General features: G+C 72.3%; 56 protein-coding genes, 1 pseudogene and 1 riboswitch (2 of these 58 cut by a window edge). Of the genes and pseudogenes, 33 read left to right on the top strand and 24 right to left on the bottom strand.

Annotation, left to right across the window (positions count from 1 at the left end):
• Positions 1-629 carry the 5' portion of a leucyl aminopeptidase gene (locus tag KBY47_RS01870; protein ID WP_210919054.1) on the bottom strand. 895 nt of this gene lie to the left of the window's left edge, so 629 of the gene's 1,524 nt are visible here — the first part of the coding sequence; its start codon is at positions 627-629; the stop codon falls past the left edge of the window.
• A gap of 337 nt (positions 630-966) precedes the next feature.
• Between KBY47_RS01870 and KBY47_RS01865 the strand changes: the two genes are divergently transcribed.
• On the top strand, positions 967-1,758 hold the full coding sequence (locus KBY47_RS01865) for an endo alpha-1,4 polygalactosaminidase (RefSeq protein WP_210919053.1): 792 nt from the start codon (positions 967-969) through the stop codon (positions 1,756-1,758).
• Here the strand turns inward: KBY47_RS01865 and KBY47_RS01860 are convergent.
• Together KBY47_RS01860 and KBY47_RS01855 are read right to left on the bottom strand one after the other, a co-directional pair.
• Positions 1,718-2,323: an RDD family protein gene (locus KBY47_RS01860; protein ID WP_210919052.1), complete on the bottom strand. Its 606-nt coding sequence runs from the start codon at positions 2,321-2,323 to the stop codon at positions 1,718-1,720. The genes KBY47_RS01865 and KBY47_RS01860 overlap by 41 nt on opposite strands.
• A 51-nt stretch (positions 2,324-2,374) precedes the next feature.
• On the bottom strand, positions 2,375-3,166 hold the full coding sequence (locus KBY47_RS01855) for an adenosylcobinamide-GDP ribazoletransferase (RefSeq protein ID WP_210919051.1): 792 nt from the start codon (positions 3,164-3,166) through the stop codon (positions 2,375-2,377).
• Between the two features lie 56 nt (positions 3,167-3,222).
• Between KBY47_RS01855 and KBY47_RS01850 the strand changes: the two genes are divergently transcribed.
• On the top strand, positions 3,223-4,011 hold the full coding sequence (locus KBY47_RS01850) for a hypothetical protein (RefSeq protein WP_210919050.1): 789 nt from the start codon (positions 3,223-3,225) through the stop codon (positions 4,009-4,011).
• Between the two features lie 359 nt (positions 4,012-4,370).
• Here KBY47_RS01850 and cobT read toward each other — a convergent pair whose 3' ends face one another.
• Complete coding sequence (gene cobT, locus KBY47_RS01845; protein WP_210919049.1) at positions 4,371-5,615, bottom strand: nicotinate-nucleotide--dimethylbenzimidazole phosphoribosyltransferase; 1,245 nt, start codon at positions 5,613-5,615, stop codon at positions 4,371-4,373.
• Positions 5,616-5,773: 158 nt separating this feature from the next.
• Between cobT and KBY47_RS01840 the strand changes: the two genes are divergently transcribed.
• On the top strand, positions 5,774-6,697 hold the full coding sequence (locus KBY47_RS01840) for a class I SAM-dependent methyltransferase (RefSeq protein ID WP_210919048.1): 924 nt from the start codon (positions 5,774-5,776) through the stop codon (positions 6,695-6,697).
• On the opposite strand, the gene KBY47_RS01835 is transcribed toward KBY47_RS01840, so the two are convergent.
• Positions 6,621-7,829: a bifunctional adenosylcobinamide kinase/adenosylcobinamide-phosphate guanylyltransferase gene (locus KBY47_RS01835; protein ID WP_210919047.1), complete on the bottom strand. Its 1,209-nt coding sequence runs from the start codon at positions 7,827-7,829 to the stop codon at positions 6,621-6,623. The genes KBY47_RS01840 and KBY47_RS01835 overlap by 77 nt on opposite strands.
• 114 nt (positions 7,830-7,943) lie before the next feature.
• Between KBY47_RS01835 and KBY47_RS01830 the strand changes: the two genes are divergently transcribed.
• Positions 7,944-8,159, top strand: coding sequence for a hypothetical protein (locus KBY47_RS01830; RefSeq protein WP_210919046.1), 216 nt, complete (start codon positions 7,944-7,946; stop codon positions 8,157-8,159).
• 6 nt (positions 8,160-8,165) lie between these two features.
• On the opposite strand, the gene KBY47_RS01825 is transcribed toward KBY47_RS01830, so the two are convergent.
• The 3 genes from KBY47_RS01825 to KBY47_RS01815 form a co-directional block, all read right to left on the bottom strand.
• Entirely contained in the window at positions 8,166-9,233 is a 1,068-nt protein-coding gene (locus KBY47_RS01825; RefSeq protein ID WP_210919045.1) for a S1C family serine protease, read from the bottom strand.
• Between the two features lie 86 nt (positions 9,234-9,319).
• On the bottom strand, positions 9,320-10,063 hold the full coding sequence (locus tag KBY47_RS01820; RefSeq protein ID WP_210919044.1) for a bifunctional 2-polyprenyl-6-hydroxyphenol methylase/3-demethylubiquinol 3-O-methyltransferase UbiG: 744 nt from the start codon (positions 10,061-10,063) through the stop codon (positions 9,320-9,322).
• Positions 10,064-10,146: 83 nt separating this feature from the next.
• A complete protein-coding gene (locus tag KBY47_RS01815) occupies positions 10,147-10,776 on the bottom strand; it encodes a DUF3043 domain-containing protein (RefSeq protein ID WP_210919043.1) in 630 nt (209 codons plus the stop codon).
• A gap of 275 nt (positions 10,777-11,051) precedes the next feature.
• On the opposite strand from KBY47_RS01815, the gene KBY47_RS01810 reads away from it, so the two are divergent.
• From KBY47_RS01810 to KBY47_RS37320, 5 genes and pseudogenes are all read left to right on the top strand, one after another.
• A complete protein-coding gene (locus KBY47_RS01810) occupies positions 11,052-11,867 on the top strand; it encodes a PspA/IM30 family protein (protein ID WP_210919042.1) in 816 nt (271 codons plus the stop codon).
• Between the two features lie 21 nt (positions 11,868-11,888).
• Positions 11,889-12,170 carry a hypothetical protein gene (locus tag KBY47_RS01805; protein WP_210919041.1) on the top strand — a complete coding sequence of 94 codons (282 nt, stop codon included), beginning with the start codon at positions 11,889-11,891 and terminating at the stop codon, positions 12,168-12,170.
• 55 nt (positions 12,171-12,225) lie between these two features.
• Positions 12,226-13,470 (top strand): sensor histidine kinase, encoded by a 1,245-nt coding sequence (locus KBY47_RS01800; protein ID WP_210919040.1) that lies wholly within the window; start codon positions 12,226-12,228, stop codon positions 13,468-13,470.
• Positions 13,467-14,150 carry a response regulator transcription factor gene (locus KBY47_RS01795; protein WP_210919039.1) on the top strand — a complete coding sequence of 228 codons (684 nt, stop codon included), beginning with the start codon at positions 13,467-13,469 and terminating at the stop codon, positions 14,148-14,150. Before KBY47_RS01800 ends, KBY47_RS01795 begins: the two co-directional genes overlap by 4 nt.
• A 155-nt stretch (positions 14,151-14,305) precedes the next feature.
• Positions 14,306-14,670 (top strand): annotated as a pseudogene (locus KBY47_RS37320) (efflux RND transporter permease subunit); the annotation flags it as partial.
• 384 nt (positions 14,671-15,054) lie between these two features.
• Here KBY47_RS37320 and nadA read toward each other — a convergent pair.
• Positions 15,055-16,239: a quinolinate synthase NadA gene (gene nadA, locus KBY47_RS01780; RefSeq protein WP_210919037.1), complete on the bottom strand. Its 1,185-nt coding sequence runs from the start codon at positions 16,237-16,239 to the stop codon at positions 15,055-15,057.
• A 309-nt stretch (positions 16,240-16,548) separates the two neighbouring features.
• Here nadA and KBY47_RS01775 point away from each other — a divergent pair, with 309 nt between their 5' ends.
• The gene (locus KBY47_RS01775; protein ID WP_043406853.1) at positions 16,549-16,905 is read left to right on the top strand and encodes an iron-sulfur cluster assembly accessory protein; all 357 of its coding nucleotides are present in this window, start codon (positions 16,549-16,551) and stop codon (positions 16,903-16,905) included.
• A 73-nt stretch (positions 16,906-16,978) separates the two neighbouring features.
• On the opposite strand, the gene KBY47_RS01770 is transcribed toward KBY47_RS01775, so the two are convergent.
• Positions 16,979-18,538 (bottom strand): hypothetical protein, encoded by a 1,560-nt coding sequence (locus KBY47_RS01770; protein WP_308405005.1) that lies wholly within the window; start codon positions 18,536-18,538, stop codon positions 16,979-16,981.
• 140 nt (positions 18,539-18,678) lie between these two features.
• On the bottom strand, positions 18,679-18,888 hold the full coding sequence (locus KBY47_RS01765; protein WP_210919036.1) for a hypothetical protein: 210 nt from the start codon (positions 18,886-18,888) through the stop codon (positions 18,679-18,681).
• A gap of 145 nt (positions 18,889-19,033) precedes the next feature.
• Here KBY47_RS01765 and KBY47_RS01760 point away from each other — a divergent pair, with 145 nt between their 5' ends.
• A complete protein-coding gene (locus KBY47_RS01760) occupies positions 19,034-20,008 on the top strand; it encodes a carbohydrate kinase family protein (protein ID WP_210919035.1) in 975 nt (324 codons plus the stop codon).
• Positions 20,009-20,023: 15 nt separating this feature from the next.
• Here the strand turns inward: KBY47_RS01760 and KBY47_RS01755 are convergent, their stop codons facing one another.
• A complete protein-coding gene (locus KBY47_RS01755; RefSeq protein WP_210919034.1) occupies positions 20,024-21,406 on the bottom strand; it encodes a cysteine desulfurase/sulfurtransferase TusA family protein in 1,383 nt (460 codons plus the stop codon).
• A 259-nt stretch (positions 21,407-21,665) separates the two neighbouring features.
• On the opposite strand from KBY47_RS01755, the gene coxB reads away from it, so the two are divergent.
• The 4 genes from coxB to KBY47_RS01735 all read left to right on the top strand — a co-directional run bounded on the left by coxB (position 21,666) and on the right by KBY47_RS01735 (position 26,173).
• On the top strand, positions 21,666-22,625 hold the full coding sequence (gene coxB / locus KBY47_RS01750) for a cytochrome c oxidase subunit II (protein WP_210919033.1): 960 nt from the start codon (positions 21,666-21,668) through the stop codon (positions 22,623-22,625).
• Positions 22,622-24,364, top strand: coding sequence for a cytochrome c oxidase subunit I (gene ctaD / locus KBY47_RS01745; protein WP_210919032.1), 1,743 nt, complete (start codon positions 22,622-22,624; stop codon positions 24,362-24,364). The genes coxB and ctaD overlap by 4 nt, the downstream gene beginning before the upstream one ends.
• Positions 24,361-24,759 (top strand): cytochrome c oxidase subunit 4, encoded by a 399-nt coding sequence (locus tag KBY47_RS01740; RefSeq protein ID WP_210919031.1) that lies wholly within the window; start codon positions 24,361-24,363, stop codon positions 24,757-24,759. Before ctaD ends, KBY47_RS01740 begins: the two co-directional genes overlap by 4 nt.
• A gap of 130 nt (positions 24,760-24,889) precedes the next feature.
• Positions 24,890-26,173, top strand: coding sequence for an Ig-like domain-containing protein (locus KBY47_RS01735; RefSeq protein WP_210919030.1), 1,284 nt, complete (start codon positions 24,890-24,892; stop codon positions 26,171-26,173).
• A gap of 21 nt (positions 26,174-26,194) precedes the next feature.
• Here the strand turns inward: KBY47_RS01735 and KBY47_RS01730 are convergent, their stop codons facing one another.
• Positions 26,195-26,596, bottom strand: coding sequence for a response regulator transcription factor (locus KBY47_RS01730; RefSeq protein ID WP_210919029.1), 402 nt, complete (start codon positions 26,594-26,596; stop codon positions 26,195-26,197).
• Positions 26,597-26,753: 157 nt separating this feature from the next.
• Between KBY47_RS01730 and KBY47_RS01725 the strand changes: the two genes are divergently transcribed.
• From KBY47_RS01725 to KBY47_RS01700, 6 genes are all read left to right on the top strand, one after another.
• Positions 26,754-27,374, top strand: a complete 621-nt coding sequence (locus tag KBY47_RS01725) for a heme-copper oxidase subunit III (protein ID WP_210919028.1) — start codon at positions 26,754-26,756, stop codon at positions 27,372-27,374.
• 63 nt (positions 27,375-27,437) lie between these two features.
• Complete coding sequence (locus KBY47_RS01720) at positions 27,438-28,259, top strand: c-type cytochrome (protein ID WP_210919027.1); 822 nt, start codon at positions 27,438-27,440, stop codon at positions 28,257-28,259.
• The gene (locus KBY47_RS01715; protein WP_210919026.1) at positions 28,256-29,314 is read left to right on the top strand and encodes a ubiquinol-cytochrome c reductase iron-sulfur subunit; all 1,059 of its coding nucleotides are present in this window, start codon (positions 28,256-28,258) and stop codon (positions 29,312-29,314) included. Before KBY47_RS01720 ends, KBY47_RS01715 begins: the two co-directional genes overlap by 4 nt.
• On the top strand, positions 29,311-30,966 hold the full coding sequence (locus tag KBY47_RS01710) for a cytochrome bc complex cytochrome b subunit (protein ID WP_210919025.1): 1,656 nt from the start codon (positions 29,311-29,313) through the stop codon (positions 30,964-30,966). Before KBY47_RS01715 ends, KBY47_RS01710 begins: the two co-directional genes overlap by 4 nt.
• A 133-nt stretch (positions 30,967-31,099) precedes the next feature.
• On the top strand, positions 31,100-32,164 hold the full coding sequence (trpD, locus tag KBY47_RS01705) for an anthranilate phosphoribosyltransferase (protein ID WP_210919024.1): 1,065 nt from the start codon (positions 31,100-31,102) through the stop codon (positions 32,162-32,164).
• A gap of 75 nt (positions 32,165-32,239) precedes the next feature.
• Positions 32,240-32,356, top strand: a riboswitch (SAM riboswitch).
• A gap of 98 nt (positions 32,357-32,454) precedes the next feature.
• Complete coding sequence (locus KBY47_RS01700; RefSeq protein WP_210919023.1) at positions 32,455-33,804, top strand: aminotransferase class V-fold PLP-dependent enzyme; 1,350 nt, start codon at positions 32,455-32,457, stop codon at positions 33,802-33,804.
• Here KBY47_RS01700 and KBY47_RS01695 read toward each other — a convergent pair.
• The 7 genes from KBY47_RS01695 to KBY47_RS01665 form a co-directional block, all read right to left on the bottom strand.
• The gene (locus KBY47_RS01695; RefSeq protein WP_210919022.1) at positions 33,783-34,952 is read right to left on the bottom strand and encodes a glycerate kinase; all 1,170 of its coding nucleotides are present in this window, start codon (positions 34,950-34,952) and stop codon (positions 33,783-33,785) included. The two genes, KBY47_RS01700 and KBY47_RS01695, sit on opposite strands and share 22 nt — an antisense overlap.
• A gap of 11 nt (positions 34,953-34,963) precedes the next feature.
• Positions 34,964-36,379 carry an SLC13 family permease gene (locus KBY47_RS01690; protein ID WP_210919021.1) on the bottom strand — a complete coding sequence of 472 codons (1,416 nt, stop codon included), beginning with the start codon at positions 36,377-36,379 and terminating at the stop codon, positions 34,964-34,966.
• A gap of 57 nt (positions 36,380-36,436) precedes the next feature.
• Positions 36,437-37,099 carry a response regulator transcription factor gene (locus KBY47_RS01685; RefSeq protein WP_210919020.1) on the bottom strand — a complete coding sequence of 221 codons (663 nt, stop codon included), beginning with the start codon at positions 37,097-37,099 and terminating at the stop codon, positions 36,437-36,439.
• Entirely contained in the window at positions 37,096-38,592 is a 1,497-nt protein-coding gene (locus KBY47_RS01680; protein ID WP_210919019.1) for a HAMP domain-containing sensor histidine kinase, read from the bottom strand. The genes KBY47_RS01685 and KBY47_RS01680 overlap by 4 nt, the downstream gene beginning before the upstream one ends.
• Positions 38,522-38,824 carry a small secreted hydrophilic protein gene (locus KBY47_RS01675; protein ID WP_210919018.1) on the bottom strand — a complete coding sequence of 101 codons (303 nt, stop codon included), beginning with the start codon at positions 38,822-38,824 and terminating at the stop codon, positions 38,522-38,524. Before KBY47_RS01675 ends, KBY47_RS01680 begins: the two co-directional genes overlap by 71 nt.
• Positions 38,825-38,905: 81 nt before the next feature.
• A complete protein-coding gene (locus KBY47_RS01670; RefSeq protein WP_210919017.1) occupies positions 38,906-39,187 on the bottom strand; it encodes an Lrp/AsnC family transcriptional regulator in 282 nt (93 codons plus the stop codon).
• Complete coding sequence (locus tag KBY47_RS01665) at positions 39,184-39,927, bottom strand: rhomboid family intramembrane serine protease (protein WP_247694020.1); 744 nt, start codon at positions 39,925-39,927, stop codon at positions 39,184-39,186. The genes KBY47_RS01670 and KBY47_RS01665 overlap by 4 nt, the downstream gene beginning before the upstream one ends.
• Before the next feature lie 155 nt (positions 39,928-40,082).
• Between KBY47_RS01665 and KBY47_RS01660 the strand changes: the two genes are divergently transcribed.
• The 5 genes from KBY47_RS01660 to KBY47_RS01640 all read left to right on the top strand — a co-directional run bounded on the left by KBY47_RS01660 (position 40,083) and on the right by KBY47_RS01640 (position 45,416).
• Positions 40,083-40,322 (top strand): hypothetical protein, encoded by a 240-nt coding sequence (locus KBY47_RS01660; protein WP_055541554.1) that lies wholly within the window; start codon positions 40,083-40,085, stop codon positions 40,320-40,322.
• A 38-nt stretch (positions 40,323-40,360) separates the two neighbouring features.
• Complete coding sequence (locus KBY47_RS01655; protein WP_210919015.1) at positions 40,361-41,704, top strand: NYN domain-containing protein; 1,344 nt, start codon at positions 40,361-40,363, stop codon at positions 41,702-41,704.
• A 221-nt stretch (positions 41,705-41,925) separates the two neighbouring features.
• A complete protein-coding gene (locus KBY47_RS01650; RefSeq protein ID WP_210919014.1) occupies positions 41,926-42,957 on the top strand; it encodes an NlpC/P60 family protein in 1,032 nt (343 codons plus the stop codon).
• A gap of 199 nt (positions 42,958-43,156) precedes the next feature.
• The gene (locus KBY47_RS01645) at positions 43,157-44,170 is read left to right on the top strand and encodes an NlpC/P60 family protein (protein ID WP_210919013.1); all 1,014 of its coding nucleotides are present in this window, start codon (positions 43,157-43,159) and stop codon (positions 44,168-44,170) included.
• A gap of 40 nt (positions 44,171-44,210) precedes the next feature.
• Positions 44,211-45,416 carry a hypothetical protein gene (locus tag KBY47_RS01640; protein ID WP_210919012.1) on the top strand — a complete coding sequence of 402 codons (1,206 nt, stop codon included), beginning with the start codon at positions 44,211-44,213 and terminating at the stop codon, positions 45,414-45,416.
• Here the strand turns inward: KBY47_RS01640 and KBY47_RS01635 are convergent.
• Positions 45,373-46,617 carry a glycosyltransferase 87 family protein gene (locus KBY47_RS01635; protein WP_308405004.1) on the bottom strand — a complete coding sequence of 415 codons (1,245 nt, stop codon included), beginning with the start codon at positions 46,615-46,617 and terminating at the stop codon, positions 45,373-45,375. The two genes, KBY47_RS01640 and KBY47_RS01635, sit on opposite strands and share 44 nt — an antisense overlap.
• 85 nt (positions 46,618-46,702) lie before the next feature.
• Between KBY47_RS01635 and KBY47_RS01630 the strand changes: the two genes are divergently transcribed.
• Positions 46,703-47,848, top strand: coding sequence for a glycosyltransferase family 4 protein (locus tag KBY47_RS01630; protein ID WP_210919010.1), 1,146 nt, complete (start codon positions 46,703-46,705; stop codon positions 47,846-47,848).
• Positions 47,849-47,855: 7 nt separating this feature from the next.
• Here the strand turns inward: KBY47_RS01630 and KBY47_RS01625 are convergent, their stop codons facing one another.
• On the bottom strand, positions 47,856-49,652 hold the full coding sequence (locus tag KBY47_RS01625; protein WP_210919009.1) for a long-chain fatty acid--CoA ligase: 1,797 nt from the start codon (positions 49,650-49,652) through the stop codon (positions 47,856-47,858).
• Positions 49,653-49,989: 337 nt separating this feature from the next.
• Here KBY47_RS01625 and KBY47_RS01620 point away from each other — a divergent pair, with 337 nt between their 5' ends.
• From KBY47_RS01620 to KBY47_RS01595, 6 genes are all read left to right on the top strand, one after another.
• Positions 49,990-50,745, top strand: a complete 756-nt coding sequence (locus KBY47_RS01620; protein ID WP_210919158.1) for a metallophosphoesterase — start codon at positions 49,990-49,992, stop codon at positions 50,743-50,745.
• Positions 50,746-50,825: 80 nt separating this feature from the next.
• A complete protein-coding gene (locus KBY47_RS01615; protein WP_210919008.1) occupies positions 50,826-51,266 on the top strand; it encodes an SRPBCC family protein in 441 nt (146 codons plus the stop codon).
• Positions 51,267-51,401: 135 nt separating this feature from the next.
• Entirely contained in the window at positions 51,402-52,583 is a 1,182-nt protein-coding gene (locus KBY47_RS01610) for an ArsA family ATPase (protein ID WP_210919007.1), read from the top strand.
• A 58-nt stretch (positions 52,584-52,641) separates the two neighbouring features.
• Positions 52,642-53,169 (top strand): DUF5304 domain-containing protein, encoded by a 528-nt coding sequence (locus KBY47_RS01605; RefSeq protein ID WP_210919006.1) that lies wholly within the window; start codon positions 52,642-52,644, stop codon positions 53,167-53,169.
• 53 nt (positions 53,170-53,222) lie between these two features.
• Complete coding sequence (locus KBY47_RS01600; RefSeq protein ID WP_151783630.1) at positions 53,223-54,176, top strand: ROK family glucokinase; 954 nt, start codon at positions 53,223-53,225, stop codon at positions 54,174-54,176.
• Positions 54,177-54,290: 114 nt separating this feature from the next.
• On the top strand, positions 54,291-55,040 hold the full coding sequence (locus tag KBY47_RS01595; protein WP_210919005.1) for an endonuclease/exonuclease/phosphatase family protein: 750 nt from the start codon (positions 54,291-54,293) through the stop codon (positions 55,038-55,040).
• A gap of 7 nt (positions 55,041-55,047) precedes the next feature.
• Here the strand turns inward: KBY47_RS01595 and KBY47_RS01590 are convergent, their stop codons facing one another.
• On the bottom strand, positions 55,048-55,674 hold the full coding sequence (locus KBY47_RS01590) for a hypothetical protein (protein WP_210919004.1): 627 nt from the start codon (positions 55,672-55,674) through the stop codon (positions 55,048-55,050).
• Positions 55,667-55,891, bottom strand: partial view of a carboxylesterase gene (locus tag KBY47_RS01585; protein WP_210919003.1) — the final stretch only. The gene runs 555 nt beyond the window's last position; only the last 225 of its 780 coding nucleotides appear in the window; the start codon falls outside the window, past its right edge; the stop codon is at positions 55,667-55,669. Before KBY47_RS01585 ends, KBY47_RS01590 begins: the two co-directional genes overlap by 8 nt.

Below are 55,891 nucleotides of genomic sequence, written 5' to 3'. Positions count from 1 at the left end.
GCGACGGCGGCGAAGGCCTCCGGGTTGAGGTCGTTGGGCGGGGTGTTGACCAGGTCGCGGGCGCGGTTCAGCTCCTCGGCGACGGCGGTGGCACGCTCGGCGGCGGCCTTGTGGGCCTTGTCGCGGGGCTTGCCGCCGAGCACGGCGACCTCGGCGAGCGGAGTCTTGCCGTTGCCCTTGCCGTTCTTGCCGTTCTCCTTGTACGCGTCGAAGGAGTACGCCCCGAGCAGCGCGCCCTCGGCGATCGCGCCGACCGCGGCGGCGTCGGCGACCGGCAGGGCGTAGGCGGCCTTCTTGGTCCCGGCCAGGGTGCGGGCGGCGACACCGGCCGCCTTGCGCAGCGCCTCGGCGTCGTACGCGCCGTCCTTGCCCGGCGCGGCGCCCAGGCCCACCGCCACCACGAGCGGCGCCTTGAAGCCGGGCGGCGCGGGCAGCTTCGTCACCTCGCCCTCGGCTCCCGAGGCACCGAGCGTCTCGAGGACGCCCGCGAGCCTGCCGTCGTAGGCCTTGTCCACGGCCTCGGCGCCCGGTGCGACGACCGGGGCCTTGTCGCCCTTGGCGACACCGATCACGATCGCGTCGGCCCGCAGGCCGGGCGCCGCGGCGGTGCTGAGAGTGAGAGCAGTCACGGTGGTGAAATCTCGCTTCCGATGTGAAGTTGCGGTGGCCGAACGGGTCGGGTCGGCCGGGCCCGATCAGCCGACCCTAGACCCTGTCCTCACGACGTAGCCCACGGCGCTGTCCTCACCTGGGCGGGCACGTCGGGGACGAGCCTACGCGCGTAAGAGCGTTCGCTCATTCCTGCGGTCGTTCACCTGTGAGTGACGTCGTGGTCGTTGCCGATCCTCGCACCCGACGACCCGGGTCACACGCGTCGGGTGCGGCGAGCGCGTCGCCCGCCGTACGGCGCGGCTGACCGCCCCGGCATGCTGGGGGCACGTTGCCGCCCACCCTGGAGTCCGCCCGGTGAGACGCCCCACCCTGCTCGTCGCCCTGCTCGCGCTGCTGCTGACGGCGGGCTGCGCCGCCGCCCCCGACCGGGACGACGGGTCACCCGCTCCGGTCTGGCGGCCCGAGCCCGGCACCGCCTGGCAGTGGCAGCTCAGCGGCCGGCTGGACACCTCCGTGGACGTGCCGGTCTACGACATCGACGGCTTCGACCACGACGCGGACACCGTCGCCGCACTGCACCGGGACGGCCGCAAGGTCATCTGCTACCTGTCCACCGGCGCCTGGGAGGACTTCCGCCCCGACGCCGACGACTTCCCCGCGTCGGTGCTGGGCCGGGGCAACGGCTGGGAGGGCGAGCGCTGGCTCGACATCCGCCGTACCGACGTACTGGAGCCGCTGATGGCGGCCCGGATGGACATGTGCCGGGAGAAGGGCTTCGACGCGGTGGAGCCGGACAACATGGACGGCTACCGCAACCGCACCGGCTTCCCGCTGACCGCCGACGACCAGCTCCGCTACAACCGCCTCGTCGCCCGGCTGGCCCACGAGCGGGGCATGGCCGTCGGCCTGAAGAACGACCTCGGCCAGATCCCGGAGCTGGTCGACGACTTCGACTTCGCCGTCAACGAGCAGTGCGCCCAGTACGACGAGTGCGCCGCGCTCCGGCCGTTCATCGCGGCGGACAAGGCGGTCTTCCACGTCGAGTACGAGCTGCCGACCGGCGACTTCTGCCCCGAGGCGCGGCGGCTGCGGCTCAGCTCGCTGCTCAAGAAGTACGAACTGGACGCATGGCGGCGGGCGTGCTGAACCCCAGCGCGGTCACCGTCGTCCCCGCGACCCGGTCGGCGAGGGACCGCCCGCCGGGGGAGAGCACCGGCACCGCGTTGAGCAGGAAGAAGACCACCGCCGCCGCCCACACCAGCACCGACAGCACGAACTGACCCTCGATCAGCAGCACACAGGCCAGGGCGTAGACGAGCACGTCCGCGACGGTGGTCACGGCCGCCCGCAGGGCCGCCCGCCCCCTTGCGGCCGACTCCACCCTGAGCCCGAGCAGCGCCTTGCCGACCGTGCGTCCGAGCAGCGCCAGACAGGCCCACTGGTAGAGGAACGCGATCACGACCAGCGCGCCGAAGGCCTGTTCGACGTAGAGCACCGTCTTGTTCCACAGCGACAGCCCGAGCCCCTGCGACGCCTCGACGACATCGCCGCGCGAGGTCACCAGCTCCCAGCCGCTGCGGGTGGCGAGGTCGGGCACGTCGGCGAAGAGCGTGGAGATCCGGTTGAAGGTCAGCACGGCCAGCAGCGAGGCCGCCGCGACCACCAGCGTGAAGTCGATGGACCAGGCCACGGCACGACGCAGCTTGGGCATGGAGGGTCCCCCCGAGGACGACGGTGTGGGTACGGCGGGGGCGACCCGGTGTCACCCCAGAGACAGGGACATCACGACGAGCGAGACGGTTGCGGCGGTCTCCGCCAGCCCTCCGAAGACGTCCCCCGTCACCCCGCCGAAGCGGCGCGTGCAGTGCCGCAGCAGCGACTCGGCCGCGGCGAGCGCGGCGACGAGCGCGCACCCGGTACGGAGGATCTCGCCCGCGCCGAACGAGAGCCCTCCGACGGCCGCCGCGACGGCCACCACGGCGACGGCGGCGCCCGCCGCCCGCCCCACCGGCACGACCCCGGCGACCGCCGCGCCCAGGCCCTCCGGCCGGGCCGCCGGTACCCCCGCCCGCGCGGCCAGCGTCAGCGCCAGCCGGGCCGCGACCGCGGACACGGCCGTGGCGAACGCGCCACGCGACCAGGACTCGCCGTACACCTGGGCCAGCGCGGCGGTCTGACCCAGCACCACGAACACCAGGGTGAGCACCCCGAACGGCCCGATGTCCGACTGCTTCATGATCCGCAGGGCGTCCTCGGCGGGCTTGCCGCTGCCCAGCCCGTCCGCGGTGTCGGCCAGCCCGTCCAGGTGCAGCCCCCGCGTGAGCACGGCGGGTACGGCCACGGCCGCGACCGTGGCGAGCAGGGGGGCCGCGCCCAGCGTGAGCAGCAGCAGCGCGGTCAGCGCGGCGGCGCCCCCGACCGCCAGTCCGACGACGGGCGCCGCGAGCATGCCGCCGCGGGCGGCCTCCCGGTCCCAGCGGGTCACCCGTACGGGCAGGACGGAAAGGGTCCCGAAGGCGAACCGGAGACCGTGCAGGGCGGGAGTCGTGAACACGCCGGAAGGCTACGTGAGCGGCCGGTCACGCCCACCACCCGGGCAAACTGGTGCATATGGGCTCATGGCTGAACCGCAACATCGTCGAACCCGGGAAACTCCCCCTGCTTCTCGCGCTGACGGCCTTCGTCCTCACCTTCCTCGTCACCCGCCTGATCACCCGTCTGATCCGGGCCGGGAAGGGCCCCTTCGGCAACGTCAGCACCGAGAGCGGCCTGCACATCCACCATGTCGTCCCCGGTGTCGTCCTCACGGTCGTCGGCGGCTTCGGCGCGGTGGCCGCGGGGCGGGAGGGCGTCGCCGGGGCGCTGGCCGCGGTGGTCTTCGGCATCGGGGCGGGGCTGGTGCTGGACGAGTTCGCGCTGATCCTGCACCTCGACGACGTCTACTGGTCCGAGGCGGGCCGCCAGAGCGTGGAGGCGGTGGTGCTCACCGTGGCCCTGGTCGGCCTGGTCCTCGCCGGTTTCTCGCCCTTCGGCGTCAACGGCGTCACGGAGGACGAACTCGACAACCGGGGCTCGGTGATCAGCACGGTCGCGATCAACTTCCTCTTCTCCCTCATCGCCCTCGGCAAGGGGAAGTTCCGCATCGCGGTCTTCGGCGTGATCATCCCCGTCGTCGCCATGGTCGGCGCGGTCCGTCTGGCCCGCCCCGGCTCCCCCTGGGCCAACCGCTTCTACGCCCGCCGCCCCCGCGCCCGCACCCGCGCGGCCCGCCGCGCCGCCCAGCACGACCGCCGCTGGTCGGGCCCCCAACGCACCTTCCAGAACTGGATCGGCGGCACCCCGGACGAGGAACTCGAGCCGAAGCGGCAACTGCCGCCGGGCGGCGACGGCGACCACTGAAGCCCGGCGCGGAGCCGGACGCCCTCCGGCGGGGGCCGACCGCCGGGCTCGTCGCCGCCTGGCCGGGGAGGGCTGGGGTGCCGGGGCGGCAGCGCTCGGCCGCCGCCCACCTGTCGGTGCCTGGGCTGCCCCATCCGTGGGCGTCCGGGCTGCCCACCTGTCGGTGCCTGGGCTGCCCACCGTTCGGCACCCGGGTGCCCGGGGCCGAGGGCCCGGTCGCCGACCGCCCGGCAATGACGGCCTGCCCCGCCCGTCGCCCTCCTACGGAGCCCCGTGCCGCGGTGCCTCCGGCGGCGAAGACGTCGCGGCGACCGTCCGCCGCCCCGACCCGGCTCCCGCCCGGCGGAAGCCGCCCGCGCCTACTGCGCCGTACGGTCCGCCCGGGTGTCGTCGGCGTCGGCCTCCCGGCCTGCGTCCGCTTCCGGGCCCTCGCCCGTCCGGGCGGCCTCGTCTGCCCCGGCCGTGGCGTCGGCCCCGGCGTCAGCGTCGGCCACCCCGGCGTCAGCCACTGCCCCCGTGTCACCCTCCGCCCCGGCGTCAGTCACCGCCGCGTCCTTCTCCGAGTGCTCGGGCAGTTCCGCCGCGAGTGCCGCCGCTGCCTGTACCAGGGGCAGGGCCAGGAGGCCGCCCGTGGCCTCGCCGAGGGTCACGCCGTGGTTCAGGAGGGGTTCGAGGGCCATCCGGTCCAGCGCCTTGGCCTGGCCCGGCTCCCCGCTGCTGTGGGCGGCCAGCCACCAGTCCGGCGCCCGGAACGCGACGCGCTGCCCGACCAGCGCGCACGCCGCGGCGACGACCCCGTCCAGGACCACCGGCATCTTCCGCACCGCGCTCTGGAGCAGGAAGCCCGTCATCGCGGCGAAGTCGGCCCCGCCCACCGCCGCCAGCAGCGCCAGCTGGTCGCCGAGCACGGGCCGGGCCCGCCGCAGCGCGTCCCGGATCGCGGCGCACTTGCGCATCCACGCCAGGTCGTCGATGGGCACGCCACCGCGCCCGGTGACCACGGACGCGTCCGTCCCGCACAGCGCGGCCACCAGCACGCCCGCCACCGTGGTGCCGCCGACGCTCACATCGCCGAGCACCACCAGGTCGGTCCCCGAGTCGGCCTCCTCGTCGGCCACCGCGATCCCGGCCCGGAACGCTGCCTCGGCCTCCTCGAGGGTCAGCGCGTCCTCGATGTCGACACGGCCGCTGCCGCGCCGCACCCGATGCCGTACGACGTCCTCGGGCAGCGTCCCCGGGTCGCAGTCCAGCGCCATGTCGACGACCCGCACCGGCACCCCGAGCCGCCGCGCGAGCACCGACACCGGCCGCCCGCCCTCCAGGACGTCCCGCACCAGGCCGGCCGCGCTGCCCGCGGGCCGCGCCGACACCCCCAGCCCGGCGATGCCGTGGTCGGCGGCGAAGAGCACCACCCGCGGCCGTTCGATCGCCCGCACCGGCACCGCGCCCTGCGCCGCGGCCAGCCACTCACCCAGCTCGTCGAGGCGCCCGAGCGCACCGGGGGGCACGATCTGACGCTCCCGGCGCGCCTCGGCGTCGCGGCGCACCGCACTGTCGGGGCGCTCGATCAGATCGGTGAAGTCGTCGAGATTCAGCGAACTCATTCGCCGAACAGTACCGGCCCCGCTCGAACAGGTCAGCGCCCCATGGCGAGCATCGCGCCACCACCGCACGACGACGTCGTTGCACCCAAGATCCCGATCCCATAAGTTCCGGTTTGACAATAATCGCGCCGTATGTTCTCGCGCCGCCGGGAGCCGCCATGCCCGCACCCCTCACCCGACTCGCGGCCGACCGCCGCCGTACCGCGTACCTCGCCCGGCTCGCCCTGGACACCGACCGCTTCTTCGAGGAGCGCCGCGCCGTCTGCCCCTGGTGCGGTTCGGCCCGTCTGCACACCCGCCCCCCGGCCCGCGGCGGCCTCACCACCGACGAGTGCCTCGACTGCGCCCATGTCTTCCAGAACCCCCGCCTCGCCCCGGAGGGCATGGCGTTCTACGACGGTGACCCGGCCGCCCGCGCCCCCCGGCCCGTGGCCACGCGCCGCCGCCACCGTGCCGCGGCCCGCGCCGTGCCGCGCCACCTGGAACCGGAGAGCTGGCTGGACGTGGGCACGGGCGACGCCGAATTCCCGCGAGCGGCGAGGGAGTTCTTCCCCTACACGGCCTTCGACGGCACCGACCCCACTCCCCGGGTGCTGCGGGCCCGCGCCGCCGAGCACGTCGAGGAGGCCTACGTCGGCGCGTTGGCGACCCCGGCCCTCACCGCCCACCTGCGCTCGCGCTACGACGTGGTGAGCGTCCTCCACCACCTGGAACGCACCCCGGACCCGGGCGCCGAACTCCGCGCCGCCCTCGCCGTCCTGCGCCCCGGCGGCCACCTCCTGCTGGAGCTGACCGACCCGGCCGGCCCCCGCCATCTGTTCGGCCCCCGGCCCCCGCACACCCTGCACCTCTTCCCGCGCGGGAACATCGAGGCGGAACTCCGCTCCCAGGGCTGCGAGATCCTCGCCCCGCCCCGCCGCGCCCCCTGGACGACCAGCTACCGCGTCCTGGCCCGCAAGCCCACCACGACCGCACACGCCATCCCGGCCAGGCCCGCCGCCCCGCCTACCCCCGCAGTACCACCGCCTGCCCCGCCACCACCAGCACCACCTGCTCACACTCCGCCCCGAACCCCGCGTTGAGCCGCCCCAGTTCGTCCCGGTAGCGCCGCCCGGACACCGTCGCGGGCACGATCCCCGACCCCACCTCGTTCGACACCGCGACCACCACGCGCCGTGCCGTGCGCACCGCCTCCGTCAGCTCCCGCACCCGCTCCCGCAGCGCCCGCTGTCCGCCGTCCGTCCACTCGGCGTCGTCCCACGCCCCGACGGAGTCCATCGCGTCGGTGAGCCACAGCGACAGACAGTCGATCAGCAGCGGCGGCCCGTCGTCCTTCAGCAGCGGCACCAGATCGCACGTCTCCACGGTCCGCCACGACCCCGGCCGCCGTTCCCGGTGCGCCGCCACCCGCTCCGCCCACTCGGTGTCCCCGCCCCGGGTGCCTCCGGTGGCGACATAGACGACGTCGGGGAACGCGGCCAGCCGCCGCTCGGCCTCCACGGACTTCCCCGACCGGGCGCCGCCCAGCACCAGCGTGCGCCGCGGCACGTCCGGTACGTCCTCGTAGACACCCACCGTCAGCCTCGTACCGTCGGGAACGGCCCGCGCCCCCGCGGCGGCGAGCCGACGTCGCAGCTCCGCGCCCGGCGGCACGTCGTGGCCGAGATGGACGGCGACCACATCGGTGGTCGGCCCCACCGCGCCGACCGACCGCAGCCGCGCCAGCGCGTCCGGCCGCCCGACCACATCGGCGAGGACCATGTCGTACGCCTCGCCCGCCCCGGACGCCTCCTCCAGGCCCGCCGGCGCGCCCCCCGGCGGCAGGTACAGCAGCCGCTGCCCGTCCGGCCCGGTCACCGCGTACCCGGTCCCCGGCGCGTCCATCGCCACCGCCCGCACCCGGTGCCCCGTCAGCAGCGCCAGCTCCCGCCCGTCCGGCACCCGGCCCGGCTGCGGCACCCCGGCCGGTACCTCGACGGGCGGCCCGTCGTGCGGATGCGACAACAGCACCTGCCGTACGCCGCCCAGCGACCGCCCGGCCCGCGCCGCCGCGAACGCCGCGCCCGGCGTCAGGTCGAGCAGCAGCGAGCCGTCGAGGAGCGCGGCGGTGGCCGCGCGCGCGTCGGGCCCGAGCGCGGTGGCGCAGGCCGCGCAGGGACAGTCGGGACGGGGCAGGCCCTCCGGGGCACCGGTGCCGAGCAGTGTCAGTTCCACGCCCTGATTTTCCCGTGCCGGTGGTGCTCTTGCGCGTCCGGCTAGGCTCTCGGCAGGAGCCGGACGAAGATCGGCTCCTGGTTCCTTGCCGGTGCTGACATCTGGGAGGCGTACATGGCGGCGTGGACGTGGCGGTTCGAGAAGGCCGACGGGACGGAGGTCCAGCCCGCGGTGGAGCCGGAGGAGTTCACCACGCAGGGGGACGCGGAGTCCTGGATCGGCGAGAACTGGAAGGACCTCCTCGCCGGTGGCGCGGACCAGGTGCGGCTGTTCGAGGACCGCACCGAGATCTACGGCCCCATGAGCCTGCACGCCGCCGACGAGTCCTGATCGCGGCTACTGCTCGCCCAGCGTCACCTCCACCGTCCGCTCGTCACCGTCCCGGGTGAACGTCAGCTTCGTCCGGTCCCCGGGCCGCCGCGCCGCCAGCGCCTCGGCCAGCGAGGTGATGGTGGTGATGTCGTCGTCGCCGAGCCGGGTGATGACGTCCCCGGGCCGGACGCCCGCGTCGGCGGCCGCCCCGCCGTCCTCGACCTCGACGACGGCGACCCCGGCGGGCCGGAACCGGTCGTCGACGATCGTCCGGCCGGTGATGTCGAGCGCGGCCCGGCCGGAGTCGGTGACCCGCCCGTCCTCGATGATCTGGTCGGCGACCGTCCGCACCATCGACGCCGGGATGGCGAACCCGATGCCGGGCGCCTGGCTGTCCGCGCCGCCGCTGCCGGTGGCGGCCAGCGTCGGGATGCCGATCACCTTGCTGTCGAGGTCCACCAGCGCGCCCCCGCTGTTGCCGGGGTTGATCGCGGCCGACGTCTGGATCATGTTGGCGATGGTGGCGCCCGTACCGCCGTCCGTACCGCCCTCGCTGACGGTCCGTCCGGTCGCCGAGACGATGCCCTGGGTCACGCTCGACGACAGCCCGAGCGGCGAGCCCATGGCGAGCACGATCCGCCCCACCTCGACCTTGGCGGAGTCCCCGAACGAGGCAGCCTTCAGCCCGTCCGGCACCCGGTCCAGCTTGATCACCGCGAGGTCCTGCTGGGGGTAGGAGAAGACCAGCTTCGCGCCCTGCGGCTGCTCGCTGCCCGCGGTCGTCACCCGGAACGTCCGCTCCCGGCCGACGACGTGCGCGTTGGTGACGATGTGCCCCTCGTCGTCGTACACGACCCCCGAGCCGAGGTCGTTCCCGGCCTGGATCTGCACCACCGACGGCAGGACGTCCCGGATCGCCTTCTGGTAGTCGTCCTGGAGATCGCTGGCCGCCCGGGGCGCGGCGGCCTGCGCGGTGGTCCCCTCCCGCCGCTCCGCCGACCGCTCCCCGCCCCCGGCGGCGGACGCCGAGCATCCGGTGGCCAGGACCAGGGAGCACACGAGGGCGGCACGGCGGAAACGGGAGACGTCCATGTCCCGAGTCTCGGTTCACGGCGGTCTCCCGGCCCGTCCGGCTCGCCCGAACGAGCGGCGCCGCGGCACGGGGCCGCCGTACCGGCTCAGCCCCGTACGCCGCACAGGTGCAGCAGTGCCGCCACCCGCCGGTAGGGATCCGTCCGCCCGGCCCGCTCCTCGGCCGCGAGCAACTGCTCCAGCTCCTCGGGCCCGGGCGCCTTCGCGCCGTCCGCCACGGTGTCCGTGAAGACCCGCACGCCGTACCAGGCGTACAGCGGCGCCCCGATCCCCGCGAGGGTCGCGGTCAGGGACGCCAGCCGGTCCGCCCGCGCGGCCCGGTCCGGACGGGCCGGGCCCCCCGCGTCGGAGCCGGCCCGGGAGTGCGGGAGGTACGCGGTGGAACCGAAGGCGGCCAGCGCGCCCGCCCAGTCCCCGGCGAGCCCCGGCCGCATCGCCAGCGCGTCGCCGTTGCACACCAGCAGCGACAGCAGCCCGCCCGGCGCGAGCACCCGCGCCAGCCCCGCCAGCAGCGGGTCGGGCTCCTGGACGTACATCAGCACACCGTGGCAGAGCACCACGTCGAAGCTGCCCGGGAGGAAGTGGACACCGGTGTCCCGGCCGTCGCCCTCGATGATCCGCACCCGCTCCCGGATGCCCTCCGGCTCCCCGCGCAGCGCCGACCGCGCGGCCGAGACCGTCCGCGTGTCCTGTTCGAGACCGGTCACCTGGTGCCCGGCCCGGGCCAGCCGCAGCGCCTGCGCGCCCCGGCCCATCCCCACGTCGAGCACCCGCAGCCGCTGCCCGACCGGGAACCGCCCGGCTATCTGCTCCTCCAGCTGCCGGGCCACCAGCTCCTGCCGTACGACGTCACACAGACCGTCCGGCTCGCTCAGCCGGGCGCCCGCCGCGCCCTGGGAGAACGGCGTCGTGCTCAGGGCCGCTCCCCGCGCTTGACCTGCGGCTTCGGCAGCCGGAGACGGCGCATCTGGAGGGACCGCATCAGCGCGTAGGCGACCGCGCCGCGCTTGCTCTCGTCGGGGAAGCGCTCGTTCAGCCGCTTCTTCAGACGGAAGCCGCTCCACGCCGAGTCGACCACGATCAGCACGATCACGAACAGCCACAGCAGCAGCGCGGCGTTCTGGAGCGCCGGGACCCGGACCATGCTCAGGATCAGGATGACCACGGCCATCGGCAGGAAGAACTCGGCGATGTTGAACCGCGAGTCGATGAAGTCACGGGCGAACCGGCGCACCGGCCCCTTGTCCCGCGCCGGGAGATAGCGCTCGTCACCGCTGGCCAGCGCCTGGCGCTGCCGGTCCAGCGCGGCACGCCGCTCCTGGCGCGAGCGCTTGGCGGCGTCCTTGCGCGTCATCGGCGTATTGGCGACGCTGCGGCGCTGGGCCTGGGCCACGCTGCGCTTGGGGGTCGGGCGGCCCTTGGGGGCCTGCGGGTCACGGGTCTCACTGGAGTCGGTCACCAGCGCCTTGTCGGCGGCCGGGGCCTTCTCTTCCTTGGCACGGCTACGGAACACAAAACCCAAGGGTACGGGGTACGGGGGCATGGACCCCAGCCCCGCGGGGAACGATCCGGCAACACCAGTCGTCTGTAGGGGGACAGAGGGGACGCAGCGGACGGTTCGCCCGGGAGGCCTCCCGGGACACCGGGTCTCCACCCGGGTGTCACCTACTCCTCACGCCGGAGCGGTGCCGTCGGCAGTCGTCCTTGGGGATGAGCGCATCCGTCCCCGAACAGTGCGTCAATGGATGCAGGGCCCGTACTGTGGGTTCTGTCGCAGAGCTGGAGCTGGAGTCCGTCAGAAGGGGGCGCGCGAAGCCCATGAGCGGTGTCATGAAGCGTATGGGGATGATCTTCCGCGCGAAGGCGAACAAGGCCCTTGACCGGGCCGAGGACCCGCGCGAAACCCTCGATTACTCGTACCAGAAGCAGCTTGAGCTGCTCCAGAAGGTGCGCCGCGGCGTAGCCGACGTGGCCACCTCCCGCAAGCGCCTGGAGCTCCAGCTGAACCAGTTGCAGCAGCAGTCCTCCAAGCTGGAGGACCAGGGCCGCAAGGCGCTCGCCCTGGGCCGGGAGGACCTGGCCCGGGAGGCGCTGTCCCGGCGGGCCGCGCTCCAGCAGCAGGTGACCGACCTCGAGACGCAGCACGCCACGCTCCAGGGCGAGGAGGAGAAGCTCACCCTGGCAGCCCAGCGGCTCCAGGCCAAGGTCGACGCCTTCCGTACGAAGAAGGAGACCATCAAGGCCACCTACACCGCGGCGCAGGCGCAGACCCGGATCGGGGAGGCCTTCTCCGGCATCTCCGAGGAGATGGGCGACGTCGGGCTGGCGATCCAGCGCGCCGAGGACAAGACGGCCCAGCTCCAGGCCCGGGCCGGCGCGATCGACGAACTGCTCGCCTCCGGCGCCCTCGACGACCAGTCGGGTATGGCCAAGGACGACATCCAGGCCGAGCTGGACCGGCTCTCCGGTGGTACGGATGTAGAGCTGGAGCTCCAGCGCATGAAGGCGGAGCTGGCCGGAGGCACCACCGGTGGCCAGCAGGCCATCGAGGGCGGCACGGGCCAGTCGCAGTCCCAGGCCCAGTCGCAGCCCCAGCAGCAGCCGCAGGACAGCCCGCGCTTCGACAAGCAGTAGGCCCACGCCGAGGAGGGCGTCGTGATCGTACGGATCATGGGGGAGGGGCAGGTGAAGCTGGCCGACAGCCACTTCACCGAGCTGAACAAGCTCGACGACGAGCTGCTCGCCGAGATGGAGAGCGGCGACGAGGAGGGCTTCCGCCGCACCCTGGGCGCCCTCCTGGACGCGGTGCGCCGCATGGGCACCCCCCTCCCCGACGACGCCCTGGAACCCTCGGAGCTGATCCTCCCGTCACCCGACGCGACCCTGGAGGACGTCCGGGAGATGCTCAGCGACGACGGGCTGATCCCGGGCGTGTGAGGCACCCGTCACGCCCGGTGCCAAGCCCTGTGCGGACGCCGTACCGTAAGCAGGCGTGAGCACCCCCACCGTAGAGCGCGCCCGGCACTGGCTGACGTCCCACCCGCTGGCGCTCGACGCCGCGCTGGCGGCGGGCGTGCTGGTCTGCATGGTCGCCGGGTCGTTCGTGGACCCGCGCGGTGAGGACGGCGTCACCTGGGGGCTGCGCACCCCGGACCCGTTCAGCCTGGTGCTCATGGCGTTTGGCGCCGCCGCGCTGGTGCTCAGGCGCCGCGTCCCCAAGACCGTCCTCGCCCTCACCGGCACCGTCTCCCTCGTCGAGTCCGTCACCGGCGACCCGCGCGCCCCCGTCGCGATGTCCGCCGTCATCGCCCTCTACACCGTCGCCGCCAGCACCGACCGCCCCACCACCTGGCGCATCGGCCTGCTCACCATGACCGTGCTGACCGGCGCGGCGATGCTCGCCGGGCCGCTGCCCTGGTACGCGCAGGAGAACCTGGCGATCTTCGCCTGGACCGGCATGGCGGCGGCGGGCGGGGACGCCGTGCGCAGCCGCCGGGACTTCGTGCAGGCCATCCGGGAGCGCGCCGAGAAGGCCGAGCGCACCCGGGAGGAGGAGGCCCGCCGCCGGGTCGCCGAGGAGCGGCTGCGCATCGCCCGCGACCTGCACGACGTGGTCGCCCACCACATCGCCCTGGTCAATGTGCAGGCCGGGGTCGCCGCCCATGTCATGGACAGACGGCCCGACCAGGCCAAGGAGGCCCTGGCACACGTACGGGAGGCCAGCCGCTCGGCGCTGAACGAGCTGCGGGCCACCGTCGGGCTGCTGCGGCAGTCCGGCGACCCGGAGGCGCCGACCGAGCCCGCGCCCGGCCTCGCCCGTCTCGACGAACTCGCCGGCACCTTCCGCAGCGCCGGGCTCCGGGTGGAGGTGGCCCGCGCCGACCACGGCACCGAGTTGCCCGCCGCCGTCGACCTCGCCGCCTACCGGGTCATCCAGGAAGCCCTCACCAATGTGCGGAAGCACGCCGGTCCCGACGCCAAGGCCGAGGTGAGCGTCGTCAGGGTGGGGCCGAACGTGGAGATCACCGTCCTCGACGACGGCACCGGCGAGGGCGAGCTGCCGACCGCCGGGGGCGGTCACGGCCTGCTCGGCATGCGGGAGCGGGTCGGCGCGCTGCGCGGCACCCTCACCACCGGCCCCCGCTACGGGGGCGGCTTCCGCGTCCATGCGATCCTGCCCGTCAAGGCGGGCCCCCGGGCCACCGCACCCACCGCCACCGAGAAGGACCCCGTATGACGATCCGTGTCCTGCTCGCCGACGACCAGGCCCTGCTGCGCAGCGCGTTCCGGGTGCTGGTCGACTCCGAACCCGACATGGAGGTGGTCGGCGAGGCGTCGGACGGCGCGGAGGCGGTGCGGCTGGCGAAGGAGCGGCGCGCCGACGTCGTCCTGATGGACATCCGGATGCCCGGCACCGACGGTCTCGCCGCCACCCGCCTGATCAGCGCCGACCCCGCCCTGGCCGAGGTCAGGGTGGTCATACTGACCACCTTCGAGGTCGACGACTACGTGGTGCAGTCGCTGCGCGCGGGCGCCTCCGGGTTCCTCGGCAAGGGGTCCGAGCCGGAGGAGCTGCTGAGCGCGATCCGGGTCGCGGCGGGCGGTGAGGCGCTGCTGTCCCCGGCGGCCACCAAGGGGCTGATCGCCCGGTTCCTGGCGCAGGGCGACGGCGCCGACGACGGCCGGGACCCGGCCCGCGCCGAGCGGCTGGACGCGCTGACCGTGCGGGAGCGGGAGGTGCTGGTGCAGGTCGCGGGCGGCCACTCCAACGACGAGATCGCCGAGCGCCTGGAGGTCAGCCCGCTCACGGTGAAGACGCACGTCAACCGCGCCATGGCCAAGCTGGGCGCCCGCGACCGGGCCCAGCTGGTGGTGATCGCCTACGAGTCGGGGCTGGTACGTCCGAGGGTGGACTGACCTCCGGCGGCCGTACCGCGCCCGGAGTAGGCGGCGCACAAGAAATGGACCCAGAGGCTACGAAGCGGCTCTCGCCGATGGCCCAGGGTGTAGGAACGGACGCTCCCATGCGCCCCTCCCTCCGCTCAGGCCACAGAAGAGAGACGCGTAACCCACTGTCCTGGCTGTCCAGGTTCAGCCTGGCCCAACGGGCCCTCATAGGGCTGATGTCGATCATCGCGCTCGCGTTCGGCGCGATCGCGATACCGCAGCTGAAGCAGCAGCTGCTGCCCACCGTCGAACTGCCCATGGTCTCGGTGATCGCGCCGTACCAGGGAGCGTCGCCCGATGTGGTCGAGAAGCAGGTCGTCGAACCCATCGAGAACCATCCAACGCGATCGTGCTGATCGACCTGATCAACCAGTACCGCGCCCGGGGCCACGGTGTCATCGAGGCGGTCATCGACGGTGGCCGCCACCGGCTGCGCCCGATCCTGATGACGGCCCTGGCGACGATCTTCGCCCTGCTGCCGATGGCGATGGGCGTCACCGGCGAGGGCGGCTTCATCGCCCAGCCGCCGGTGGCGGCGGAGCCGGAGCCCGCGCAGGTCTAGGGGCTGTCCGGCGGATCAGGTCGCAGGAAACCTGCGGCCACTCGTCAGCACAGGTGAGTGGGGTCTGGTGCGTCCAGCTGCAAGGCGGAGGAGGGCGTCGACGCGATGGGGGCGCCCCCGCGCGAGCGCAGTCGAGCGTGGGGGAGTCGGCAACCGACGACAACGCCGCTGGGGGTCCCCCCTGCTCGAAGAGCTTGGGGGAGGGCGTGCCAGACCCCACGTCTGCGACATGATCCGCCGGGCAGGCCCTAGCCGTGGGCAAGCGAGAAGGGGCCGCACCTGCCAGGGTGCGGCCCCTTCTTCCTCGTACGGCTACGGCAGCGCCAGCATCCGCTCCAGCGCCAGCTTGGCGAACGCCTCGGTCTCCCGGTCGACCTCGATGCGGTTGACCAGCTTGCCGTCGGCGAGCGATTCGAGGGCCCAGACCAGGTGGGGCAGGTCGATGCGGTTCATGGTGGAGCAGAAGCAGACCGTCTTGTCGAGGAAGACGATCTCCTTGCCCTCGGGAGCGAAACGGTTCGCCAGGCGGCGGACCAGGTTCAGCTCGGTGCCGATGGCCCACTTGGAGCCCGCCGGGGCGGCCTCCAGCGTCTTGATGATGTACTCGGTGGACCCGACGTAGTCCGCGGCGGCGACGACTTCGTGCTTGCACTCGGGGTGCACCAGGACGTTGACGCCGGGGATGCGCTCGCGCACGTCGTTGACGGAGTCGAGGTTGAAGCGGCCGTGCACCGAGCAGTGGCCGCGCCACAGGATCATCCTGGCCGCGCGCAGCTCGTCGGCGGTCAGACCGCCGTTCGGCTTGTGCGGGTTGTAGACGACGCAGTCCTCAAGGGACATGCCCATGTCGCGGACGGCGGTGTTGCGGCCGAGGTGCTGGTCCGGCAGGAAGAGGACCTTTTCGCCTTGCTCGAAGGCCCAGTCCAGGGCGCGCTTGGCGTTGGACGAGGTGCAGATGGTGCCGCCGTGCTTGCCGGTGAAGGCCTTGATGTCGGCGGAGGAGTTCATGTACGACACGGGGACGGTGACGTCGGCTATCCCGGCCTCGGTCAGCACGTCCCAGCACTCGGCGACCTGCTCGGCCGTCGCCATGTCGGCCATCGAGCAGCCCGCGGCGAGGTCGGGCAGCACGACCTTCTGGTCGTCGCCGGTGAGGATGTCGGCGGACTCGGCCATGAAGTGCACACCGCAGAAGACGATGTACTCCGCCTCCGGGCGCGCGGCCGCGTCCCGGGCCAGCTTGAAGGAGTCACCCGTGACATCGGCGAACTGGATGACCTCGTCGCGCTGGTAGTGGTGGCCGAGCACGAACACCTTGTCGCCGAGCTTCTCCTTCGCCGCGCGGGCGCGCTCGACCAGGTCGGGGTCGGACGGCGAGGGCAGGTCACCGGGACACTCGACACCGCGCTCGCTCCTCGGGTCGGCCTCACGGCCGAGAAGCAGCAGGGCGAGGGGCGTCGGCTGTACGTCGAGCTCCTGGGTCTGGGCGGTGGTCACGACACGCACCCTTTCTGTTCTGCGGCTCGCCGGGACCGGAGATCCGGACCCGGCGGGACAAGCGGGACACCGTTTCGACTTCTCGTCGAATTGACGCTATCTATCATAACCGGTTCACGTCAGTTTGACGATGGGCCATAGCGTCCATGTGACGTGAATCCCGACGGAGGGCCGTTCATTCCCGAAAGGGCCGTTTTCCGCTCCACCACGCGTGTGCGAGCATGAAGAAAGACGCCCCGGAATGAATCCGCGGCCCCGCCGGTTGCAACCGTCGGCAAGCAGTCTCCGTACAACCCGGGAGAGATGTAGATGTCCGTATCGGACGAGACCAGCACCGTCACCGACGGCATCATCCTGACCGACGCCGCCGCGTCCAAGGTCAAGGCCCTGCTCGACCAGGAAGGCCGTGACGACCTCGCCCTGCGCGTCGCCGTCCAGCCCGGCGGCTGCTCCGGCCTGCGCTACCAGCTCTTCTTCGACGAGCGCTCCCTCGACGGCGACGTGGAGAAGGACTTCGGCGGCGTCAAGGTCGTCACGGACCGGATGAGCGCCCCGTACCTGGGCGGCGCCACCGTCGACTTCGTGGACACGATCGAGAAGCAGGGCTTCACGATCGACAACCCGAACGCGACGGGCTCCTGCGCCTGCGGCGACTCCTTCAGCTGAGTCGTCACCACACACGCGGCCGGCGGCGGCTCCTCAGGACGAGGAGCCGCCGCCGGCCGCGTATGCGCTCACCTCACCGGGGCAGCCGCGCCCCCGGCTTCTCCAGCGGGACCGGCTCACCGTCCGTGCCGACCACCTTCCGGTCGCCCAACGGCTCGTCCAGCTGCACCGTCTTGTGGTGGACCTTGGCGATCAGGATGCAGACCTTGTCCTTCCAGGGCTTCTCGGTCACCTTCACGGTCACCCGCCGCGCGCTCTCCGTCGCGGTCACCGTGTAGTCCGCGCACACCCCGGCGGTGAAGGCGACGGTCAGCTCCGTCCCCTCCGCCGTATAGGCGTCGACATCCAGGTCACGAGTGCTCGGCGCCGCGGTCGGCTCGTCGTCCGGCCCGGTCGGACGCGGACTGGGCTGCGCGGGCGGCTCCTCCGACGGCGCCCCGGGAGCCGTGAGGAACTCGGGTTCGATGGCCGGATACGTCACCGTGAAGGCGTCCCGCGCCCCCGGCGCCCGCACCTCGAACAGCCATGACGGCACCAGCGTCTGCCGCGCCTGAACGAAGTGCGAGGCCAGCCCGAACACGGCCGACTCCACCTCGACGGGCTCGGCCGCGGAGACCTCCGGCACGACGCTCGCACCCTCGCACGGCCCCCGGTCCTCCAGCGGTACGGGACTGGCGCAGCCGCCGATGCCCGCGCGCCCGGAGCCGACGGCGCCGGGAGCGGCGTCGTTCATCAGCTCCAGCGACTCCTCGGCCGTGATCACCGGGTACGTGTCCCCCTTCACCGGCGCCTTCAGCTGCCCGCTCCCGCCGACGACCTCGCCCCGCGCGTCGACGGTCACCCCGGTCGGCCAGCCGTACGTCGGCAGCCCGCCGATCACCGGGTCGGCGTTGACCATCCGCTGGGCGCCCATGACCCGGCCCGCGTCGATCTTCGCGTCGTCCTGCCCGACCGCCTTCAGCACCGGCGCCGCGGCCTTCCGCGCGGTCGCCTCGTCCACCGGGTCGACCGTCGCGCCGGGCCCCTTTCCCGCACCGGGCCCCTTCGTACAGCTCTCGCGGCCCTGGCAGTTGTCGGAGCCGGGAGCGTGGCGGTGGAAGGTCCAGGTGCCGGACGCCCGCCGGTTCACCTGGAGGCTGGGCCCCGAACCGTCCTGCCCGCCGACCCGCCAGGCCTGCCCCTCGAGCACCGGCCCGCCCTCCAGCCCGAGCGCCGCGGCCAGCCGGGCCACCTCCGCCTCGGTGACCTCACCCCGCGCCCGGTACACGGCCGCCGAGTCCGGACCGTCGGGGAGCGTGCCGGAGGCCCGGTAGGTGACACCGTTCGGGTCGGGCTCGCCCGGCGCGATGCCGTGCGTCCCGCCGCCGTCCGCGTAGCCGTCCAGCGCCAGCGGCGGCGGGGTCCCGCCCGCACCCGGCGCCGCGCCGGAACCCCCGGAGGCCGACGTCGCGAGATACGCCCCACCGCCCCCGGCGACCAGCACCGCCGCGGCCACGGCGAACACCAGCGCGCGCGACCGGCGCCGGGCACCCCGTCCGGCCTCGGCGTCCTCGTCCACGGCGGCACCCTCGCCCACGGCGGTGTCGCCGGTCGGCTCCCGCTGGGCGTCGTCGTCGGGTCGGTCGGTGTTCACCGCATCGCTCCTTCGGCTGCGCAGCCGGTCCGCTGTCCAGCTGCCGTATCCCATATCCCCCTCGAAGGGGGACAGCGATGGGACGCAGCGGGGGAGCGCACGGTTCCCCGGACCACGCCGGTCGGGTCACCGCGTCCCGGTCAGTCGCCGTAGTCGGACATCGCGTCCAGCAGCCGGGCCGAGGCGGGCGGCACCGACACACCGTGGATCAGGGAGGGGGAGACGGGCAGCGGAGTGATCCGGTCGGGCGCGGCCCAGTGGGGTGCCATCCGGGCGCAGTCACCCAGCAGCGCGTCCAGCCCGCCCTCCGGCTCGGCCGGAACGGCACGCCTGGTCTTGAGGTTCGTCATAGCGGAACCGTAGGCACGGTAGGGCCCGCGAAGAAAGATCTACTATCGGGTAGTTTCGGCCGCTTCAGTGCCACCCACGCAGCGGGTAGCGTGAACTGTCAACGCGACCCCCAGGCCCGTCCGCCTCCTCAGGAGAGTCCACGCCGTGCGCATCGCAGTCACCGGCTCCATCGCCACCGACCATCTCATGACCTTCCCCGGCCGCTTCGCCGACCAGCTCGTCGCGGACCAGCTGCACACGGTCTCGCTGTCCTTCCTGGTCGACCAGCTCGACGTACGCCGGGGCGGCGTGGGCGCCAACATCGCCTTCGGCATGGGCCAGCTCGGCACCCGGCCGATCCTGGTCGGCGCCGCGGGCTCCGACTTCGACGAGTACCGCGCCTGGCTGGACCGGCACGGCGTCGACACCGGCTCGGTCCGTATCTCCGACACCCTGCACACCGCGCGCTTCGTCTGCACCACCGACGCCGACCACAACCAGATCGGCTCGTTCTACACCGGCGCCATGAGCGAGGCCCGCCTGATCGAGCTGAAGACGGTCGCGGACCGGGTCGGCGGGCTCGACCTGGTCTCCATCGGCGCCGACGACCCCGAGGCGATGCTCCGGCACACCGAGGAGTGCCGCTCCCGGAACATCCCGTTCGCCGCCGACTTCTCCCAGCAGATCGCCCGCATGGACGGCGAGGAGATCCGCATCCTGCTGGACGGGGCGACGTACCTCTTCTCCAACGAGTACGAGAAGGGCCTCATCGAGTCCAAGACCGGCTGGAGCGACGAGGAGATCCTCGGCAAGGTCGGCCACCGCGTCACCACCCTCGGCGCCCGCGGCGTACGTGTCGAGCGCGCCGGTGAGGAGCCCATCGAGGTCGGTTGCCCCGCCGAGGAGCGCAAGGCCGACCCGACCGGCGTCGGCGACGCCTTCCGCGCCGGGTTCCTCTCCGGCCTCGCCTGGGACGTCTCCCTGGAGCGCGCCTGCCAGATCGGCTGCATGCTGGCCACCCTGGTCATCGAGACCGTCGGCACCCAGGAGTACCAGCTGCGCCGCGCCCACTTCATGGACCGCTTCGCCAGGGCCTACGGCCAGGAGGCCGCCGCCGAGGTGCAGAAGCACCTCGCCTGACCCGGACGCGAGGCCCTACGCCAGCCGGCGGACCACATAGGCGACGCCCCGGTCCGCCGGTTCCTCACCGACGTACTCCTGCCCGCGCATCTCGCACCACGCCGGAATGTCCAGGCGGGCCGCCTCGTCGTCGGACAGGACCCGGACCGTGCCGCCGACCGGGACGTCCCCGATGACCTTGGCCAGCTCGATCACCGGGATGGGGCAGCGCTTGCCGAGGGAGTCCACGACGAGCGCGTCCGCCCCCGCGGGCGTCACCGGCGCCGGTGACGGCGCCCCCAGCTTCTCCCGCACCCCGGCCACCGCCCCCGGCAGCACCTGAAGGAACCGCTCCACGTCCTCCTGAGCCGCCCCCATCGGCAGCGACACCCGCACATTGCCCTCGCTCAGCACGCCCATCGCCTTCAGCACATGGCTGGGCGTCAGCGTGCTGCTGGTGCACGACGATCCGGACGACACGGAGAAACCGGCCCGGTCCAGCTCGTGCAGCAGCGCCTCCCCGTCGACATAGAGACACGAGAAGGTGACGATGCCGGGCAGCCGCCGCCCCGGATCGCCGACCACCTCCACATCGGGCACCGCCCCCGCCACCCGCGCCCGGATCCGCTCCGTCAGTTCCCGCAGCCGCGCCGCTTCCTCGGCCGCCTCCGCCCGCACCGCCCGCAGCGACGCCGCCGCGGCCACGATCGCCGGGATGTTCTCGAACCCGGCCGCCCGCCCCGACTCCCGCTCGTCCACCGGCCCTTGCGCCGCGAACCGCACCCCCTTGCGCACGACCAGCAGCCCGACCCCCGACGGCCCGCCCCACTTGTGCGCGCTCGCCGCCAGCAGCGACCAGTCACCGTCCACCGGCCCCCACCCCAGCGACTGCGCCGCGTCCACCAGCAACGGCACCCCCGCCGCCCGGCACACCTCGGCCACCTCCGTCACCGGCTGCACCGTCCCGACCTCGTGGTTGGCCGACTGGAGGCACGCCAGCGCGGTGTCCGACCGCAGCGCGGCCGCGTACCCCTCGGCCGTCACCGCCCCCACCCGGTCCACCGCGACCCGGCTCACCGCACCGCCGTCGGCCTCGTGCACCTCCGCCGCGTGCAGCACCGAGGAGTGTTCGACCGCTGACACGATCAGGTGACGTCCCACCCGCCGCCGTCCGGCCAACGCGCCCGCCACGCCCGAGTGCACGGCCCGGGTTCCGGACGCCGTGAACACCAACTCGTCCGCCCGGCACCCCACCGCCTCGGCAGCCGCCTCCCGAGCCGCGTCCAACAGCATCCGGGCCCGCCGCCCTTCCCGGTACAACCGCGCCGGATCAGCCCACCCCTCATCAAGCGAGGCGTGCAACGCCTGCCGGGCGACGGGATGCAGAGGAGCAGCGGAAGCGGCATCAAAGTAGGCCATACGGCCACGCTAAACGCCGGGTGCGGGAAGCGGCCTTTCAGGGGCGCGGGGAACTGTGCGAACAACCACAACGCACCCGCACCCGCCAAACCAGCGAACCACCCCCTTCACTAGGCACCCCTCCCCGCGACCCCCGACAAGGCGTCGGCTAGGGTTTGGTCCGCATAAACATCCAAACCCCTGCCCGACGCAGGGCGGCGACCGACCAGCGAGAAGGCCGCAGCCGACCGCGCGGGCGAGACTCTCGGGAAGGCGCTACGTGAGTCCCAACGGCTCCGACCGCTCGCCGCGGCGCCCGATGCGGCGGAAGCTGCTGCAGGCACTGACCGCGGGCCTGGTCCTGGCGACCGCCACCGGTTGCACATGGGAGGACTTCCCCCGCCTTGGTATGCCCACCCCAACCACGGAAGAGGCTCCGCGGATCCTCTCCCTGTGGCAGGGGTCCTGGGCTGCCGCGCTCGCCGTCGGCGTGCTGGTGTGGGGCCTGATCCTGTGGAGTGCTTTCTTCCACCGGCGCAGCCGCACCAAGGTGGAGGTACCTCCGCAGACCCGGTACAACGTGCCCATCGAGGCCCTGTACACGGTCGTACCGATCCTCATCGTCTCGGTGCTGTTCTACTTCACCGCCCGCGACGAATCGAAGCTGCTCGAACTGAAGGACGAGCCGGACGTCACGGTCAACGTGGTCGGCTTCCAGTGGAGCTGGTGCTTCAACTACATCGAGAACGTCGAAGGTTCCACGGGTGACGCGAAGACGTCCAAGGAACTGGACGCGATCCCGGACCGCTACAAGGAGGCGTTCCCGGCCGACGCCGGCGGTGTCTACACCTGCGGTACCCCGGGTGAGCGCAACCCGCAGACCGACAACCCCGGGCCGACCCTGTGGCTGCCCGAGGGCAAGCGCGTCCGCTTCGTCCTGACCTCGCGTGACGTCATCCACTCCTTCTGGGTGGTGCCGTTCCTGATGAAGCAGGACGTCATCCCGGGTCACACCAACGCCTTCGAGGTGACGCCGAACCGGGAGGGCACCTTCCTGGGCAAGTGCGCCGAGCTGTGCGGTGTCGACCACTCCCGGATGCTGTTCAACGTGAAGGTCGTCTCCCCTGAGCGCTACGAGCAGCACCTCAAGGACCTCGCGAAGAAGGGGCAGACCGGTTACGTTCCCGCCGGCATCGCGCAGACGAGCCACGAGAAGAACCGGGAGACGAACAACCTGTGAGCATCGTCAACGAACCTCAGGGCGCCTCGGCGGCGGCTGAGTCCTCGTACTACGAGGACGAGATGCCCGTCCGGCGCCGACAGCCCGGCAACGTCGTGGTGAAGTGGCTGACGACCACCGACCACAAGACGATCGGAACGCTGTATCTGGTCACCTCGTTCGCCTTCTTCTGCATCGGCGGTGTGCTCGCGCTCTTCATGCGCGCCGAGCTGGCCCGTCCGGGTACGCAGCTGATGTCGAACGAGCAGTTCAACCAGGCGTTCACGATGCACGGCACGATCATGCTGCTGATGTTCGCCACGCCGCTCTTCGCGGGCTTCGCGAACTGGATCATGCCGCTCCAGATCGGTGCCCCCGACGTCGCGTTCCCGCGGCTGAACATGTTCGCCTACTGGCTCTACCTGTTCGGCTCGCTGATCGCGGTGGGTGGCTTCCTCACCCCGCAGGGCGCGGCCGACTTCGGCTGGTTCGCGTACTCCCCGCTGTCGGACGCGGTCCGTTCGCCGGGTCTGGGCGCCGACCTGTGGATCATGGGCCTGGCCTTCTCCGGCTTCGGCACCATCCTCGGCTCGGTCAACTTCATCACCACGATCATCTGCATGCGCGCGCCCGGCATGACCATGTTCCGCATGCCGATCTTCACCTGGAACGTGCTGCTGACCGGTGTGCTGGTCCTGCTCGCCTTCCCGGTGCTGGCCGCCGCGCTGTTCGCCCTGGAGGCGGACCGCAAGTTCGGGGCGCACATCTTCGACTCCGCCAACGGCGGCGCGCTGCTGTGGCAACACCTCTTCTGGTTCTTCGGCCATCCAGAGGTGTACATCATCGCCCTGCCGTTCTTCGGCATCATCAGTGAGATCATCCCGGTCTTCTCCCGCAAGCCGATGTTCGGCTACTCGGGTCTGATCGCGGCGACCATCGCCATCGCGGGTCTCTCCGTGACGGTGTGGGCGCACCACATGTACGTCACCGGCGGTGTGCTGCTGCCGTTCTTCGCCTTCATGACGTTCCTGATCGCGGTCCCGACCGGTGTGAAGTTCTTCAACTGGCTGGGCACGATGTGGAAGGGCTCGCTCTCCTTCGAGACGCCGATGCTCTGGGCCACCGGCTTCCTGATCACCTTCCTCTTCGGTGGTCTGACCGGTGTCATCCTGGCCTCGCCGCCGCTGGACTTCCACATCTCCGACTCGTACTTCGTGGTGGCGCACTTCCACTACGTCGTCTTCGGCACCGTCGTCTTCGCGATGTTCGCGGGCTTCCACTTCTGGTGGCCGAAGTGGACCGGCAAGATGCTCGACGAGCGTCTCGGCAAGGTCACCTTCTGGACGCTGTTCGTCGGCTTCCACGGCACCTTCCTGGTGCAGCACTGGCTGGGAGCCGAGGGCATGCCGCGCCGGTACGCGGACTACCTCGCGGCGGACGGCTTCACCGCCCTGAACACCATCTCGACGATCGCCTCGTTCGTGCTCGGCCTGTCGATCCTGCCGTTCTTCTACAACGTGTGGAAGACGGCCAAGTACGGCAAGCCGGTCGGCGTCGACGACCCGTGGGGCTACGGCCGCTCCCTGGAGTGGGCGACCTCCTGCCCGCCGCCGCGGCACAACTTCCTCACGCTGCCGCGGATCCGCAGTGAGTCCCCCGCGTTCGACCTGCACCACCCTGAGATCACGGAGTACGAGCAGCTCGGCTCCGGCGGAGCTTCCGCGGCCGTTCTCGCGGGCGGCAAGGAGGCGAGCAAGTGAAGATCCAAGGCAAGCTCTTCATGTGGCTGAGCCTGTTCCTGCTGATCATGGCCATCGTCTATGGCCTGTGGTCGAAGGAACCGGCCGGCACCACCGCCCTCTTCCTGGCGTTCGGCCTGGCCATCATGGTCGGCTTCTACCTCGGCTTCACGGCCAGGCGGGTGGACGCCGGGGCGCAGGACAACAAGAACGCGGACGTCGCGGACGACGCGGGCGAGCTGGGCTTCTTCAGCCCGCACAGCTGGCAGCCGCTGTCGCTGGCGATCGGCGGCGCCCTCGCCTTCCTGGCGATCGCGGTCGGCTGGTGGCTGCTGTACTTCTCCCTGCCGCTGGTGCTGATCGGCGTCTACGGCTGGGTCTTCGAGTACTACCGCGGTGAGAACCGCACCCAGTAGCACACGCCTCGCGCAGAGGAGCCCGGACACTCCGCCAGGAGGGTCCGGGCTCCTCCGTTTCGCCCAGCGGTCCTCCCCCGGGCGGGTCACCCCGCGCGCCGAAGCGGGTGCGGCTTCCTAGCGTGGGGTCATGAGTCGCACAGTGTTCTCCCGGGACCCCGGCTCCGGCGTCCCGCGTACCCGCACCACCGTCGGCTGCACGCTGCTGGTGCTCGCGCTCGGCGCGGGCGCCACCTCGTGCAGCGACGACGGCAACCCGCTCGCGTCCGTCCCGTACGACGCCGCGGACCAGGTCTCCTTCAAGGGCCCCGGCAAGGACGGCAGGAAGGCCGACCCCAGCAAGCCCCTGGAGGTCACCACCGAGGGCTCGGACGGCCGTATCACGGACGTCACGGCCGTGGACGCCACCGGACGCCATGTGGCGGGCGAACTCGCCGCCGACGGCAGCCGCTGGCACAGCACCTCCCCGCTGGCCGCCGACGCCCGCTACACGGTCCGGGTGAGCACGGAGGACGAGGACGGCGCCCCCGGCCGCCGGGTCCTCACCTTCGACACCGGCAAGCCGCTCACCAAGAAGCGGCTGAACGTCACCTTCGGCCCCAAGACGGGCACGTACGGCGTCGGCCAGCCCGTCACCGCGGAACTCAGCCAGCCCGTCAAGGACAAGGCACAGCGTGCCGTCGTCGAACGCGCCCTGAAGGTGGACTCCCGCCCCTGGGTGGAGGGCGGCTGGCACTGGGTGTCGGACACCGAACTCCACTACCGGCCCAAGGAGTACTGGCCCACCCAGGCCACCGTGCGGGTCCGCAGCAACCTGGACGGCATCAAGATCAGCGACCGGCTCTGGGGCGGCACCGCCAAGCCGCTGAAGTTCACCACCGGGGACCGGGTCGTCGCCGTCGCCGACGCCGCCGCGCACCAGCTGACGCTCTACCGCAACGACGAGGAGGTCAAGTCGATCCCGGTCACCACCGGAAAGCCCGGCTTCGAGACCCGCAACGGCGTCAAGGTCGTCCTCGCCAAGGAGTACTTCGTACGGATGCGCGGCACCAGCATCGGCATCGCCGAGGGGTCGGCGGAGTCGTACGACCTGCCCGTCTACTACGCCACCAGGGTCACCTGGAGCGGCGAGTACGTGCACGCCGCCCCCTGGTCGGTGGGCTCCCAGGGCTCCGCCAACGTCAGCCACGGCTGCGTCGGCATGAGCACCGCCAACGCCGAGTGGTTCTTCGACAACGTCCGCGAGGGCGACCTGGTCAAGGTCGTCAACTCCCAGGGCGACGTGATGGAGCCCTTCGGCAACGGCTTCGGTGACTGGAACGTCCCCTGGCAGAAATGGCGCGAAGGCAGCGCCCTCAGCGAGACCGGCCCCCGCCACGAACAGACGGCCCGCCTACAGCCAACGGCGACGTGACGCACCCCGAGGGGGCGCGGCTCACGCGTTCAAAGAGACACCGTTCCGCAACAGACCGGCCAAGGCCTGAGCGAACTCGACCGGCTCCACCGGCGAGGTGACCGCCGCGTCCGCCCGGCTCCACGTCGCCAGCCACGCGTCCTGCGGACGGGCGATGAGCACCAGCACCGGCGGACAGTTGAAGATCTCGTCCTTGATCTGCCGGCAGACGCCCATGCCCCCCATGGGCACGGCCTCCCCGTCCAGCACGCACGCGTCGATGCCGCCCTTGTCCAGCTCCCTGACGACGGCTTCCGGCGTGGCGCACTCGATGAACTCCACCACCGGCACGTCCGGGGCAGGCCGTCGCCCGGTCGCCAGCCGCACCTGCTCGCGGGTGTTGGAGTCGTCGCTGTAGACCAGCACCGTGGCGGTCGGCTGCATGCTTCCTCCGGGACGTCAGCGTCGTACGGAAAGGCCTGTCACGGCGGATGCTACTCCCTCGGGCACCCGCGCTGAACACCTCGTCAGGACCGGTTGCGGGCCAGCAACACTCCGAACGGCACCCCCCGGAGTGAGGGCGGGATAAGCGACCGACATAATGTCGGTCGTGGCGACAGCAACGACAGTAGATACCGGGCACGCGCACCCGTCGGTCAACCGGCCGAACCTCACCAGCGTCGGAACCATCATCTGGCTGAGTTCCGAGCTGATGTTCTTCGCGGCCCTCTTCGCGATGTACTTCACCCTGCGATCGGTGACGGGTCCCGATTTCTGGAAGGAACAGGCCGACGCCCTGAACTTCCCGTTCTCGGCGACCAACACCACGATCCTGGTGCTCTCCTCCCTCACCTGCCAGCTCGGCGTGTTCGCCGCCGAGCGCGGTGACGTGAAGAAGCTCCGGATGTGGTTCATCGTCACCTTCATCATGGGTGCGATCTTCGTCGGCGGGCAGGTGTACGAGTACACCGAGCTGGTCAAGCACGAGGGCCTCTCGCTCTCGTCGGACGCGTACGGCTCGGCGTTCTACCTGACCACCGGCTTCCACGGACTGCACGTGACGGGCGGCCTCATCGCCTTCCTGCTGGTCCTCGGCCGCACCTACGCGGCCCGGAGATTCACCCATGAGCAGGCGACCGCCGCCATCGTCGTGTCCTACTACTGGCACTTCGTCGATGTCGTCTGGATCGGCCTCTTCGCCACGATCTACATGATCAAGTAGCCGGGCCCGCTCCCGAACCTTCCCGAAGCATCGACGCAGAAGATCCTGACACCGGGGTAATCCGTGAAAAAGCTCTCCGCACGACGACGCCATCCGCTGGCGGCGATCGTCGTCCTACTCCTCGCGCTGGCGGCCACTGGGGGGCTGTACACCGCGTTCGCACCCGCGGGCAAGGCGCAGGCCGACGAGACCGCTGCGTCCTCCCAGTCTCTCGCCATCGACGAGGGCAAGAAGCTCTACGCAGTCGGCTGCGCCAGCTGCCACGGCACCGGCGGTCAGGGCACCTCCGACGGCCCCAGCCTGGTGGGCGTGGGCGCCGCGGCCGTCGACTTCCAGGTCGCCACCGGCCGTATGCCTGCCGCGACCTCCGAGGGCGCGCAGGTGCCGCGCAAGAAGAACATCTACTCGCAGGCCGAGATCGACCAGCTCGCCGCGTACATCGCCTCCCTCGGCGCCGGTCCGGCCGTGCCGACCGAGGAGCAGTACAGCGTCGAGGGCGCCGACATCGGCAAGGGCGGCGAGCTGTTCCGCAACAACTGCGCGCAGTGCCACAACTTCACCGGCAAGGGTGGTGCCCTCACCAAGGGCAAGTACGCGCCGACCCTCGAGGGTGTCGACCCCAAGCACATCTACGAGGCCATGCTCACCGGCCCGCAGAACATGCCCTCCTTCCCCGACACCACGCTGACGGAGCAGAACAAGAAGGACATCATCGCCTACCTGGACGCGGTCAACGGCGATGAGACGGTGAACCCCGGCGGTCTTCAGCTGGGCGGCCTGGGACCGGTCAGCGAGGGCCTCTTCGCCTGGGTCTTCGGTCTGGGCGCACTGATCGCCGTCGCCGTCTGGGTCGCCGCTCGGACCGCAAAGGCCAAGAAGTCATGAGTAGCCAAGACATTCCAGAAGAGAACCTGCCCGCTGAGCAGGACACCAGCCATGGCGCGGTGGGCGTCGCGGACGAGAAGCACCCGTTCGCCGACCCCGGTCTGCCGCCGCACGAGTACCGCGTCCAGGACATCGACGAGCGGGCCGCCAAGCGGTCCGAGCGCACGGTCTCCCTGCTGTTCACGGTGTCGATGCTGGCCACCGTCGGCTTCATCGCCGCGTTCGTGGCGATCCCCGTCGACGAGTCGGTCTTCATCTTCCCGTTCGGGCACATCAGCGCGCTGAACTTCGCCCTGGGCCTGACCCTCGGCATCGCGCTGTTCTGCATCGGCGCGGGTGCGATCCACTGGGCGCGCACCCTGATGTCCGACCACGAGATGGTGCAGGAGCGGCACCCGGTCGAGGCGTCGCCCGAGCTGCGGGCGACGATCCATGAGGAGTTCAAGCAGGGCGCCAAGGAGTCGCAGCTCGGCCGCCGCAGGCTGCTGCGCAACACCATGCTCGGCGCGCTGACCCTCGTTCCGCTCACCGGTGTGGTGCTGCTGCGCGACCTCGGTCCGCTGCCCGGCACCAAGCTCCGCCACACCCTGTGGAGCAAGGGCAAGCTGCTCGTCAACATGAACACCGACGAGCCGCTGCGGCCCTCCGACATCGCCGTCGGCTCGCTCACCTTCGCCAAGCCCGAGGGCCTGGACGAGCACGCCGAGGACTTCAACAACGAGATCGCCAAGGCCGCCCTGATGATCGTCCGGCTCCAGCCGGGTGACATCAAGGACAAGCGCGAGCTCGAGTGGTCGCACGAGGGCATCGTGGCGTACTCCAAGATCTGCACCCACGTCGGTTGCCCGATCTCGCTGTACGAGCAGCAGACGCACCACGTCCTGTGCCCGTGCCACCAGTCCACCTTCGACCTGTCCGACGGGGCCCGGGTCATCTTCGGCCCCGCCGGACACGCCCTTCCGCAGCTGCGGATCGGCGTGAACGACGAGGGGTACCTCGAAGCGCTCAGCGACTTCGAGGAGCCCGTCGGTCCTGCATTCTGGGAGCGCGGATGAGCACTACCGCCAGCACGAGCCCAGGCGCCGACGCGCCGGGCCGCACCCGCGGAAAGGCTCCGGCCGGCGAGCGCGTCGCCGACTGGGCCGACGGACGCCTGGGGGTCTACTCCCTGGCCAAGAACAACGTGCGCAAGGTCTTCCCCGACCACTGGTCGTTCATGTTGGGTGAGGTCGCGCTCTACAGCTTCCTGATCATCATCCTCACGGGTGTGTATCTGACGCTGTTCTTCCACCCGTCGATGAACGAGGTGGAGTACCACGGCTCCTACGTCCCGATGCAGGGACAGCTGATGAGTGAGGCGTACAAGTCGACGCTGGACATCAGCTTCGACGTCCGCGGCGGTCTGCTGATCCGGCAGATCCACCACTGGGCGGCGCTGATCTTCCTCGCGGCGATGTTCGTGCACATGATGCGCGTGTTCTTCACCGGCGCGTTCCGCAAGCCGCGTGAGGTCAACTGGCTGTTCGGCTTCACGCTGTTCGTCCTCGGCATGTTCACCGGCTTCACCGGTTACTCGCTCCCGGACGACCTGCTCTCCGGCACCGGTGTCCGCTTCACGCAGGGCGCGATCCTGTCCGTGCCGATCGTGGGCACGTACATCTCGATGTTCCTGTTCGGCGGCGAGTTCCCCGGCCACGACTTCGTGGCGCGGTTCTACGCCATCCACATCCTGCTGCTGCCGGGCATCATGCTCGGCCTGGTGGTCGCCCACCTGATCCTGGTCTGGGTGCAGAAGCACACGCAGTTCGCGGGTGCCGGGAAGACCAACAAGAACGTCGTCGGCATGCCGTTCATGCCGGTCTACGTCGCCAAGGCCGGAGGCTTCTTCTTCCTGGTCTTCGGTGTCATCGCGGTCATCGCGGCCATCGCGCAGATCAACCCGATCTGGGCGCTGGGCCCCTACCGGCCGGACATGGTCTCCACGGGCGCCCAGCCCGACTGGTACATGGGCTTCGCCGAGGGTCTGGTCCGCTACTTCCCGGGCTGGGAGGTCAACTTCTGGGGTCACACGCTCGTCCTGGGCGTGTTCATCCCGCTGGTGATCTTCGGTGTGGTACTGGTGGTCCTCGCGGCCTACCCGTTCATCGAGGCCTGGGTCACCGGCGACAAGCGCGAGCACCACATCCTGGACCGTCCGCGCAACGCCCCGACGCGTACCGCGTTCGGCGTCGCCTGGATCACGATGTACATGATCACGCTGGTCGGTGGTGGCAACGACCTCATCGCCACCCACTTCGACCTGTCGATCAACGCGGTCACCTGGTTCGTCCGGATCTTCTTCTTCGCCGGACCGGTCATCGCGTTCATCGCCACCAAGCGGATCTGCCTCGGCCTCCAGCGCCGGGACAAGGACAAGGTGCTGCACGGCCGGGAGACCGGCACGATCAAGCGCCTGCCGCACGGCGAGTTCATCGAGATCCACGAGCCGCTCAGCCAGGACCAGCTGCACACCCTCACGGCCCACGAGCAGTACAAGCCGATCGAGATCGGCCCGACGGTCGACGAGAACGGTGTGGAGCGCAAGGTGAAGGGCTCCGAGAAGCTGCGCGCCAAGCTCAGCAAGGCGTACTTCAACGAGGAAGCCCAGATCGCCAAGCCCACCGTCGAGGAGTACAAGGAGATCACGAGCGGCCACGGCCACCACTGATCCCGCGTTCGCCACGCCACGCCGAGGGCCCCCGTCCGAACACCGGACGGGGGCCCTTCGCCGTGCCCGGACCTGGATAGGCTGGCCCCACGGACATCTCCGAGGACATCTCTACGACGATCAGGAGCGGCTGATGAGCGCTGTGACCCCCGCTGGAGGCGACACCGCGGCGGGCCGTTCCTGGCCCGTGCTGCTGAACGGCCTGCTGGACGGGCAGGACCTGAGCGCCGACGCCACCGCCTGGGCGATGGGCCGGATCATGAGCGGTGAGGCGACCGACGCCCAGATCGCCGGGTTCGCGGTGGCGCTGCGGGCCAAGGGGGAGACCGTCGAGGAGATCTCCGGCATGGTCCGGACGATGTACGAGCACGCCAATGTGATCGAGGTGCCGGGGGACACCGTCGACATCGTCGGCACCGGCGGCGACGGCGCCAAGACGGTGAACATCTCCACGATGTCCTCGATCGTCATCGCCGGAACCGGCGCGAAGGTCGTCAAGCACGGCAGCCGGGCCGCGTCCTCGGCGTCCGGCGCCTCCGACGTCCTGGAGAAGCTCGGCGTCAATCTGGAGCTGTCGCCGCAGCGGGTGGCGGAGGTCGCCGAGGAGGCCGGGATCACCTTCTGCTTCGCGGTGAAGTTCCACCCGGCGCTGCGTCATGTGGCCGCCGCCCGCGGCCAGTTGGGCATCCGCACCACCTTCAACTTCCTCGGTCCGCTCACCAACCCGGCCAAGGTGCGGGCGCAGGCCGTGGGGGTCGCCTCGCTCCGGATGGCGCCGATCATGGCCGGGGTGCTCGCCGAGCGCGGCAACTCCTCCCTCGTCTTCCGCGGCGACGACGGCCTCGACGAGCTGACCACCACCTCGACCTCCCGGGTGTGGGTGGTCCGGGACGGCAAGGTCACCGAGGAGACCTTCGACCCGGCGGACGTCGGCATCGAGCGGGTGCCGGTCGAGGCGCTGCGCGGCGCCGACGCGTCCTACAACGCCGAGGTGGCCCGACGGCTGCTGGAGGGCGAGCGGGGTCCGGTGCGGGACGCCGTACTGCTGAACTCGGCGGCGGCCCTCGCGGCCCTGGAGCCGGAGGACGGCCCCTTGGTGGACCGGATCCGCTTCGGCATGGAGAAGGCCGCGGAGTCGATCGACTCGGGTGCGGCCAAGCGCACGCTGGACCGCTGGGTGGCGGTCAGCAACGCGTGACGCGGGCGGGGGCGCGGTCCAGAATCCGGACCGCGCCCTTGCGCGCCGATGATCGTATGGCAGGATGCTGTACCAGGTCATGAGTGACAGCTTCCAGGCCCCGGCTGGCTGTCCGGCAACCCTCCGTCCGTGGCGGGGTGCCCCGGGTGAGGACCAGGCCGTGAACAGCAAGGTTCATGGCAAGCGCGGTCGTCGAGGAGTTCTTCCGTGAGCCAGCGAATGCGATAGGGCCGCCGAGCCCCGCCTCCGCGCACCCTTCTCTCTTCTCCTTCCTCGCACGGGAGTTCGCCATGTCCGTCGCCCCGTCTGTCTGTGCCCCACTGCCCGTTCTGGGCCGGGATGTCACCGTTCCCCTCGCCGACGGCACCCAGGTGCCGTACGCCGCCCTCGACTACGCCGCCAGCGCGCCCGCGTTGCAGCGGGTCTGGGACGACGTGGCGGTGTACGCGCCGTACTACGGGAGTGTGCACCGCGGTGCCGGGCACCTGTCGCGGCTGTCGACGGAGCTGTTCGAGAACGCCCGCCGGACCGTCGCCGGGTTCCTGGACTGCCGCGCCGACGACCAGGTGGTCTTCACCCGGTCCACCACCGACTCCCTCAACCTGCTCGCCGCCGCGCTGCCCGAGGACTGCCAGGTCTTCGTCTTCGAGGCCGAGCACCACGCCGCCCTGCTGCCCTGGCGGCACGCCCGCCTCACCGTCCTCGACGCGCCGCGCGGCCCCCGGCAGGCCGTCGACGCCCTGGAGCGCGCCCTCGCCGACCGTGACCCTTCCCCAAGCTCTCGGCTGTGCTCGAGCAGGGGAGGCCCCTATGGCCCCGCCCTGGTCTGTGTCACCGGAGCCTCCAACGTCACCGGCGAGCTGTGGCCGGTACGGGAACTGGCCGCCGCCGCGCACGCGCACGGCGCCCGGATCGTCCTCGACGCCGCCCAGCTCGCCCCCCACCACCCGGTGAGCGTCCGTGACCTGGACGTGGACTGGGTCGCCTTCTCCGGGCATAAGCTGTACGCGCCCTTCGGCTCCGGGGTGCTGGCGGGGCGTCCCGACTGGCTGGGGTCCGCCGAGCCCTACCTCGCGGGCGGCGGCGCCAGCCGCAGCGTCGTGCGGCGCGCGGACGGGGGAGTGGACGTGGAGTGGCAGGAGGGCGCCGCCCGGCACGAGGCGGGCTCGCCCAACGTCATCGGCGCCCATGCCATCGCCTCCGCCTGCGCGGCGCTCACCGGGGCGGGCTTCGAGAACCTGCTCGCCCGGGAGCGGTATCTGATCGACCGCGTCCGCGCGGGGCTGGCCGAGGTGCCCGGGGTCAGGTTCCTGTCGCTGTTCGGCGACGACGCGCCGCGCGTGGGCGTGCTCTCCTTCGTCGTCGACGGCTGGGACAGCGCCGACCTCGCCACCGCCCTGTCCACCGGCTACGGCATCGGGGTGCGCGCGGGCCTGTTCTGCGCCCACCCGCTGCTCCGCACCCTCCTGGGCGGCGACCCGGGGACCCGCGGCGACTGCGGGACGCCCGGCGACCTCAACGCCGTCCGGGTCAGCTTCGGCGCGGGCACCCCGGACGAGCACGTCGAACGGTTCGTACGGGCGGTGCGGGAGCTGGTGGCCGAGGGCGGCCCGTGCGGTCAGCGGACGAGCGCGGGCTGAGTCGGCAGGCGGGCGCCCAGCACGATCATCCGCAGGGCGCGTTCGGTGGCGTCGGTGAGGAGTTCGGCGCCGCGCACCAGCGCCTCGGCCAGTTCCATCGGCGCGGGCACGATGCCGTGGCAGGCGTCCACGCCGGGCACCTCGTGGGCGCCCTCGCCCAGGGTGCCCGCCAGGGCGAGGACCGGCCGCCCGGACAGCTTGGCGCGCCGGGCGACCTCCGCCGGGACCTTCCCGCGCGGCGTCTGGTCGTCCAGGGCGCCCTCGGCGGTGATCACCAGGTCGGCGCGGGCCAGCCGGGCGTCCAGGTCCAGGTGATCCAGGAGCACTTCGAAGCGCGGGAGCAGCCGGGCACCCAGCGCGGCGAGCCCCGCGCCCAGCCCGCCCGAGGCGCCGGTGCCCGGCCCCTGCCGCAGGTCGGCCCCGGCTGGGGCGAGGTCGCGGGTGAGGACGTACGCCCAGTTCTCGAGACCCGCCGACAGTTGCTCCACCCGCGCGGGTGTCGCGCCCTTCTGCGGGCCGAAGACCCGGGCCACGCCGCGTTCGCCGCACAGCACGTTGTACGGGTTGCAGGCGACGCGCAGTTCGACGTCCCGCAGCCGGGGGTCGAGGCCGCGGGCGTCGACGCGGGCGAGCCGGGTCAGTTCCCGCCCGCCGAAGGGCAGTTCGCGGCCGTCGGCGTCCAGCAGCCGGGCGCCGAGCGCCTGGAGCGCGCCCGCGCCGCCGTCCGAGGTGCCGGAGTCGCCGCAGCCGACGAGGATCCGCCGTACGCCGGTGTCCAGGGCGGCGCTGATCAGCTCGCCGACGCCGTGGGTGGTGGTGACCCCGGGGTCGCGCAGTGCGCGGGGGACCAGGGACAGGCCCGCCACCGCCGCCATCTCCACGACGGCGGTGTCCCGGTCGCCGAGCAGGGCGAAGTGGGTGCCGAGGCGTTCGCCGACCGGCCCGGTGGCGGTGCGGGCGACCAGCCGTCCCCCGGTGGCGGCGGCGAGCGCGGCGGCCGTGCCCTCACCGCCGTCCACCAGGGGCACGGGGTCGATCCCGGCGTCCGGCAGGACCCGGCGCACCCCGGCGGCGATGGCGTCCGCGGCGGCCTCGGCGGACAGGGACTCCTTGAAGCCGCTGGGGGCCACGACGACTCGGTTCAGCACGGCGGTCTCCTTCACGGGGTCACGGGCACGCCGAGCGGCGGCCACACCGCGACGGCGAAGAACAGCACCAGCGCGGCGGTCAGCGGCGCCAGCACGGCGGACAGGCGCAGCAGGTCGCGAGGGGTGTAGGTGGGGGTGCCGGGCAGCTCGGCGAAGAGGGCGACCGGCTTGGCGGAGGCGGGCAGGGTGTGACAGAACCCGGCGGCCGCGGTGGACGCCAGCGCCGCCGCGACGGGGTTGACCCCGGCGGCCACGGCGGCGGCGACCACCAGCGGGACCAGCACCGAGGAGCGCGCCGAGCGGGACTGGAGGACCAGGTGCGCGGCCGTGCTGACGGCGACCACCACCGACAGGAACACCACGGGACCGACGCCCGAGGGCAGCCCGGAGACCAGCCATCCGGCGGCCCCGGAGTCGGCGAGCGCGACGCCCATCGCCGTGGTCGCGGCCATGAACAGCAGCAGCGACCACGGCACCGTCCGCAGGGCGTCCTTCAGGCGTACGGTGCCCAGCGCGGGCGAGGCGGCGACGACCGCGCCGATCAGCGCGACCACCGCGGGCGGCACCCGGTGCAGCGGCTCGGTGCACCACAGCGCCACCACGGTCGCCAGCAGCAGGGCGCAGCGGGTCTCGGCCTGGGTCAGCGGGCCGGTGACGGGGCTGTCACTGTGGCGCTGGATCTCCTCGGCGCTGATGCGGACAGGGCCGCGCCGGTCCGCGCGCCGGGTGGTGGTCAACAGCACGGCCTCGGCGGCCAGGTGGGAGGAGACCACGGCGAGCGGCAGCCCGAGCAACAGCCACTCGGTGAAGCCCACGCGTTCCCCGGCGGCCTCCCACAGCACCGACACGGTGATCAGATGGGCGCCCGCGCCGATCAGGGTCGCCACCGCCGACAGCAGGATCACGGTCGGGAAGAGCAGCGCGAGCATCACGACCAGCCGCTCGCGGTCGGCGAGCGCCTTGGCGAGGGCCAGGAACACCGGTAGCGCGAGCGCGGCCCGGCCGGAGGTGGCGGGCACGGCGAACGCGGTGACGACCAGCGCGGCCGTCGTCAGATGCGTCAACTGCCGTACGGTGCGCGCCCCGCCGACCAGGAACGCCGCCGCCCGGCCCGCGAGCCCGGTCCGGGTGACCGCGGCCGCCAGCACGAAAGCGCAGATCAGCAGCCACACCGTGGCGTCGCCGAGGGTGCCGAAGAGGGTGTCGCTGCTGATCACCCCGGTCGCGGTGAGCGCCAGCCCGGCGCCCAGCGCGATGTAGGTGTCGTCGATCGGGGTGCCGATCCAGGCGCAGGTCGCCAGCGCGAACACGGCCAGGGTGAGGCGGGCGTCGCCGCCCAGGGAGGGGAGGCTGGCCGGTACCGCGAGCAGGGCGCACAGGGAGAGCGCCGCGCACAGGGCGATGGCCAGCCGCGGGGTCAGTGTCACGTCATCGAGCGTTCACCCGGGCGGTGAGCCGTCGATGAGCCGCACATGAAGGGAACTTCACGCGGACAGGCGGTAGCCCATCCCGCGCACGGTCTCCACCCGCTCGGCCCCGAGCTTCTTGCGCAGCGCGCGCACGTACACGTCCACGATGTTCGACCCGGGGTCGAAGTCGTAGCCCCACACGTGGGAGAGGATCTGCTCCCGGGACAGCACCTGCCCCGGATGGCGCAGGAACAGCTCCAGCAACACGAACTCACGGGCCGTCAGGTCCACCGTCCGCTCGTCGGCGCGGGCCCGCCGCGTGCGCAGGTCCAGGCTGAGCGAGCCGGACCGCAGCACCGTCACCTCCGGCGCCCTGGCCGCCGTACGCAGCCGCAGCCGTACCCGGGCCAGCAGTTCCTCGAAGCGGAACGGCTTGGTCATCCAGTCGTCGGCGCCGCCCTCCAGACCGGCGACGGTGTCCCGTACGGAGTCCCGCGCGGTCAGCACGATCACCGGTACGGTGACGCGGGCCTCGCGCAGTTCGCGCAGCACCGTGAAGCCGTCCCGGCCGGGCAGCCCGATGTCCAGCACCACCAGGTCGAAGCCGCCGGTGAGCGCGTACTCGTGGGCCGTGTCGCCGTCGCCGGTCACGGTGGTGGTGAAGCCGTTGGCGTTCAGGCCCTTCTCGACGAAGGACGCGATGCGTTCCTCGTCCTCGACGATGAGGATGCGGTTCATGCGGGTGCCTCTTCCAGGGTGAGTACGAAGGTGGCGCCGCCGCCCTCGGTGGCGGTGAGGTCGACCCGGCCGCCGTGTCCCTCGGCGATCGCCCTCACGATCGACAGCCCGAGCCCGGCGCCGGAGCCGCGGGCGCCGCGCCGGGCCGTGCCGCGCCGGAACCGTTCGAAGATCAGCTCACGGTCCTGCGGCTGGACACCGGGCCCGCTGTCGGCGACGTACAGCTCGACGCGGTGGCCGTCGGTTCGGGAGCCGATGCGGATGGTCTGGCCGGGAGCGGTGTGCTGCACGGCGTTCTGCGCCAGCTGCACCATCGCCTGGGTGATCCGCTGCGGGTCGAGCGGGACCTCGCGGTCGGCGACCTCGGCGAGCTGCCAGTCGCGGGCGCCGAGGGTGCGGGCCTTGACGTAGACGTCGGCGGTGAGTTCGGCGAGCTGGACCGGCTCGGGGGTGACGAAGTCGGGGCGTTCGGCCTTGGCGAGCAGCAGCAGGTCCTCGACGATCCGGCTCATCCGGTCGAGTTCGTCGGTGACCAGCCGTACCGTCTCCTCGCGCTCGGCCGGATCGTCGCCCATCAGCTCCAGATGGCCGCGCACGATGGTGATGGGGGTGCGCAGCTCGTGCCCGGCGTCGTCGACGAACCGCCGTTGTGCGGCGAAGGCGCGCTCCAGCCGGTCCAGCATCGCGTTGAACGTCTCGGCGAGGGCGGCGATGTCGTCGTGGCCGCGCACCGGGATACGGCGGGTGAGGTCCTGCTCGGTGAGCTGCTCCGCGGTGCTGCGCACCAGCCGTACGGGGTGCAGGATGCGTCCGGCGACCACCCAGCCGATGCCGGTGGTGAGCAGCAGCGCGACGCCGGAGATGGCGAGCAGGATGCGGAAGACGGCGTCCGCGCCCGCCTGCTCACGTCCGGGGTGGAAGGCGACGACGAAGGCGGCGTCCGGTTCGCCGCCGTGCCGGGCGATGGGGACCTTCGCCCAGCGGATCTCGCCGGAGGGCCGGCGCAGGGTGCCGGAGGAGTCCGGTGAGGCGAAGATCCGGCGGCGGGACTCCGCGTCGCGGTGCAGGGGGAGGGCGACGGGGACGCGCCGCGGCTGGTGGATCTGTGCGGGGTCCTGCCGCCCCGGCCGCCCCACCATCCCGATCAGCTCCTCGTCGGGATCGGCGTACTGGCGTTCCAGGAACACGTACAGCAGCCGGTGCGGGTCGGTGAAGGGGCGGCCGTTCTCCGGGTCGAGGCCCCGTTCCTCGAAGTTGGCGAACTCGCCCGTCTCCTGCGCGAGCAGGCCGTTCACCCGGTGGTCGACGTCCCGGAGCAGGATGGTGCGGGTGGTCGCCGCGACCGAGCCGAGCGCGACCGCCATGACGAGCAGCAGCCAGAGCAGGATGCGGACGCGGGCGGAGATCCGGCGGCGGGGCCGGTCAGCCGTCGTCGGAGTCGTCCCCGGCGTCCTCGTCGTCTCCGGTGGCGGGGCCGCCGCGGTCGTCGTCATCGTCGTCACCCGTGGGGCTGTCGGCGGTCACCGGGGGCGGGGAGACGACCTCGTCGTCCGGCACCGGTGCGGAACGGGTCGGTGAGGGCGGCGGGGAACCGCTCTCCAGCTCCACGGCGGGCGGGACCTCGGGCGGATCGGGGCGGTCGGTGAGCGCGAAGCTCGTCGCGGCGATGCCGAGCGGGATCAGGACGACGGCGGCCAGGGCCGCCATCCGGCGGGAGAAGACCATGCACCGACGGTGCGGCCGGTACCCGGTGGCCGGGATGAGCGGAAGATGAGGATTCCTTCATCCGCCCCGCTGCTGTGGACGCTAGCTGTCCAGCCCGATCGCGAAGGCCGCCTCCAGGTCGTGCTGGGAGTAGGTGCGGAACGCCACGTGCGTGTCCGTCGCCTCGACGCCGGGGATCTTGCTGATGCGTCCCGGAATGACCTCCGCCAGGTCCTCGTGCTCCCGCACCCGCACCATCGCGATCAGGTCGTAGGTCCCCGTCACCGAGAACACCTCGCTCACGCTCTCCAGCGAGGCGATCTGCTCGGCGATCTCGGGGATCCGGTCCACGCTGGTCTTGATGAGGACGATCGCGGTGATCACGGCTGGTTCTCTCCCTCGGGGGCCGGAGCTTCGGGCGCCTTCACTCTAGTCGTACGCCCGAACCGGGCCCACGCGAAGCAGAAGCCGAGGCCGAAGCCCAGCAGGTGGGCCAGGTAGGCCACGCCCGGGCCCTGGCTCGCCTGCCCCGCCGCCAGCCACTGGAGGGCCGCCCAGAAGGGCAGCACGATCCAGGCCGGGAACCGCACCGGCAGGAAGAACAGGAACGGCAGGAGACTGGTGACCCGGGCGTCGGGGAAGAGGAACAGCAGCGCGCCGAGGACGGCGGAGATCGCCCCGGAGGCACCGACCAGCGACTGCTGGGAGTCGGCGTTGGCGGCCGCGTACCCGAGCAGCGCCAGATAGCCGCAGCCGAGGTAGAAGAGCGTGAACTGGACGCGGCCCATCCGTTCCTCGGTCATCGCGCCGAAGACGTAGAGGAAGAGCATGTTGCCGAGCAGGTGCACCCAGCTGCCGTGGACGAAGAGGGCCGTCGCAGGGGTGAGGGCGGCCCGGGCCGAACCCTCGAACAGATCCGCGGGGACCACGCCCCAGCGCCGGAAGTAGGCGCGCTGCGCGGCGAGCAGTTCGTCGCCGGTGCCGTACGCCGGACCCAGCCCCGAGGCGGGGCCGAGCAGGAAGACCAGACAGCACAGGGTGATCAGTGTGTACGTCACCGGCGCCGACGGCCCCCGCATCGATCTGCTCACCCTGGCGGCCACCGCGCTCCACGTCCTGATCATGGACATAGAGCATGACGTAACGGGACGCAGCCGCACAGATCGCCTCGCCGCCGTGGACGCGGGGGCGTCGGGTACCCGCCAGGCCGTAGGGTTACGAGCCACACGCGCCGGGGAAACTGGCGCAGCACGGACACTAGAAGGAGAGAACAGGCGCGATGACGGTTCCCCTGCCGACCGCCACGACGCGGTGGCGTTGCACCCTCTGCGGCAACCTCACCCGCTTCGACGTGACGCGCTCGTCGAAGGTCGTCGAGTACGTCCACCTCGACCTGGCCGGTGAGCCGAAGGTCGAGGAGCGCGAGGTGGTCAGTGAGACCATCGAGTCGGTGCGCTGCCGCTGGTGCAACGCGGTGGACCAGGTGGAGCTGGTGGACAGGCCGGGAGCCGGCTCCTGATCGGCGGGCGGCCCCGTACGGACATCGAGGTGTGACGGATGGTGGAGACCACGGGCGGGGGGCCGGGCGACGGCGCCGCCGAGGTGCTCGACCGTCCGCTGCCCGAAGGGGTGCGCCGCAGGGTCGTACAGATCGTCGCGGACGGCTTCGGCGGGCTGACCGTGGCCGAACTGCCCGCACAGCTGAGGCAGTACGCCCGGTTCGCGCCGAACCGGAGGGCCAAGTTCGCGGGCAACGCGATGGCCGCGGCGCTGGAGACCGATCCGGTGTTCCGGCAGCGCATCGGCGAGCAGCTGAGAGAGGCGCAGCCGGAGCTGACCGGCGCCCTCGACTCCGGCTCGCCGCCCCCGGCCGCGGACCCGCTCGACGTGGCGGCCGCGGCCTATGTGCTGCGGCCCGCCGGCTGGGTGAAGCTGGTGGCGGCCGCCGGCGAGGAGGCCCAGCGGGCCGACGCCGAGCGGGCCGACGAGGAGAGCCGCGCCGAGGTGGAGCGGCTGCGCGCCGAACTGGCCGCCGCCCGCGAGCACACCCGCGCCGAGACCGAGCGGCTGCGTGCCGAGCTGGACGGCGCGAAGAAGGAAGCCGAATCGCTTCACCGCAAGCTGCGCGCCGCCCTCAGCGATGTCAAGCGGGGCGAGGCGGCGCTGCGCAAGGTGCAGGGCGAGATGGAGGCGGTCCGCGCCGAGGGGCAGACCCAGGTGTCCGCGGCGGAGAGCGAGACCCGGCGTCTGAAGGCCCGCCTCGGTGAGGCGGAGGCCGCGCTGGAGGCCGCCCGGCGGGCCGCCCGCGAGGGCCGCAGCGTGGAGGACATGCGGGTGCGGCTGCTCCTGGACACCGTGCTGGACGCGGCGCAGGGGCTGCGCCGGGAGCTGGCGCTGCCGCCGGTGTCGGTGCGCCCCGCCGAGACCGTGGACGCGGTGGAGCCGGGCCGGATGACCCCGAAGGACATCGCCGCCCGCGCGCTGTCCGAGCACGACCCGGCGATCCTGGACCAGTTGCTGGCGCTGCCGCAGGCCCATCTGGTCGTCGACGGCTACAACGTGACCAAGACCGGCTATCCCCAGATGCCGCTGGAGCAGCAGCGGTTGCGGCTGCTCGGTCAGCTGTCGCAGCTGGCCGCGCAGACCGGCGCCGAGGTGACGTGCGTCTTCGACGGGGCCGAACTGGTCGCGCCGGTGCTGCTGGCGCCGCCGCGCGGGGTGCGGGTGCTGTTCTCCAAGCCGGGTGTCACCGCCGACGAGCTGATCCGGCAACTGGTGCGCGCCGAGCCGCCGGGGCGGCCGGTCATCGTCGCCTCCACGGACCGCGAGGTCGCCGACGGGGTGGCGAAGGCGGGGGCGCGTCCGGTGGCGTCGGCCATGCTCCTCAAGCGGCTTTCCTGACCTACACCCCAATCGCAACTTCTGGGCAGCATGCCGGAATTGACGTGGTTGCAGTGCAGCAGTGTGTCAGGAGTGCCTCACACCGCGTGATTCATGTGTAAAGAATGAAGGCTGAGGTGAGATTTTTCAGCTGAGGATTTGAACTGATCACAACTGGGTCACTAGGGTCTGGGCTCGAACCTCCGAGCGGGCAGTAACTCACAAGAAGGAGTTCGCCTTCCGTGGCGTCCCACCGTCGACCCAAGCAGCCGAGCCGCACTCGCGTGACCGTGCTCACCACGGCAGCGGCCGCGGCCGTCGCCCTCAGCTCGCAGGCGGCCAACGCTGCCCCCAGCGAGAAGCCGAGCAAGGACGAGGTCAAGGCCAAGGTCGACAAGCTCTACGAAGAGGCCGAGCACGCCACCGAGAAGTACAACGGCGCCAAGGAGAAGCAGGAGAAGCTCCAGAAGGAGATCTCCACCATCCAGGACAACGTCGCCCGCGGTCAGGAAGACCTGAACGAGCTGCGCGACGGCCTCGGTTCGATGGCCAGCGCCCAGTACCGCAGCGGCGGCATCGACCCCTCCGTGCAGCTGTTCCTCTCCGCCGACCCGGACGACTACCTCGACAAGGCCTCAACGCTCGACCAGTTGAGCGGCCAGCAGGTCGAGGCGCTGAAGAAGATCCAGGTCAAGCAGCGCGAACTGGCCCAGCAGCGGTCCGAGGCGTCCGACAAGCTCAAGGACCTCTCCTCCACCCGCACCGAGCTGGGCAAGAAGAAGTCCGAGGTGCAGGCCAAGCTCGCCGAGGCGCAGAAGCTGCTCAACACGCTCACCGCCGCGGAGAAGGCCGCCCTCGCGGAGGAGGAGGCACGGGCCACCCGGGCCAGCGAGCGCGCCGTCCTCGGCTCCACCGCCCCTGCCACCGGCCGCGCCTCGTCGGCCTACGCCGCCGCGCAGAGCGTCATCGGCTCCCCGTACGTCTACGGCGCCACCGGCCCGTCCTCCTTCGACTGCTCCGGCCTCACCTCCTGGGCCTTCGCCCAGGCCGGCATCGCCATCCCGCGCACCTCCCAGGCGCAGGCCAACGCGGGCACCCGGATCTACTCGCAGAGCGACCTCCAGGTCGGCGACCTGGTCATCTTCTACGGAGACCTGCACCACGTCGGCTTCTACGCGGGCAACGGCCAGATCCTGCACGCCCCCCGCACCGGCACCGTCGTGCGCTACGAGTCGATCAACAACATGCCGTTCCAGTTCGGCGTCCGTATCTGAGCACCCCCGGGAGCCGGACACCGTGCCGCCCGATCGGGCGAATCCACGGAACCCCGGATGACCCCACGCCCCGCCGGTGACCTGCGTCAGCGGCGGGGCGTCACTGTGCGTGCCCGCCGAGGTCTTTGGCCGGGGCCCCGCCACGGGGTTACTGTCTGCCGCGTTTCCCTGTCCGCCAGCGGAAGGAGCACGGCTTCCCGTGGGGTCCCATCGCCGCCAGGCAGCGTCCGGTTTCGACCGGGGCGCCGCCGTCGCGGTCTCCGTCCTGTCGGCCGCAGCGGCCGCCCTCGGCGCCCTCCCGGCGCTGGCCGCGCCGCACGACGACACCCGCGCCGAGGTCGACCGCCTCTACGCGCAGGCCGAGAAGGCCACCGAGGCCTACAACAAGGCCGCCGAGCGCACCGACGCGCTGCGCGAGCAGGTCGGCGCCGCCCAGGACCGCGTCGCCCGCCAGCAGGAGCGCATCAACTCCCTGCGGGAGGCGCTCGGTTCGCTCGCGGGCGCCCAGTACCGCTCCGGCGGCCTCGACCCCTCCGTGGCGCTGCTGTTCTCCGACGACCCGGCCGACTACCTCGACAAGGCGTCCGTCCTGGACCGGATCAGCCTGCACCACGCGGACAAGCTGGCCGACCTCCAGGAGGCCATGCGCGAACTCGCCCAGGAGCGCGCCGAGGCCACCCGGGACCTGGGCGAGCTGGAGAAGAGCCGCAAGGCCGTCGCCGCCCACAAGCGCACCGTCGAGCAGAAGCTCGCCAAGGCCCGCAGCCTGCTCAACTCCCTCCCGGACGCCGATCGCGCCGCCTACGACCGCACCTCCCGCTCCGGCCGCGCCGACCTGCCCGACCTGGGCGCCGCCGAGCCCGCCTCGGGCCGCGCGGCCGCCGCGGTCGCCGCCGCCCGGTCCGCGCTGGGCAAGCCGTACGTGTGGGGCGCCGCGGGCCCCGGCGGCTTCGACTGCTCGGGCCTGATGCACTGGTCGTACGCACAGGCCGGGGTCGCCCTGCCGCGCACCTCCCAGGGGCAGCGGTTCGCGGGGCGGCAGGTGCCGCTCTCCCAGGCGCGGCCCGGCGATCTCGTGACCTACCGCTCCGACGCCAGCCATGTCGCCATGTACATGGGCAACGGCCAGGTGATCCACGCCCCCTACCCCGGCGCTCCGGTGCGCTACGACCCGGTCGGGATGATCCCGGGCGCGACCGTCACCCGGGTCTGAGGGTCTGGCGGCCCGCCCGGACAGCCGTACGATCGGACGGATGGCAGGTCATGGGCGGGCGCCGACAGCGGGGGCGCCGATATCCGCGGTGCTGGCGGTCTGTCTGCTGCTCGTCTCCCTGGTGGCGTGCGGGGGACGGGCCGGGGCCGACCGCGCCGAGGCGGACGTCCAGCGGCTGCTGGACCGGCGGGCCGCCGCCGTCCTCGACCGCGACCTGGCGGCCTACCGGGCGACGGGCTCCACGGCCGGGTTCGGCGATCTGCGGGCGGTGCCCCTCGCGGCCTGGTCGTACGAGCTGACCGGGCTGCGGCTCAGCGGCGACAGCGCCACCGCCGACGCCGGGCTGCGCTACCGCCTCGACGGCTACGACACCGCCCCGGTCCGCGCCTCCCGGGTGCTGGGGCTGGCCCGGGACACCGACGGGCAGTGGGACGTCGTCTCCGACCGGCCCGCGCCGGGATCAGCGCAGCAGCCCTGGGACCAGGGCACGGTCCGGGTCGTGCGCGGCGAGCGCAGCCTCGTCCTCGGCGTCGGACGGCCGGAGGGGGAACTGCGCGGCTACGCCACCCTCGCGGACCGCGCCGTCCCGGCGGTGACCCGGGCCTGGGGCAGGGAGTGGAGCGGGCGGGTCGTGGTCGTCGTACCGGAGTCGCTGGAGGACATGGCGGGCCTGCTCGGCTCACCCGCCTCCGCCTACCGGGGGATCGCCGCGGTCACCACCGGCGAGATCGGTGCCCCGGCCCGCGCGGCGGCCGACCGGATCATCGTCAACCCGGAGGCGTACGGCGTCCTCGGCGACATCGGCCGCCAGGTCGTCCTCACCCACGAGACCACCCATGTCGCCACCCGCGCCCACACCAACGCCGCCACCCCGCTGTGGCTGTCCGAGGGCTACGCCGACTGGGCCGGTTACCTGGGCACCGGACGGAGCCCCGAGGAGGCCGCGCCCGAGCTGGCCCGCGCGGTCACGGGCGGCCGGACGCCGGACCGGCTGCCCACCGACGGGGACTTCTCCTTCACCGGCGACGCGGCCGCCCTGGCGCAGGCCTACGAGGGCGGCTGGATGGCCTGTGAGCTGATCGCCGAGGAGTGGGGCGCGGACCGGCTGGGCGCGTTCTACCGGGCCGTGGGCGCGCACGAGCAGCGGGCCGGGGCCGTGGAGGGCGCGCTGGGGCAGGTGCTGGGCGTCACGACGGAGGAGTTCACCGAGCGGTGGCGGGAGTATCTGCGGGTTCGCTTCGGGTGACCGGCCGCACCGGCTCCACGACATCGGGCCGGGCCGTCGACCGCCACAGCTGCCGGGCCGCGAGGACGGTGGCCAGGACCAGCAAGCCGTTGCGGACGAACAGCAGGGTGACCCCGAGGCCGTCGCTGGCGACCACATGGGCGAACCACAGCGGGAACTCCAGCGTCGTCACCAGGCACGCGAGCAGCACCAGGACGGCCGGTCGGTGCATCGTGCCCGCCCGGAAGCCGAGGCAGACCGCCGCCAGGCCGACCAGCCACACCAGGTACTGGGGGCTGATCACCCGGCTGGTCACCGTGAACAGCAGTACCGCCACGAACGCCGCGTCCGCCGCCGTGTGCGGCAAGAACCGCACCGCCAGCATCCGCCACACCAGCAGCCAGCCGAACGCCATCCCCGTCAGCGTCAGCGCGGCCGTGCTGACGGTGCTCACATGCGGGCCCAGGAACTCCACCGAGCCGTAGTTGAGCCGGACCTCGCCCTCCCAGCCGAACTGCCGGGCCACGTGGAAGACCAGCGCTCCCAGCGACTCCACCTCGGTGCCCCGGTCCCGCTGGAAGGTGAGGAACGCGAGCGCGCCCGGCATGGCCAGCGCGAACGCCGCCGCCAGCACCGCCGCCGTCACCGCCGCCGCGACCCACGCCCGCCGTCGCACCACGCCCACCAGCAGCATCGCGGGCCACACCTTCAGCATCGCCCCGAAGGCCGCCAGCGCCCCCAGCACCCGGGGCCTGCGGGCGCCCGCGAGCAGCGCGGCCACCGCCACCGCGGTCACCATCAGGTCGTAGCGCGCGTACACCGTCGGCCCGAGCAGCGGCACCCCCGCCACCCACACCCAGGCGCCCCGCAGCGACCTGCCGGGCCGGGCGCCGGTGAACACCAGCATCGCCAGCACGGCGAGGTCGGCGAGGAGCGCGAGGACGAAGAAGGCCTCCGCGTAGCCGAGGAAGGGCAGCAGCGCGGGGGAGAGGATCGCGAGCGCGGCGGCCGGCGGGTACTGCCAGGTGACGTCGTCCAGCGGGAAGGTTCCGCCGCGCAGGGTCTCGTACCAGCCGTGGTAGATCACCGAGACATCGCCGGTGACGTCCGGGCCGGGGAAGACGAACACCTTGAAGACGAGGAGGAGCAGCAGCAGCCGGGTCGGCACCCACACCGCGGACAGCCCCACGACGGACCGCCACCGCACGCCCGTGTCCTCCACCTGAACCCCTGTCCGTCCTGTCCGTACGCCGCGTGCCGCACGGCCGTGCCGGCAGTCGAGTCTACGTTGGGTAGGGTCGGCGACGATGCGCAAGACCTTGATCGTCACCAACGACTTCCCGCCCCGGCCCGGCGGTATCCAGGCGTTTCTGCACAACATGGCGCTGCGCCTCGACCCCGAGCGGATCGTGGTCTACGCCTCCACCTGGAAGCGCACCCGCGACGGCGTCGACGCCACCGCCGCCTTCGACGCCGAGCAGCCCTTCACCGTCGTACGCGACCGTACGACGATGCTGCTGCCGACCCCCGCCGCCACCCGGCGGGCCGTCGGGCTGCTGCGGGAACACGGCTGTACGGCGGTGTGGTTCGGGGCGGCGGCGCCGCTCGGGCTGATGGCGCCCGCGCTGCGCCGGGCCGGTGCCGGGCGGCTGGTGGCCACCACCCACGGGCACGAGGCCGGATGGGCGCAACTGCCCGCCGCCCGGCAGCTGTTGCGCCGGATCGGCGAGGCCACCGACACGATCACCTACCTCGGCGAGTACACCCGCTCCCGGATCGCCGGCGCGCTCACCCCCGAGGCGGCGGCACGGATGGTCCAACTGCCGCCCGGCGTCGACGAGAAGACCTTCCACCCCGGCTCCGGCGGCGCCGGGGTCCGCGCCCGGCTCGGCCTCACCGACCGGCCGGTGGTGGTGTGCGTGTCCCGGCTGGTGCCGCGCAAGGGCCAGGACACCCTCATCCTCGCCATGCCCCGGATACTCGCCGTACAGCCGGACACCGTCCTGCTGATCGTCGGCGGCGGGCCCTACGAGAAGCAGTTGCGGCGGCTGGCCGCGGAGACCGGCGTCGCCGAATCGGTGCGCTTCACCGGGGCCCTGCCCTGGTCAGAACTGCCCGCGCACTTCGGTGCCGGGGACGTCTTCGCCATGCCCTGCCGGACCCGGCGCGGCGGCCTCGACGTCGAAGGGCTCGGCATCGTCTACCTGGAGGCGTCCGCGACCGGGCTGCCCGTCGTCGCCGGGGACTCCGGCGGCGCCCCGGACGCCGTGCTCGACGGGGAGACCGGCTACGTGGTGCGGGGCACCTCCGTGGAGGACACCGCCGACCGGGTCACCACCCTCCTCGGCGACGCGGAGCTGCGCCGCCGGATGGGGGAGCGGGGGCGCCGGTGGGTCGAGGAGCGGTGGCGGTGGGAGCTGCTGGCCGAGCGGCTGGAGGAGCTGCTGCGGTGACAGCCGCTCACTTCTGGTAGATCGCCTCGATGTCGGCGGCGAAGTCCTTCGCCACCACGTTCCGCTTCAGCTTCAGCGACGGCGTGAGGTGGCCGGAGTCCTCGGTGAACTGGGACCGGAGGATGCGGAACTTGCGCACCGACTCCGCCTTCGACACCGCCGCGTTGCCGTCGTCGACCGCCGACTGGACCGCCGCCAGCAGGTCCGGGTCCTCGCGCAGGGACGCCGCCGTGGAACCGGCCGGCTTGCCGTGCTCGGCCGCCCAGCGGCCCAGGAACTCCTCGTCGATGGTGATCAGCGCGCCCACGAACGGCCGCCCGTCGCCCACCACCATGCACTCCGCGACCAGCGCGTGCGCCCGGATGCGGTCCTCGATCACGGCCGGGGCGACGTTCTTGCCGCCCGCCGTCACCAGGATCTCCTTCTTGCGCCCGGTGATCCGCAGATAGCCGTCCTCGTCGAGGGTGCCGATGTCACCGGAGTGGAACCAGCCGTCCGCCAGCGCCTCGGCGGTGGCCGCCGGGTTGTTCCAGTACTCCTTGAAGATGTGCTCGCCGTGCAGCAGCACCTCGCCGTCGTCGGCGATCCGCACCACCGAGCCGGGCAGCGGCTGGCCGACCGTGCCGATCTTCTGCCGGTCCCAGGGGTTGAACGCGGTCGGCGCGGTGGTCTCGGTGAGGCCGTAGCCCTCCAGGACCGTGAAGCCGATGCCGCGGAAGAAGTGCCCGAGCCGCTCACCGAGCGGGGCGCCGCCGGAGATGGCGTACTCGCCCTTGCCGCCGAGCACCGCGCGCAGCTTGCTGTAGACCAGCTTGTCGAACACCTTGTGCTTGATCTTCAGGCCGAAGGACGGGCCGCCGGGGGCGTCCAGCGCACGGCTGTACTCGATCGCCGTGTCCGCCGCCTTGTCGAAGATCTTGCCCTTGCCGTCCGCCTGCGCCTTGGCCCGCGCCGAGTTGTAGACCTTCTCGAAGACCCGCGGCACGCCCAGGATCAGCGTCGGCCGGAACGACGCCAGCTCGTCGGTGAGGTTCTTGATGTCGGGGACGCAGCCCAGCTTGATCGGCGCGATCATCGGGGCGATCTGCACCATGCGGCCGAAGACGTGGGCGAGCGGCAGGAAGAGCAGCACACTGCACTCGCCGGTGCGGAACAGCGGGCGCAGCCGCTCGACGACGTTGCCGCAGTCCGCGAAGAAGTTGCGGTGGGTGAGCACACAGCCCTTGGGGCGGCCCGTGGTGCCGGAGGTGTAGACGATCGTCGCCGGGTCGTCGGCCTTCGCCCGCGAGCCGCGCTCCTCGACGGTCTCGTCGGGGACGTCCTGCCCCGAGCGGTTCAGCTCGGCCACCCCGCCGCCGTCGATCTGCCACAGGTGCTTCAGCTCGGGCAGCCGGTCGCGCACCGACTCCACGGCGGCCGTGTGGTGCTCCTGCTCCACGATGCAGGCGGTCGCGCCGGAGTCGCTGAGAATCCACTGCACCTGCTCCGGTGAGCTGGTCTCGTACACCGGCACCGTGATGGCGCCCGCGCTCCAGATCGCGAAGTCGAGCAGCGTCCACTCGTAACGGGTGCGGGACATCAGGGCGACCCGGTCGCCGGGCTCCACACCGGAGGCGATGAGCCCCTTGGCCGCCGCGCGGACCTCCGCGAGGAACTCGACGGACGTCACGTCCTGCCAGACACCGTCCACCTTGCGGGCGATCACGGCGACGTCCGGGTGCTGCGCGGCGTTGCGGCGGACGATGTCGGTCAGGTTGCCGTCCGCGGGGACCTCGTACAAAGCCGGAAGGCTGAACTCGCGCAAGACTGCTGCTCCTCATAGGGCGCCGGCGCCACGACGTTGTGTGATGCGACGGTGCGGTCCAAGGCTCGGGCGGGTGCTCGGGGCTTCGGAAGTTGAAATCCAGAGCACGACTGGACTGCCCGGACGTTACCCGCCGGTATGGCCTCTTCGACAGGGGGCCCGGCGAGATGTTCGCTGCGTCACACAGGCTGGTGTTCCTGGGCGCACAGTAGTCCACCGGTTTCCCGGCTGGCGAGTCCTCGCAGGTCCGGCCGCCATTGTTCACGTGTGCCGCACACGCTTACGCTTGATCGTCATGGCACTCACACCAGCCGGTGACCGCGGCACGCGGATCCACGTGGTCAGCGACGTACACGGCAACGCCCGCGACCTGGCCCGCGCCGGAGAGGGCGCCGACGCCCTGGTCTGCCTGGGTGACCTGGTGCTCTTCCTCGATTACGCCGACCACTCCCGCGGCATCTTCCCCGACCTGTTCGGGGTCGAGAACGCCCACCGCATCGTGGCGCTGCGCACCGCCCGCCGCTTCGAGGAGGCCCGTGAGTTCGGCGCCCGCCTGTGGGCGGGGGTCGACGGCGACCGGGCGGCGGTGATCGAGCGGGCGGTGCGCAAGCAGTACGCCGAACTCTTCGCGGCGTTCCCCACTCCTACGTACGCCACCTACGGCAATGTCGACATGCCGACACTGTGGCGTGAGTACGCCGGACCCGGCACCACCGTCCTCGACGGGGAACGCGTCGAGATCGGCGGCCGCGTCTTCGGCTTCGTCGGCGGCGGCCTGCGCACACCGATGCGCACGCCCTACGAGATCAGCGACGAGGAGTACGCCGCGAAGATCGAGGCCGTCGGCGAGGTCGACGTGCTCTGCACCCACATACCGCCGGAGGTGCCGGAGCTGGTCTACGACACCGTCGCGCGCCGCTTCGAGCGGGGGAGCCGGGCGCTGCTCGACGCCATCCACCGCACCCGGCCCCGGTACGCGCTCTTCGGCCACGTCCACCAGCCACTGGTACGGCGGATGCGGATCGGGGCGACCGAGTGCGTGAACGTGGGGCACTTCGCCGGGACGGGGCGGCCCTGGGCGCTGGAGTGGTGAGCGGGGGTGCCGTCGGTCTCCGTGCCGCGCGGTAGCCTGGCACCCTCCCGCACCGGACCGTAACTGGAGGAGCCACGGCGATGGCGGAACACACCAGCTCTAGCATCACGATCGAGGCCCCCGCGGCCGAGGTCATGGGCGTGATCGCCGACTTCGCCCGGTACCCGGACTGGACGGGAGAGGTGAAGGAGGCGGAGGTCCTCGCCACCGACGCGGACGGACGGGCCGAGCAGGTGCGGCTCGTCATGGACGCGGGGGCGATCAAGGACGACCAGACGCTGGCGTACACCTGGAGCGGGGCGAACGAGGTGTCCTGGACCCTGGTCAAGTCCCAGATGCTGCGCTCCCTGGACGGCTCCTACCTGCTGAAGCCCCTCGGCGCGACCTCGACGGAGGTCACCTACCAGCTGACCGTCGACGTCAAGATCCCCATGCTCGGCATGATCAAGCGCAAGGCGGAGAAGGTCATCATCGACCGCGCGCTGGCGGGCCTGAAGAAGAGGGTGGAGTCGGGCAAGTAGCCCGCACGGTCCCAGAGCCGCGGGCAGGGTGGGCGCTGGCGGTACCCCCTGCTCGAAGAGCTTGGGGGAGGCACCCCGCAAGCGCCGGACCGCGCGACCCACCCCCCACCGACCCCTGGGCTACGGTTCACCCCCATGCGCACCCTCCTGATCACCGGCCCAGGCGGAGCAGGCCGCACCACCATCGCCGCCGCCACCGCCCTCGCCGCCGCCCGCGAGGGCACCCGCACACTCCTCCTCGGCACCGACCCCACCGACACCCTCGGCACGGCGCTGGGCACGCCGGTCACGGGCCCCGCGCCCACCCCCGTCGCCCCGAACCTCACCGTCTGGCGCCCCGACCCCGCGACCGGGTTCCGCGCCGGCCTCACCGCCCTCCAGGACCGCGCGACCACCGCCCTCGACCTCCTCGGCGCCGCCCGTCTCGATCCCGAGGAGCTGACCCCCCTCCCCGGCGCCGCCGAACTCGCCCTGCTGCGCGCCCTGCGCGACGCCGCCCTCGCCGACGACGCGCACGAACTCGTCGTGGTGGACCTGCCCCCGAGCCCCGGCGCCCTCGCCCTGCTCTCCCTCCCCGGCGAACTCCGCCGCTACCTGCGCCGCCTGCTGCCCCCCGAGCGACAGGCCGCCCGCGCCCTGCGCCCGGTGCTGGGACGGCTCGCGGGCGTGCCGATGCCCGCCGAGGCGCTCTACGAGGCGGCGGCCCGCTGGGACCTGGAGCTGGCCGCCACCGAGGCCGTCGTCGCCGACCACGACACCGTCGTACGGCTCGTCGCCGAACCCTCACCGGCCGGTCTCGACGCCGTACGCGCCACCACCCTCGGCCTCGCCCTGCACGGACTGCGCACCGACGTGCTGGTCGCCAACCGGGTCTTCCCGGAGCCGACGGCGGACACCCGGCTGGCCGGGGTGCTCGCGCAGCAGCGCAAGGCGGTCGACGAGTGGCGGGAGTCGTACGACGTCCGCACCGTCGACCACCTCGGCCGCGACCCGCGCGGCACCGACGACCTCGCCGCCCTCGCCGTGCCCGCCGTCAACACCCGGCAGCGGACCGCCACCGTCGAGTGGCCCGTCGTCGACCGGATCGCGCAGGACGGCGTGCTCGTCTGGCACATCCCGCTGCCCGGCGCCGTACGCGAGGACCTCGACCTGATCCGGCGCGGCGACGAACTCGTGGTGACGGCCGGGCAGTTCCGCCGGATCGTTCCGCTGCCCTCCGGACTGCGCCGGTGCACGGTCTCCGGCGCGGGGTTGCGCGACGGCGAGCTGCGCATCCGGTTCGCTCCCGACCCCGGGCTCTGGCCGGCCGGACGGTGACGGCGCCTGCGCCCGTTCGGGTAACGTCGTAGGGACGAACCGTAGTCAGGAGCCCGCCATGAGCGAAGAGCGCCCCCCGTCCGACGCCGCTCACGAGGACGCGGTCGACGAGGCCCGCCGCGCGCCCGACGCCGACGCCTGGGCGACCGCCTGCGCCGAGGACCTGGAGGCGGAGAAGGCCCGCCGCCGGGCCGCCTACGGTCGGCCGCCCGGCTCCGCCGCCGACGAACTGCGCAAGCTCGTCGACAGTGTCGCGGACAAGCTGTCCGGCCTCCAGTCGCCGCTGTTCGGCGCGGTCGCCGGGCCCGCCGCCCAGCAGGTGGTGCAGCAGGTCGTCCAGCAGGCCAAGGCCGCCGTCGAACCGGTCATCGAACGCAACCCCGACCTCTTCGACCACCTCGCCGCCGCCGGCCATGAACTCCTCGCCGCCTACCGCTCCGCGGTCCAGGCCCAGGAGAGCCGCTGGACCTCCGGCGCCACCGACTTCCGCAGGGACCTCGGCGGCGACCTCGACCAGGACCCCGGCACCGACCCCGACGACCCGGGCGAGGACCCGGGCCCAAGCCAACGGATCGACTTGGACTGACTCCCCTCGGGTACGGTTGGCCGTAGCGGGGCTCGACCGAAACTGAGGGATTCATGGGACTCACCATCGGCGTCGACATCGGCGGCACGAAGATCGCGGCCGGCGTGGTCGATGAGGAAGGCAACATCCTCTCGACCCACAAGGTGCCGACCCCGGGCACGCCCGAGGGCATCGTGGACGCCATCGCCTCCGCGGTGGAGGGCGCGCGTGCCGGGCACGAGATCGTCGGCGTGGGCATCGGTGCCGCCGGATACGTCAACCGACAGCGCTCCGAGGTCTACTTCGCGCCCAACATCGACTGGCGCAACGAGCCGCTCAAGGAGAAGGTCGAGGCCCGCGTGGGCCTCCCGGTCGTCGTCGAGAACGACGCCAACGCCGCCGCCTGGGGCGAGTACAAGTTCGGCGCGGGCAAGGGCCACCGCAACGTCATCTGCATCACGCTCGGCACCGGCCTCGGCGGCGGCATCATCATCGGCAACAAGCTGCGCCGCGGCCACTTCGGCGTCGCCGCCGAGTTCGGCCACATCCGCATGGTGCCGGACGGCCTGCTGTGCGGCTGCGGTTCGCAGGGCTGCTGGGAGCAGTACGCCTCCGGCCGCGCCCTCGTCCGGTACGCCAAGCAGCGCGCCAACGCCACCCCGGAGAACGCCGAGATCCTGCTCGGCCTGGGCGACGGCAGCCCCGACGGCATCGAGGGCAAGCACATCTCGATGGCCGCCCGCCAGGGCGACCCGGTCGCCGTCGACTCCTACCGCGAGCTGGCCCGCTGGGCGGGCGCCGGACTCGCCGACCTCGCCTCCCTCTTCGACCCGTCCGCCTTCATCGTCGGCGGCGGCCTCTCCGACGAGGGTGAGCTGGTCCTCGACCCGATCCGCAAGTCGTACAAGCGCTGGCTGGTCGGCGGCAACTGGCGCCCGGTCGCCGACGTCATCGCCGCCCAGCTCGGCAACAAGGCGGGCCTGGTGGGCGCCGCGGACCTGGCCCGCGAACCCGACCCGATCATGTAATCGGCGGCACATGTCTGCCCTCAGGGGCGCGGGGAACTGCGCGACCAGCCACGACGAACCGGTGGTCGCCATTGGACCTCGCGCCCCGACCCAGTAGGCGTACATTGGATCACCATGGCGCCGCTCCCCATGCCCTCCACGGAGCCCGACGGCTCCGCCGTCCTCCGCGTCCTCAGCTACAACATCCGCTCGATGCGCGACGACACCGCCGCCCTCGCCCGAGTGATCACCGCCTGCGCCCCCGACCTGGTCCTCCTGCAGGAGGCCCCCCGCTTCTTCCGCTGGCGCAAGAAGCTCGCACGGCTCGCCTCCGCCTCCGGCCTGGTGATCCTCTCCGGAGGGGGCACGGCCGCCGGTCCCGCCCTGCTGTGCTCCCTGCGCGCCACCGTCGAGCGCACCGAGGACGTCCTGCTGCCGCTCACCCCCGGTGAACACCGGCGTGGTCTCGCCACCGCCGTCGTCCGCTTCGGCGGCGCCCGTCTCGGCGTCGTCAGCTGCCACCTCTCGCTCCGGCGGGAGGAGCGGTACGAGCAGGGCGGCATGCTGCTCGACCGGCTCGCCGCGCTGGGCACCGAGCACGTCGTCGCGGGCGGCGACCTCAACGAGCGGCCCGACGGCCCCACCTTCCGGCGGCTCGCCGACAGCCTCCAGGACTGCTGGGCCACCGCCCCCTGGGGCGCCGAGCACACCTTCCCGCCCGCCGACCCTTGCCGGCGCATCGACGCGGTCTTCGCCGGCAAGGGCGTCGAGGTACTCGGCTGCGGGGTCCCCCTCGGCCACCCCGGAGTGACCGGGAGGGACCTGAGGGCGGCCACGGACCACCTTCCGGTCCTGGCCGCCCTCAGAGTGCCCGCCGCGGTCTAGACGCCGGCTAGACGACCGCTCCCCGCCCGGGATCGTCGTCCTCGTCCTCGTCCGTGCGCATCCGCGTCACCAGCGTCGCGAAGCCGCCGAGGAAGCCGCCGATCCCGACGACGGTCAGCCACCAGGTCATCTCCCAGCCCAGCAGCACCGCCAGCAGGAGCAGCAGCGGACCGCCGAGCACCGCCAGCCAGGCGAACCGGGAGGTGACGTCGGCGGTGGGCAGCGGCGGCGGCTCGGGCGGCACGAAGTGGCCCTCGTCGTCCGGGCCCAGGTCGTCCTCGGACGGCTCGGCCACGGAGTAGTCACGGGGGCCGGACCCGGCGCCCACCCCGGGGGCGAAGGTCACCGAACCGCCCAGCGGCGTACTCGGGGCCGCCGCGCCGCGGTCCGCCTCGCCGTCGTCCGTCTTGGTGTCGCCCGCCTCCTGGTCCCTCTGGTCCTGCGGCTCGGAGCCGTTCGGCTCGGCCTCCAGCAGGGCGAGGTCCTCCACCGACTTGAAGGGCTTGGCGCCCGGCGGGTCCGGCGGCTCGTCGCCGTACGCGGCGACGATCGCGGCCCACGCGGCCTCCTCGTCGAACGGGACCCCACGCTCCTCCGGCTCACGGTCCTCGCGGTCCGAGTCGTGCTCAGCCACCTGTGGCCGTCCCTTCCTTGCCGACACTGGGCGCGAGCCGGCCGATGAACGCGAGGCTCTCCTCGAAGATCCGGTCCGCGTCGTGGTCCAACGTCGCGACGTGGTAGCTCTGTTCCAGCAGGATCTCCTGCACGTCCGTCGACGAGACCCGGCTGAGGATGCGTGCCGAGTCGGCGGGCGGCACCACATGGTCCTGCGGGCTGTGCAGCAGCAGCAA

It is taken from the genome of Streptomyces sp. B93, from assembly GCF_018070565.1.
Lineage (GTDB): Bacteria > Actinomycetota > Actinomycetes > Streptomycetales > Streptomycetaceae > Streptomyces.
Note: the sequence above shows the minus strand (reverse complement) of the source record. Positions and strands in the feature narration are given on the sequence as shown.

Bases quoted from the DNA above. Each gene is read 5' to 3' on its own strand.
- KBY47_RS01765 (WP_210919036.1), bottom strand. From the start codon at position 18,888: ATGACGAACCTCAAGACCAGGCGTGCCGTTCCGGCCGAGCCGGAGGGC.
- KBY47_RS01850 (WP_210919050.1), top strand. From the start codon at position 3,223: ATGGGCTCATGGCTGAACCGCAACATCGTCGAACCCGGGAAACTCCCC.
- KBY47_RS01600 (WP_151783630.1), top strand. From the start codon at position 53,223: ATGGGACTCACCATCGGCGTCGACATCGGCGGCACGAAGATCGCGGCC.
- KBY47_RS01615 (WP_210919008.1), top strand. From the start codon at position 50,826: ATGGCGGAACACACCAGCTCTAGCATCACGATCGAGGCCCCCGCGGCC.
- KBY47_RS01825 (WP_210919045.1), bottom strand. From the start codon at position 9,233: ATGGACGTCTCCCGTTTCCGCCGTGCCGCCCTCGTGTGCTCCCTGGTC.
- KBY47_RS01755 (WP_210919034.1), bottom strand. From the start codon at position 21,406: ATGGCCTACTTTGATGCCGCTTCCGCTGCTCCTCTGCATCCCGTCGCC.
- KBY47_RS01655 (WP_210919015.1), top strand. From the start codon at position 40,361: ATGGTGGAGACCACGGGCGGGGGGCCGGGCGACGGCGCCGCCGAGGTG.
- KBY47_RS01795 (WP_210919039.1), top strand. From the start codon at position 13,467: ATGACGATCCGTGTCCTGCTCGCCGACGACCAGGCCCTGCTGCGCAGC.
- KBY47_RS01735 (WP_210919030.1), top strand. From the start codon at position 24,890: ATGAGTCGCACAGTGTTCTCCCGGGACCCCGGCTCCGGCGTCCCGCGT.
- KBY47_RS01640 (WP_210919012.1), top strand. From the start codon at position 44,211: ATGGCAGGTCATGGGCGGGCGCCGACAGCGGGGGCGCCGATATCCGCG.
- KBY47_RS01810 (WP_210919042.1), top strand. From the start codon at position 11,052: ATGAGCGGTGTCATGAAGCGTATGGGGATGATCTTCCGCGCGAAGGCG.
- KBY47_RS01815 (WP_210919043.1), bottom strand. From the start codon at position 10,776: ATGCCCCCGTACCCCGTACCCTTGGGTTTTGTGTTCCGTAGCCGTGCC.
- KBY47_RS01725 (WP_210919028.1), top strand. From the start codon at position 26,754: ATGTCGGTCGTGGCGACAGCAACGACAGTAGATACCGGGCACGCGCAC.
- KBY47_RS01830 (WP_210919046.1), top strand. From the start codon at position 7,944: ATGGCGGCGTGGACGTGGCGGTTCGAGAAGGCCGACGGGACGGAGGTC.
- trpD (WP_210919024.1), top strand. From the start codon at position 31,100: ATGAGCGCTGTGACCCCCGCTGGAGGCGACACCGCGGCGGGCCGTTCC.
- KBY47_RS01860 (WP_210919052.1), bottom strand. From the start codon at position 2,323: ATGCCCAAGCTGCGTCGTGCCGTGGCCTGGTCCATCGACTTCACGCTG.
- KBY47_RS01665 (WP_247694020.1), bottom strand. From the start codon at position 39,927: ATGATCAGGACGTGGAGCGCGGTGGCCGCCAGGGTGAGCAGATCGATG.
- KBY47_RS01700 (WP_210919023.1), top strand. From the start codon at position 32,455: ATGTCCGTCGCCCCGTCTGTCTGTGCCCCACTGCCCGTTCTGGGCCGG.
- KBY47_RS01685 (WP_210919020.1), bottom strand. From the start codon at position 37,099: ATGAACCGCATCCTCATCGTCGAGGACGAGGAACGCATCGCGTCCTTC.
- KBY47_RS01710 (WP_210919025.1), top strand. From the start codon at position 29,311: ATGAGCACTACCGCCAGCACGAGCCCAGGCGCCGACGCGCCGGGCCGC.
- KBY47_RS01610 (WP_210919007.1), top strand. From the start codon at position 51,402: ATGCGCACCCTCCTGATCACCGGCCCAGGCGGAGCAGGCCGCACCACC.
- KBY47_RS01730 (WP_210919029.1), bottom strand. From the start codon at position 26,596: ATGCAGCCGACCGCCACGGTGCTGGTCTACAGCGACGACTCCAACACC.
- KBY47_RS01605 (WP_210919006.1), top strand. From the start codon at position 52,642: ATGAGCGAAGAGCGCCCCCCGTCCGACGCCGCTCACGAGGACGCGGTC.
- KBY47_RS01680 (WP_210919019.1), bottom strand. From the start codon at position 38,592: ATGACGACGACCGCGGCGGCCCCGCCACCGGAGACGACGAGGACGCCG.
- KBY47_RS01715 (WP_210919026.1), top strand. From the start codon at position 28,256: ATGAGTAGCCAAGACATTCCAGAAGAGAACCTGCCCGCTGAGCAGGAC.
- KBY47_RS01595 (WP_210919005.1), top strand. From the start codon at position 54,291: ATGGCGCCGCTCCCCATGCCCTCCACGGAGCCCGACGGCTCCGCCGTC.
- KBY47_RS01775 (WP_043406853.1), top strand. From the start codon at position 16,549: ATGTCCGTATCGGACGAGACCAGCACCGTCACCGACGGCATCATCCTG.
- KBY47_RS01675 (WP_210919018.1), bottom strand. From the start codon at position 38,824: ATGGTCTTCTCCCGCCGGATGGCGGCCCTGGCCGCCGTCGTCCTGATC.
- KBY47_RS01630 (WP_210919010.1), top strand. From the start codon at position 46,703: ATGCGCAAGACCTTGATCGTCACCAACGACTTCCCGCCCCGGCCCGGC.
- KBY47_RS01660 (WP_055541554.1), top strand. From the start codon at position 40,083: ATGACGGTTCCCCTGCCGACCGCCACGACGCGGTGGCGTTGCACCCTC.
- cobT (WP_210919049.1), bottom strand. From the start codon at position 5,615: ATGAGTTCGCTGAATCTCGACGACTTCACCGATCTGATCGAGCGCCCC.
- KBY47_RS01840 (WP_210919048.1), top strand. From the start codon at position 5,774: ATGCCCGCACCCCTCACCCGACTCGCGGCCGACCGCCGCCGTACCGCG.